At 57.5% G+C, this 41,165-nt stretch carries 32 protein-coding genes, 1 tRNA gene and 1 pseudogene (1 of these 34 only partly in view); 21 read left to right on the forward strand and 13 right to left on the reverse strand.

What is annotated here, in order from left to right; all coding sequences use genetic code 11:
- From RBR41_RS08405 to tolQ, 4 genes are all read right to left on the reverse strand, one after another.
- Positions 1–191, reverse strand: partial view of a TonB C-terminal domain-containing protein gene (locus RBR41_RS08405; RefSeq protein ID WP_320352136.1) — the beginning only. 1,102 nt of this gene lie to the left of the window's left edge; 191 of the gene's 1,293 nt are visible here — the first part of the coding sequence; it begins with the start codon at positions 189–191; its stop codon lies off the left edge, out of view.
- A 778-nt stretch (positions 192–969) separates the two neighbouring features.
- Positions 970–1,932, reverse strand: a complete 963-nt coding sequence (locus RBR41_RS08410; protein WP_320352137.1) for a cell envelope integrity protein TolA — start codon at positions 1,930–1,932, stop codon at positions 970–972.
- A gap of 8 nt (positions 1,933–1,940) precedes the next feature.
- Entirely contained in the window at positions 1,941–2,399 is a 459-nt protein-coding gene (locus RBR41_RS08415) for an ExbD/TolR family protein (protein ID WP_320352138.1), read from the reverse strand.
- A 1-nt stretch (position 2,400) separates the two neighbouring features.
- Positions 2,401–3,096, reverse strand: coding sequence for a protein TolQ (gene tolQ / locus RBR41_RS08420; RefSeq protein WP_320352139.1), 696 nt, complete (start codon positions 3,094–3,096; stop codon positions 2,401–2,403).
- Between the two features lie 723 nt (positions 3,097–3,819).
- Here tolQ and RBR41_RS08425 point away from each other — a divergent pair.
- The 13 genes from RBR41_RS08425 to RBR41_RS08485 all read left to right on the forward strand — a co-directional run bounded on the left by RBR41_RS08425 (position 3,820) and on the right by RBR41_RS08485 (position 19,043).
- The gene (locus tag RBR41_RS08425; protein WP_320352140.1) at positions 3,820–5,403 is read left to right on the forward strand and encodes a TolC family protein; all 1,584 of its coding nucleotides are present in this window, start codon (positions 3,820–3,822) and stop codon (positions 5,401–5,403) included.
- 39 nt (positions 5,404–5,442) lie between these two features.
- Positions 5,443–7,101, forward strand: a complete 1,659-nt coding sequence (locus tag RBR41_RS08430) for a ribonuclease J (protein WP_320352141.1) — start codon at positions 5,443–5,445, stop codon at positions 7,099–7,101.
- A 352-nt stretch (positions 7,102–7,453) separates the two neighbouring features.
- Positions 7,454–7,714 (forward strand): hypothetical protein, encoded by a 261-nt coding sequence (locus RBR41_RS08435; RefSeq protein ID WP_320352142.1) that lies wholly within the window; start codon positions 7,454–7,456, stop codon positions 7,712–7,714.
- A 524-nt stretch (positions 7,715–8,238) separates the two neighbouring features.
- Positions 8,239–9,402, forward strand: coding sequence for an FtsH protease activity modulator HflK (gene hflK, locus RBR41_RS08440; protein ID WP_320352143.1), 1,164 nt, complete (start codon positions 8,239–8,241; stop codon positions 9,400–9,402).
- Positions 9,402–10,250: a protease modulator HflC gene (gene hflC / locus RBR41_RS08445; protein WP_179981083.1), complete on the forward strand. Its 849-nt coding sequence runs from the start codon at positions 9,402–9,404 to the stop codon at positions 10,248–10,250. Before hflK ends, hflC begins: the two co-directional genes overlap by 1 nt.
- A 35-nt stretch (positions 10,251–10,285) precedes the next feature.
- A complete protein-coding gene (locus RBR41_RS08450; RefSeq protein WP_320352144.1) occupies positions 10,286–10,978 on the forward strand; it encodes a helix-turn-helix domain-containing protein in 693 nt (230 codons plus the stop codon).
- Positions 10,979–11,058: 80 nt separating this feature from the next.
- On the forward strand, positions 11,059–12,264 hold the full coding sequence (locus RBR41_RS08455; protein WP_320352145.1) for a lytic murein transglycosylase: 1,206 nt from the start codon (positions 11,059–11,061) through the stop codon (positions 12,262–12,264).
- A gap of 597 nt (positions 12,265–12,861) precedes the next feature.
- Positions 12,862–13,518, forward strand: coding sequence for an HDIG domain-containing metalloprotein (locus RBR41_RS08460; RefSeq protein ID WP_413785143.1), 657 nt, complete (start codon positions 12,862–12,864; stop codon positions 13,516–13,518).
- On the forward strand, positions 13,481–14,395 hold the full coding sequence (locus RBR41_RS08465) for a D-alanine--D-alanine ligase (protein WP_320352147.1): 915 nt from the start codon (positions 13,481–13,483) through the stop codon (positions 14,393–14,395). Before RBR41_RS08460 ends, RBR41_RS08465 begins: the two co-directional genes overlap by 38 nt.
- A gap of 182 nt (positions 14,396–14,577) precedes the next feature.
- Entirely contained in the window at positions 14,578–15,513 is a 936-nt protein-coding gene (locus RBR41_RS08470; protein WP_320352148.1) for a DMT family transporter, read from the forward strand.
- A gap of 430 nt (positions 15,514–15,943) precedes the next feature.
- The gene (locus RBR41_RS08475; protein ID WP_320352149.1) at positions 15,944–16,936 is read left to right on the forward strand and encodes a MoxR family ATPase; all 993 of its coding nucleotides are present in this window, start codon (positions 15,944–15,946) and stop codon (positions 16,934–16,936) included.
- Positions 16,937–16,939: 3 nt separating this feature from the next.
- Positions 16,940–18,559 (forward strand): DUF2201 family putative metallopeptidase, encoded by a 1,620-nt coding sequence (locus RBR41_RS08480; RefSeq protein WP_320352150.1) that lies wholly within the window; start codon positions 16,940–16,942, stop codon positions 18,557–18,559.
- Complete coding sequence (locus tag RBR41_RS08485) at positions 18,549–19,043, forward strand: hypothetical protein (protein WP_320352151.1); 495 nt, start codon at positions 18,549–18,551, stop codon at positions 19,041–19,043. The genes RBR41_RS08480 and RBR41_RS08485 overlap by 11 nt, the downstream gene beginning before the upstream one ends.
- 242 nt (positions 19,044–19,285) lie before the next feature.
- Here the strand turns inward: RBR41_RS08485 and modD are convergent, their stop codons facing one another.
- The 4 genes from modD to RBR41_RS08505 all read right to left on the reverse strand — a co-directional run bounded on the left by modD (position 19,286) and on the right by RBR41_RS08505 (position 25,503).
- A complete protein-coding gene (gene modD / locus RBR41_RS08490) occupies positions 19,286–20,161 on the reverse strand; it encodes a ModD protein (RefSeq protein ID WP_320352152.1) in 876 nt (291 codons plus the stop codon).
- Positions 20,162–20,356: 195 nt separating this feature from the next.
- On the reverse strand, positions 20,357–20,536 hold the full coding sequence (locus RBR41_RS08495) for a hypothetical protein (protein ID WP_320352153.1): 180 nt from the start codon (positions 20,534–20,536) through the stop codon (positions 20,357–20,359).
- 117 nt (positions 20,537–20,653) lie between these two features.
- Positions 20,654–22,747 (reverse strand): methyl-accepting chemotaxis protein, encoded by a 2,094-nt coding sequence (locus RBR41_RS08500; RefSeq protein WP_320352154.1) that lies wholly within the window; start codon positions 22,745–22,747, stop codon positions 20,654–20,656.
- Between the two features lie 974 nt (positions 22,748–23,721).
- Complete coding sequence (locus RBR41_RS08505) at positions 23,722–25,503, reverse strand: DEAD/DEAH box helicase (RefSeq protein ID WP_320352155.1); 1,782 nt, start codon at positions 25,501–25,503, stop codon at positions 23,722–23,724.
- 264 nt (positions 25,504–25,767) lie between these two features.
- On the opposite strand from RBR41_RS08505, the gene RBR41_RS08510 reads away from it, so the two are divergent.
- Positions 25,768–25,962 (forward strand): twin-arginine translocase TatA/TatE family subunit, encoded by a 195-nt coding sequence (locus RBR41_RS08510; protein ID WP_291302907.1) that lies wholly within the window; start codon positions 25,768–25,770, stop codon positions 25,960–25,962.
- 443 nt (positions 25,963–26,405) lie between these two features.
- Here RBR41_RS08510 and RBR41_RS08515 read toward each other — a convergent pair whose 3' ends face one another.
- From RBR41_RS08515 to RBR41_RS08525, 3 genes are all read right to left on the reverse strand, one after another.
- Positions 26,406–26,876: a hypothetical protein gene (locus RBR41_RS08515; RefSeq protein WP_320352156.1), complete on the reverse strand. Its 471-nt coding sequence runs from the start codon at positions 26,874–26,876 to the stop codon at positions 26,406–26,408.
- Between the two features lie 232 nt (positions 26,877–27,108).
- Positions 27,109–27,696, reverse strand: coding sequence for a superoxide dismutase (locus RBR41_RS08520; RefSeq protein WP_320352157.1), 588 nt, complete (start codon positions 27,694–27,696; stop codon positions 27,109–27,111).
- Positions 27,697–27,961: 265 nt separating this feature from the next.
- Positions 27,962–29,191 carry an MFS transporter gene (locus tag RBR41_RS08525; protein WP_320352158.1) on the reverse strand — a complete coding sequence of 410 codons (1,230 nt, stop codon included), beginning with the start codon at positions 29,189–29,191 and terminating at the stop codon, positions 27,962–27,964.
- A gap of 611 nt (positions 29,192–29,802) precedes the next feature.
- Here RBR41_RS08525 and RBR41_RS08530 point away from each other — a divergent pair.
- A complete protein-coding gene (locus RBR41_RS08530; protein ID WP_320352159.1) occupies positions 29,803–31,890 on the forward strand; it encodes a methyl-accepting chemotaxis protein in 2,088 nt (695 codons plus the stop codon).
- A gap of 132 nt (positions 31,891–32,022) precedes the next feature.
- Here RBR41_RS08530 and RBR41_RS08535 read toward each other — a convergent pair whose 3' ends face one another.
- Together RBR41_RS08535 and RBR41_RS08540 are read right to left on the reverse strand one after the other, a co-directional pair.
- Positions 32,023–33,651 carry an NAD(P)/FAD-dependent oxidoreductase gene (locus RBR41_RS08535; protein WP_320352160.1) on the reverse strand — a complete coding sequence of 543 codons (1,629 nt, stop codon included), beginning with the start codon at positions 33,649–33,651 and terminating at the stop codon, positions 32,023–32,025.
- A 618-nt stretch (positions 33,652–34,269) separates the two neighbouring features.
- Positions 34,270–34,363, reverse strand: a tRNA-Sec gene (locus RBR41_RS08540).
- Positions 34,364–34,612: 249 nt separating this feature from the next.
- Between RBR41_RS08540 and ftsH the strand changes: the two genes are divergently transcribed.
- The 6 genes and pseudogenes from ftsH to glmM all read left to right on the forward strand — a co-directional run.
- A complete protein-coding gene (gene ftsH / locus RBR41_RS08545; protein WP_320352165.1) occupies positions 34,613–36,688 on the forward strand; it encodes an ATP-dependent zinc metalloprotease FtsH in 2,076 nt (691 codons plus the stop codon).
- 92 nt (positions 36,689–36,780) lie between these two features.
- Positions 36,781–37,563: a dihydropteroate synthase gene (gene folP, locus RBR41_RS08550; protein WP_320352161.1), complete on the forward strand. Its 783-nt coding sequence runs from the start codon at positions 36,781–36,783 to the stop codon at positions 37,561–37,563.
- A 159-nt stretch (positions 37,564–37,722) separates the two neighbouring features.
- Positions 37,723–39,117 carry a sensor domain-containing diguanylate cyclase gene (locus RBR41_RS08555; RefSeq protein WP_320352162.1) on the forward strand — a complete coding sequence of 465 codons (1,395 nt, stop codon included), beginning with the start codon at positions 37,723–37,725 and terminating at the stop codon, positions 39,115–39,117.
- Between the two features lie 123 nt (positions 39,118–39,240).
- The gene (cdaA, locus tag RBR41_RS08560; protein WP_413785144.1) at positions 39,241–39,972 is read left to right on the forward strand and encodes a diadenylate cyclase CdaA; all 732 of its coding nucleotides are present in this window, start codon (positions 39,241–39,243) and stop codon (positions 39,970–39,972) included.
- On the forward strand, positions 39,959–40,891 hold the full coding sequence (locus tag RBR41_RS08565; RefSeq protein ID WP_320352164.1) for a YbbR-like domain-containing protein: 933 nt from the start codon (positions 39,959–39,961) through the stop codon (positions 40,889–40,891). Before cdaA ends, RBR41_RS08565 begins: the two co-directional genes overlap by 14 nt.
- A 60-nt stretch (positions 40,892–40,951) precedes the next feature.
- Positions 40,952–41,165, forward strand: a pseudogene (gene glmM, locus RBR41_RS08570) (phosphoglucosamine mutase); the annotation flags it as partial.

A 41,165-nucleotide genomic window follows, 5' to 3' on the forward strand; every position in this document is an offset into this window, starting at 1 on the left:
AGGGCCGGGGGCGGGGCCCAGATGTCCACTATCTTATCAAGCATCTTCCCGGTATAGCCGCCGGAAGCGTCCGCCGTGGCCATGGCCGCAGCAAAGGCCCCCGTGGCCGTAAGGCTCAGGGTCAGCATGCCAAGAAGCTGAAACAGTCTGCGGGAAAAATAGAGAAGCGACGTGCGCTGCGCGGATGGCATGGTAACCCCCTGTAGGCACAGAATAGCCCGTATGTTAAAACGGACGTCTCGTATGGGCGTCCATTGTGAAGAAACAATCCATCTGACAATCCTGAACAGAGAGGGCGGCGCAAAGCCTCCTTGCCTGTCCGTGTGCGAATGGCGTTCGCGCCAGGGCGTCAAACAGCGTGTTGCTTGAGCGTTGCACCATTGTAATCTGCTGTAATTTGCCGCTCTTGTCCACTGCTACAGCCAGAGCAGGGTACCTTTGAGCTGCCCTGCAATGCAATTTGTCATTCTGCCGAAAGATGCGATTCTTGGCAGAATCCGTGCCACGGTATGCCGCGCTGCATTTTCGTGCAGCGATAGAGCACGTATCCTTTAGAGCATTTAACACTTGAAATGCTCGCGTACGGCAGGCAAAAGCCCGCCTACTCGCATTTCGTGGCAAGGATTTTCAGAAAAATCCTTGCAGAGCATTTAACTCATTTCATTCGTAAACTGCTCTAGTAAAGGAGATGCCCTGGCAGGCACGTGCGCCACACGGAGTGCGCCGATGTGAAAGCCAGTGGGCACGCACCTTTTCATGGGCTCCCCGCTGGTTTTGAACGTGACCAGGGAGGGCGCGTCTTCTGAAGCTTTTTGGGCATCGGGCGGCATCTTGGGAGATGCCGCGTGATGAAGCCGGCAGGAACACGAGGCCCGGCATATACGGTTTATGAACCAGAGCGCGTAATGCCGCCACACGCGAAAGCGGCATTACGGCCTCAGATCCCTTGGGGGCATGGTTCTGCTGGTGTTATCTGCCCATCAGTTCGTCATAGGTGAACACAAGGTCCATGTCGCCGTATTCCGCGGAAGGCGGGGCAGGGAAGTCCCCGCTCTGGCTGGTGCGGATGATGGCGTTCACCGTGGAGGCGTCAAACTGGGAGTTGCCGGAGCTTTGCGAAATGACGGGCTGCTGCAGCATCTTGCCCTGCATGTCCACGCGCACGTGCACGACGCAACTCAGGTTTCTGCGACTTGCCGAGGTAAAGCCCCAGTTGGGCCGCACAGCCAGCATGACCTGCCCCTGATAGACATCGCCAAGTCCGCCGCCGCCAGGGCCCGACCCTTCGCCGCCGCCGCCGCCGCGATGCCCGCCTGCCCGTTTCTGGGCCTGGGCAAGGGCCTGCTCAACGGCATTGCCCCTGTCGCCGGAATCAGCGCGGGACGTGGCGTTACGCTTGGCCTGCTGCAGGGCCGCAGCCACCGGATCTTCCGCTGACTTCTGGGGGCCTTTCTTGTCGTCTTTTTTGGCAGGTTCCGGTTTTTTCTGTTCCTTGGACTTGTCAGTTTCCTTGGGTTTGTCCGGTTCCTTGGGCTTGTTTTCTTTTTTGGCGGCCACAGGGGTCGCGTCGTGCTTGGGCTCGGGCTTGGGTTCCGGTTTTGGTTCCGGCTTGGGCTCTGGCTTTTTGACCGGGGCCACATCGGGCTTGGGTGGCGGCGTCACGGGAGAAGGCTGTTTTACTTCAACCCTTTCCGGAGCGGCAACTTCTGCCTTGGGCGCAGGCGGAGTGGGCGCAAGAGGCCCGTCGCCCGGCGCGCCCATATGTCCGAGAATGGGAGAAGGCGTACGGTTGCCGCCAGGCGCGCCCTCCACCAGGCTGATCATGACAGGAGGCGCGTCAAGCCGGACAGGCGGTGGGCTGGGCCAGAACCATATGAGCAGAAAAGCCGCCAGGTGCAGGCACAGGGAAAGAACATACGAGGCCAGACGCATACAAAAACCTACTTCGGGGCACGGGCAGGAGCGGTTTTGCCGCCCTTGGCCGGAGCTTGATCGGGCTGTTCGGCGATGACGCCGAGCTTTTCAATGCCGACGGCCTTGATATGTCCCATAACTTCCACCACAGTGCCGTAAGGTACGGCCTTGTCTGCCTGAAGGAAGAGCGTTTTATTTTTTTCTTTGACCAGGCGTTGCAGGTAGCCTTCAAGGTCTTCCATATTGTCCACGCCGTATTCATCCAGGTAGATCTTGCCGTCGTTGCGCACGGTAAGCACCATATGATCGGCTTCAGTGGGCAGCACTTCAACCTGCGTGGTCTGGGGCAAATCAACCTCGAGCCCCTGGCTCATCATGGGCGTTGCCACCATAAAAATGATGAGCAGCACCAGCATGACGTCCACAAAGGGCGTGACGTTGATATCCGAAACGAATTTGTTGCCGCCTCCGACGTTGGCTCCCATGCTACATCTCCGTGGCGCCGGTGCGCTGCACGGGCCGGTGGGCATTGAGTTCGCGCTGTACGCGGTTCAGGAAGACGCCCGCAAAGTTCACCAGCAGCGTATCCACCTGAGAGAGCTTGCCCATAAAGATGTTGAAGCCGATGGTGGCGGGCACGGCCACAGCGAGGCCAATGGCGGTGGCGACCAGGGCTTCGGAAATGCCGGGGGCCACGGTGGCCAGCGAGGCGGATTTGAGCATGCCGATGGAGTGGAAGGAGCTCATGATGCCCCAAACCGTGCCGAACAGGCCGATAAAGGGCGCGGTATTGGCCGTGGTGGCCAAAAGCGAGAGCGAGCGCTGCAAGCGCGCCAGTTCGCTGCCCACACCCTGACGCAGGGCGCGGCGGACGTTGTCCACCACAACTTCGCTGCTGTTGCCAAGCTCCTTGGAGCGGTTGAATTCCAGCACCCCCTGGTGCGCTATATAGTAGAGGGGGGATGCGGGATCAGCGCCCAGAGACTGCACGGCTTCACGCAGGTTGGGGGCTTTTTCAAACCCTTCCGTGCCGTTAAGCGCCTTGTTGTTGGCGGCGCTGAGCGAAAAAAATTTCTGGATCATCAGGCCCCAGCTGATAATGGACATAACGACCAGAAGAGCCAGCACCGCCTTGGCCACCAGGCTCGCCTGGGCAATCATTGAAAAGAAACTGAATTCCATGAAGTTCTCCATAAGTGCGCAGCAGCCGTGTTTGTCACAAATCGCCGCAAGTAGTGCCGGAACGCAGGGCGCAAAAAAACGCCGGTCATGACAGCAGCGCCGTCACAGCCGCATAAGGCTCTGGCGGAGAATGCAACGAGTGGGGCAAAGTTTCAAGATTTTTTTTAGACCTTTTGCCCCTGGCCAGCTTTCGGCGGGGTTTTTAGCCCTGCGCCGGAACGGAATGCACCTGTCCGGGCGGTTCGTCAAGTCCAATCATTGGCGCCTGCGGGGTATGCGCCCGAGCGGCGCGGTGTTGGACAGCCATGCGTGCGCCATACTTACGTCATTTGCTGCGCCATTACATGTGGCGTTACGTGCGCCAGTACATGCGCCATTACATGCGCCAGTACATGCGGCAGTACATGCGGCAGTCACGCGTGCCGCCTGCAGGCGCTGCTTACGCGCAGCCGCCTTGTCCGTCGCCGCTTTTGCCTGAAAAAACAGGACGTGCCGTCGGCAGCGCGTACCTGGGGGCCTGAATGCCGCCAGTTTTCGTGAGGCCCGCTGCGCCGCGCTCACTGTCAATAGTATAGGAAGAAGTTATTTTGGCAAGCCGGGTGAAAATAAGCCAGGACTGCGCCGTACAGTGGAGGATTTCGCCCGGCGGCATGAAATATTTTATATTTATTTTTTTCATTGTGTCCTATATGCTTGGGCGCGTATTGCCGAGCCAGCCGGGTCATGCCTGACTGGCCAGAGCGTCACGTCAAGGGTGTGCCGGGCCGTATTGCCAATGACGTTTGTGCGTTGTATGCAGGCAATGCAAGAGCCACCATCCCCATACGCCGCTTTCAGGGCGCGTGCCACCTCTCAATTACGGCGGTTTCAGTGATTCGCTCGTCCATCCTTTTTCTTGCCCTTGCGGTGATCTTTTTTTGCTCTCCCTCCATTGCGGCACAGCGCGGTACGGGGCCTGGGGCTGCTGTTCCCCTTTTTCAGGGGCAGCGCAGCCTTGGGCAGCAGGACGGAACAACGCCAGGTGGAGCAACGGCAGGCACGGGAAAAAACGATGGCAGGGGGCTGCGCATCACCATGCCCGATGCCGTGAACCGCTCTCTGGAGTTTAACCCCAGTCTCGGTTCGCAGGAGGCGCAGGGGCGTTCGTCGGAAGAAAGCCGCAAGTCCGCGCGCGGGGCTTTTGGCCCCAGGCTTGGCATGACCTATTCAACGGCCAAGCAGGAAAGGAAGAGCAATCCTTCCACGGTCAAGCCGCCAAATATGGGCTCGTACAGCTGGGGCGTGGAAATTTCACAGCCGGTGTTTCAGGGCTTCAAGCTGCTGGCGAACTACCAGAAGGCCGCCCTCCAGGCCGACAGCGACAAGGCTGCCCTGCGTAATGCCGAACTGTCCATGACGGAACAGGTGCAGGCGCAGTTTCTGAATCTTTTGCGCTATGAAGAGAGCGTGCGCAGCGAGCGTGACGCCCTGGCACGGCTGCGTGATCAGTTGCGCATTACCACGGCCTTTTTTGACGTGGGGCTGCGCCCCAGGCTGGATGTGCTGCAGGCCGAAGTAGACGTGTACCAGGCGGAAAATTCGGTCATCATCGCTGAAAACAACCGTGAGACCAGCTATGCGCTGCTGAACACGCTGCTGGGGCTTCCGGCCACCGCGCAGGTAAACTACACGGGCCAGCTTGCCCACGTGCCTTTTTCACGGTCGCTGGAGCAATGCCTTGAGGCTGCCTACCGCCAGCGCCCTGATCTGTATATGGCCGCCAAGTCGGTGGAAATTGCCGGCAAAAACCAGCAGGCGGTACAGAGCGACTATTATCCGCAGGTAGAGGGCTATTATAATGTAACCCAGAGCGGCAACACGCCCGATCTGCAAAAGGACGGCAGCAACGGCTCGCGTTCGCAGACCTGGGAGGTGGGCGCGCGCGCCACCTGGAATGTTTTTCAGTGGGGCACTACCTATTACGCTGACAAGGAAGCCGGATGGCTTGTCACCAAGATGCGCTATGAGGCGGAAAATCTCAAGCTCAGCGTGGGGTATGACATCAAGTCCAAGCTGCTGGCCGTGCGCGAAGCAGAAAAACGCATTAACGTGGCGGAAAAAACCGTGGAGCAGGCCACCGAGGCCTACCATGTGGCCTTGGCCCGCTACCAGGAACAGGTGGGCACCAACTTTGACGTACTGGACGCATCGTCCAAGCTCACCACGGCCCAGGCAGCCCTGACGGGAGCCAAGGCCGACTATCTTACTGCCCTGTCGCAATTGTATGTGGCCATGGGCGAATTTCAACCGGACCTTATGAGGCGTTGACCCGGATGCCTGGAGCGCCCAAGCACAAGCGAAAGAGGAATGAAAGAATCCTACCTTACCATTACGCCCCTGGGGGGCCTTGGGGAAATCGGCCTTAACTGTCAGTTGTGGGAAACCGCAGGCGGCGTGGTCATGGTTGACTGCGGCCTTATGTTTCCTGACGACGCCCATCTGGGCGTGGACGTGGTTATTCCCCATTTTGGCGCAGTCAGCGCCATAAAAGATAAATTGCTCGGCATTGTGCTCACGCACGGGCACGAAGATCATATCGGGGCTCTGCCCTGGCTTTTGCCCGAACTCAAGGGCACGCGCATCTTTGGTTCGCGTTTTACCCTTGCCCTTGTGGAACACAAACTGCGCGAGCGTGAAATTCTCGACTGGGCGGAACTGTGCCCTGTGGACGCGCAGACGGTTCTGCCCCTGGGCGATCTGACCTTCCATTTTTTCCCGGTCTGTCACTCCATCCCCGAAGGCTTTGGCCTGGGGGTGGAAACGCCCGTAGGGCGCGTCGTCCATAGCGGCGACTTCAAGATTGATCCGCATCCTCTTGACAGCACGGGCACGGACCTTGGCGTTTTTCGCGATTTCGTCGGGCCGCAGGGCGCGCGCCTTCTGCTTTCGGACTCCACCAACGTCATGCGTGAGGGGCATTCCCTCACGGAACGGGAAGTGAAGGACTCGCTGGAAAAGATTTTTGCCAGGGCGGAAGGACGCATCGTCATAACGCTTTTTTCAAGTCATATCCAGAGGATACAGGAAGTATTCGACCTTGCGCGCGAATTCGGGCGCACTGTGGTCATCAGCGGAAAATCCCTGGCCAACAATATAGAGATGGCCCGCGATCTTGGCATCGCCAAGCTGCCCCCGTCGTTTTTCAACGCCCACAACGGCGTGCCCGACCTGCCTGACAACGAGCAGGTGCTTGTGGTCACGGGCGCGCAGGGTGAACCCATGTCGGCCTTGTCGCGCATGGTGCTTGGCGGCCACCGCCAGCTTGAGATCCGCAAGGGCGATACCGTGGTCATGAGTTCGCGCATGATTCCGGGCAATGCCAAGGCCGTGTCCAAGCTCATCAATGAGATGTACCGCATGGGCGCGGAAGTGCTGTACGAAAGCGTCCACGCCATACACGCATCGGGCCACGCCCAGCGCGAAGAACTGCGGGCAATGTTCGAGGCCGTGCGCCCCGAGCTTTTTGTGCCCGTGCACGGCGAGTACCAGCACCTTGTTAAGCATGGCCGCCTGGCTGTGGAGTGTGGCGTCAAGGAAGAGAACGTCATTCTTCTGGAAGACGGGCTGCCCCTGACCCTGCTTGAGGATTCGTTCAGGCTGGAGCAGAAGGTGTCCGTGGAGTGTACGCTCGTGGACGGCAAGGGCGTTGGCGATGTGGGCTACGCAGTGTTGCGTGAGCGCCGCATCCTCGGCGATGAGGGCATGGTTATCGTTGTGCTGGTGGTGGATTCGGAAACCGGCAGCGTGCTGCACGGGCCGGAGATTATTTCCAAGGGATTCGTGTTCGAGCAGCACTACAGCCATTTGCTTGAAGACGCCAAATGCCTTGTGCTTGACGAAATTGAGGCGGCCCGTCCCGGACAGCTCAACCGCATGCAGGAGGGCATACGCTCGTCACTGCGCCGGTTCTTCCGCCGCATACTTGAGCGCGATCCTGTGGTGGTGGCCATTATCAGCGAAGTTTAAGGAAACACTGATTAAAGAGCCTTCTGGAAGCGCGCTGGTATTTCCTTTGGCAAGGCGCGGGCAGACCGGGAAATTTCGGGTTTTGCCTTCGGCCCCTGCGGGGCAGGGCAGGGGTTCTGACGCGTCCTTGAACGATGCCCCGCCCCCTGCGCAGGCCGGGCTGGGGCGTCTGCCGGAATTCGTCGGGAATTCGTCGGGAATCCGTATTGTCCGGCGCGGGTTTGGGGTGGGGGCTGTTCGTCCTTGTTCAGAAGCATGCCGGATTTTTCGTGTGGCATGCCGTAACGGCATGGATATTGCTTTTTTCATGACAAGAAATTGGCGGCGGTAAAAACTGCCGCGAGGAGTTGTCATGAACAAGGCAATCGAGGCTGCCAGGCTTCCCTATATTATGCTGTGCACCGCTCTTGTGGCTTGTGGGCTGTTTTTTGGCACACAGCTCTGGCAGGAGGGCGGGGGGCAGAAAGTTAGGGATGGTCTGCTGTATGCTCCCGGTTTTGTCGTCAAAGCTGAGGTGGTGGATGTGATGCGGGTTGTGCCCTTTGCCGGAGCCAGGCTGCGCAGCCCAAGCGTTGATGCCGATACGGGGTTTGTGGTGCAACTGGCACATTGACGCTACGCGCATTGCGACATTGTCTCTGCGGGCAGAACACCCGGCGCGCCTTGCGGTATGTAACCGCAGCGCCGCGCGGGTGGGTCTGGCCGCCTTTTTGCGGGCATTGGCCGCGCTGGCGACAGCCAGAAATGACGCAAATTTTGGCAGGCCAATGATTTTTGCATAAAATACGCAAAAATTTTTTAAAATATTGCGAATGCAACATCAGGATTTGATGATTTCGTATACCTTGCAGTTATGGAATGCCCGATTTTTTGAACTGCAAACGTGAGCTTTACGGTGTGAATCAAGGGTGAACGCAAAGGGTTACAGGATTGCCTAGCAAATAACTAGGTGGTCTTGACGAAGAAAGATCTATACCTTATCCAGTATGCACTTGTTTACGCAACTGGCACGGTGTTCTTGACCGCACAGCATTCATGCCCTATTTTTACCACTTCACACCATACTAAAACGTGGGTGTTTCCTGGCTCCAAAAAGTCGGGAATACGCTGCGATGTAAAAAAAGGTAAAACTCCGTCATGAATTGGGATTGGGATAAGCTACAGGAAAAGCGGCAGCGGCAGCAGGGAGGCAATCCTCCCCCCCGACCACAACGAGAGACAGAATCTGAAGATGAAGGGCAGGAACGCCAGCAAGCCCCCAAGGCAAAGCGTTCGCCGTTTAATAGACCCGGCGGAGGGGACGAAAACCCCTTCAAGAAGCTTTCGCAGTTACGGTTCGCCAATGGGAAAGGGTTTTTGCTTGTTGGGCTTGGAGTGGTGGTTCTTTGGCTGCTCTCAGGCATCTACATAATCAATCCGGATGAAGAGGGCGTTGTGCTGCGGTTTGGCAAATATAACCGCACAGAAGGCCCCGGGCCGCACTATGCGCTGCCCGTGCCCATTGAAAGTGTATACAAGCCTCAGGTAACACAGGTGCTCCGCAGTGAGGTCGGGTTCCGCTCCGTGGGGCAGTCCGCGACCTTCCAGCAGGGGCAGGTGCGCACCGTTTCGGAAGAAGCGTCCATGCTCACCGGGGATGAAAATATCGTCAACGTCCAGTTCAGCGTGCAGTACAAGATTGACGATCCGGTTCAGTATCTTTTTAATGTCAGCGCTCCCACTGCCCTCGTCCGCAACGCCGCCGAGGCGGCCATGCGCGAGGTTATCGGCAACAGCCTGATCGATTCGGCCATCACCGACGGCAAGCTGAAGATCCAGAGCGAAGCCACACAGCTGTTGCAGACGATTCTTAACCGTTACGGAGCGGGTATTCAGGTGCTGGCCGTGCAGCTGCAGGACGTGCACCCCCCGCAGGAAGTTATTGACGCATTCAAGGATGTGGCCAGCGCACGAGAGGACAAAAGCCGCATCATCAATGAGGCTGAAGCCTACCGCAACGAACTTCTGCCCAAGGCACGGGGTCAGGCGGCGGCCATGCTCAACGAGGCGGAAGCCTACCAGGCCACGCGCGTGCGCAACGCCGAAGGTGAAGCCGCCCGCTTTGAAGCCCTGAGCGCGGAGCACAGCAAGGCTCCCAAGGTTACGGAACAGCGCCTTTATTATGAAGCAATGGAAGATATTCTTGCCAACGCGGACGAAAAGGTGCTTATGGACGGCCCTGCTGCATCGCGGGCCCTGCCTTACCTGACCTTGCCCGGATTGAGCGCGCCTGCTGCCCCCAGGGTTTTGGAGAAGAAGTGATGCGTAATAATTCTTTGACAATAGTGATACTGTTGCTGGTTGTTGCGGTTGTTGGCAGTCAATGCTTTTTTACTGTGCATCAGACGCAAACAGCCCTGGTGCTGCAGCTGGGTGAACCCCTGAACAAGGTGTATGAACCCGGACTGCATTTCAAGATGCCTTTTATCCAGAATGTGGTGTACTTCGACTCGCGGGTGCTGGACTACGAAGCCCGCTCGCGTGAGGCCTTTACGGTAGATAAAAAAGCCATTGTGCTTGATAACTACGCCCGCTGGAAGATTATTAACCCTTTGCAGTTTTATCGTACCATGCGCACCATCCCTGGCGCGCAAGCACGACTTGACGACGTTGTTTACTCCCAGTTGCGGGCCCTGGTGGGCGCATACACGCTTACAGAAGTTGTATCATCCCACCGTGCGGCCATCATGAAGGAAGTGACAAACAAAGTTTCAGCCCTGATGCACAGTTACGGTGTCGAAGTGCTGGACGTGCGCATTAAGCGCACAGATCTGCCGCCGGAAAACCAGCGTGCCATCTTTGGACGCATGCGGGCCGAGCGTGAACGCCAGGCCAAGCAGTACCGCTCTGAAGGTGAGGAAGAATCCACGCGCATCCGGTCTGATGCAGACCGCCAGCGCGCTGTCATTCTGGCTGAAGCTGCGCGAGAAGCGCAGATAACGCGAGGCACGGGCGATGCCAAAGCCGCCTCTGTCTACGCACAATCCTATAACAAGGCTCCCCAGTTTTATGCGTACCAACGCTGGCTGGAAGCCATGCGAAAATCTCTCAAGGAGAACAGCAAGATGGTGCTGGCCAACGAAGCGCCTCTTCTTAATCCTCAACATTGATGACGCGGTTTCGCCGCGTTACGGAGTTCAAGACCATGCCTGCCTTTGCAGAAATATACGAACGTATCAAGCTGGCGACAAACAGCCGCACTCAGGTCGAATTAGCCGAAGTGCTGGATATACGTCAGTCGAGCATCTCCGATGCCAAACGACGCAATTCAGTGCCTGGCGACTGGTTTATGAAACTGTTTGAAAAGTTCGGGCTAAACCCCGACTGGCTCAAACAGGGCATAGGCCCCATGTACCTGCGTACCGAACAGGGCTATATGCCGCAGGACGCCCCTGCCTCCCTTGCTGAAAGTGCCGCCCACTACGGCGATACACTAGCCAGAGGAATAGTGGTTTCCATCCATCAGATGCGCTCTGATTACAGCGATGACCAGCCACGGCCATCCCTGGACATAGCGGGCAAGATATCCCTGCCGCATTCGTTTACACGCGACGGACTTTGCGTGTTGCGCATGCGTGGAACCAACATGATCCCCACGGTGATGCCCGACGCTCTTCTTGGAGTGGACACCCTGGATAAAGACGTGATTTCGGGGCGCATATACGCGCTTTTCGCACCCAATGAGGGCGTGATCCTGCGGCGTGTGTTCCTGAATGGCTCCCAGGACGGCTATATACTACGCTCTGATTCGTCGGACTTTCCTGAAACTGCACTCACGCCGGACCTGCTGGCCAAGCGTCTGTTGGGCCGGGTGACATGGATTTTTCAGGAACTATAAAAATGCGCCTGAGCCCGGTTGGTGACGTGGCTTTGCCTTTGATCAGGACTGCCTGGCTGGTCTGTTGTCTGACGTGCTGTATGCTTGCGGCTGCCTGTGGCGGCGCGCACACCGAGCCCGTGACCCCCTCAGACCAGGCCAGCCCGGCACCTGCGGGATATGGCAACACCACTGCCACTGACCTTCAGGTGGGCCTTGTGCCGGGCGTTTCGCAAAGCGGCGATGCCGCTGTGACGCCTTCAGGCCAAACTCTGCAACCTCCGTCCGGCAGCCCAGCCGGACAGAGCCTTGAAGGGCTCCCCCTCGTGTGGCAGCCGCTGGCCCAGCGGCTTGCCGCTGAGGGGCTTCCGGGCCCCAGGGTGAACGCCCTGTTGGCTACCCTCGCGCCCGTACCCAGCCAGTCTCCCATGGGGCGCAAAATGCTTGAGCTGTATAAAAGCCGCTTCATGCCCAAGCCGCCCTCCGTCACGCCTCCGACCATGCAATATTACAAGGGCGTCGTTACCGAACAGAACGCGCGCCTGTGCCGTGAATTTGTGGCCGAGCACAAGCTGGCCTTCAGCCAGGCCCAGACCAGGTTTGGGGTGCCTTCGTCTGTGGCGGTGGCCCTGCTGTTTGTGGAGACGCGCCTTGGCAAGGTGCTTGCCGATGTGCCCGAAAATGCGCTGTTCACCTTGGCGAGCATGGCGGTAAGCCGCCAGCCTGACGATATCAGCCAATGGCTGCCGCGCATGCCGGGCTATGAAGAGCATCTGCCCTGGTTTGAAGAAACCATGCCCAAGCGCGCCGACTGGGCCTATAAGGAAGTGCGCGCCCTTGTGACCCATATTTTGCGGGATGATCTGGACCCCAGGTATTTGCCGAGTTCCATTTACGGGGCCGTGGGGCTTTGCCAGTTCATGCCTTCCAATATCGCGGCGTATGGTGCGGATGGCGACGGAGACGGCAAGGTGGATCTCTTTCACGTGCCTGACGCCGTGGCCAGCTTGTCCAACTACCTTGCGCGGCATGGCTGGAAGCCGGGCATAAACCGCGCCCAGCAGCACAAAGTGCTCATGGCCTACAATAAATCGGTGGTCTACGCCAACACCATTCTGGCCCTGGCAGACCTTGTTGCCAAGCCTGCGGCTCCCGCCAAAACCGACGGCCCCGGCAAACCGGAAAAAACCGCTCAAAAGGCCAAGGTCACCAACAGCAACTCCGCAGGACAAGGCGGAAAATCCCCGCCCAAGGGCAAGGCTCCATCCGGCGGCGTGCCGTCGGGCGGCCAGAAAACACCCCGCTAACTGCGAGCTGCTGCCTGAACGGCCGCCTTTCGCGACTTGCCCGGACATGTTGATTCCTGCATGCATGGCCCTCTGAAGGCGTGTCGTCCTGAAACCTTCCCTCACCGGCGGACGCCAGGGCAGGCAAGGCGGTAAAAGAGAGCAGCGCCAAAGTGCACAGAACCGTCGTTTGCTCGCGCAGGCACGCGTCGCAAAGGGCGTGACATAGTATCAAAAAACTTATATTCTCGAGGGTGACGCGCTTCACGGGCGTCAGTTTGTCTCAAGAAATTCTTTTATCAGCCGATAGACAAGATATGGGGCTTTGCCCCATGCGTGGCTGCCTGTTCCGTCAACAGGAACATTTCTGGAACGTGTTGTTTGCAGAAATGCCAAAGTCACGACGCCGGGCTGTGCCCGGCTCAGGCCCGTTCATTCACCGTAGCGTCGGCGCAAGCTGGCATGGCGCATGAAGTGGGTATTTGCGGTAGTGTGCCCGCAAATCGTCCGGCGTTCTTACGAGCGCCGGACGCACGTTTTGGGGCTGGCGTGCGTAAGAAGCGCATGTTCCTCGCAGCTTTTCTTGCCATCGCGCCCCTCGGGTGGCATACTTTCGACATGAAGTGCTCAACGCGGTCTGACTCCTGCACGGCAGGGACGCCACGTCCTCTGGCCGATCTTCCACGGTTGCCCGGCCTGGGGCGTCAGGTGAACGCTGTTCCCGGTGACGAAGCCTGTTTCGCCCTTTGGGACAAATACGACATGCTGCCCAATATCCGGCAGCATTCTTTGCTGGTGGCCCATATTGCCACGTCTCTGGCTGCCAGGGCAGCGGAACTGGGCTTTGGCGTCAATGTGGACGAGGTGCGCGCCGGGGGCTTGCTGCACGACATAGCCAAGACCTATTGCGTGCGCCATGGCGGCAGCCATGCCCAGGTGGGCGCGGCCTGGACTGTGGCTGAAACCGGCAATTACGCCATCGCTCAGGGCGTTATGATGCATGTCTGGTGGCCGTGGCCGCTCCCGGAAGGAAGCGCCATCTGCGCCCTGCCTTTTTTCGTGATGTATGCTGACAAAAGGGTCAGGCATGATGCCTGCGTCAGCCTGGAAGAGCGGTACGATGACCTGCTGGGCCGCTATGGTCACAGCGAGGCTGCCCGTGAAGGAATTTACGCCGCCTTCCGTCAGGGGAAAAATATTGAAAGCGCGCTTTCGGCGCAGTTGGGGTGGACTCTGTATGAAGATTCTTTTGATTGCGGGCGGCTGGTCCCCTGAACGTCAGGTTTCACTGAACGGCGCACGGGCCATGGTTCCGGCCCTGGAAGCGCGCGGTCATCAAGTCACCTTTTTTGACCTTCTTGCCGACTTCGACCACTTGCTGGATGAAGCCCAGAAGCATGATTTCGCCCTCATCAACCTGCACGGTGCTCCTGGCGAAGACGGCCTTGTGCAGGCCATGCTGGAGCGTGTGGGCTGTCCCTATCAGGGTTCCGACCCTGCGGGTTCTTTTCTGGCGCTCAACAAGTGCGCCGCCAAGCAACTGTTCCGCGTGGCGGGCCTGCCCACGGCCGACTGGGAATTTGTGCCCGTGCCGCCCGAAAAGGACTGGCAGCCGAGCCTGCCGTATCCTCTTTTTGTCAAAAGCAATACCGGCGGCTCGTCCCTGCGGCTTGGCCGCGCCGCCAACCGCGCCGAGCTTGACGACGTCATGGGGCAGATATTCGCTGCCGGTGAAGAGGTCATTATGGAGCCGGTGCTGCACGGCAAGGAAGTGACGTGCGGCATCCTGGGCGAGGAGCCTCTGCCCCCCATTCTTATCGAGCCTGTGGCTGGCGATTTTTTCGACTACGAAAGCAAGTACGCCCAGGACGGCGCGCGCGAAATATGCCCGGCGCCCATCGGCGACGAGATTACGGGGCGCGTGCAGGAGATGACCCTGGCCGCGCACAGGGTGCTTGGGCTCAGGGGCTACAGCCGTGCCGACTTCATCCTTGGCCCGGATGGAAGTCTTACGCTTCTGGAGGTCAATACGCTGCCCGGCATGACCGCGACCAGCCTTGTGCCGCGTGAAGCCAGAACCATCGGACTGGATTTTGGCCAGTTGCTTGAGTGTCTTATAAATCTGGGTATGGCGGACTGCGGCAAAAAATAGTTTTTGAGAGCAGCTTTTGCAGGCAGCCGTATTGCCTGCCTGGGGATATGGCAAGAAAGTATGGCACTGACCGGCCCGCCACGGTATACCGTGGCGGGCTGTGATTTCCCTGACGCAGACGGGCTGTGCAACGGCAGACAGCAGCGCCTTTATGACGGGTATCCTCCAACAGTTACGGTCCTATGTCTGATAGTAAAAAACTGCCCGGCCATCTGGCGGCCCTGTTCTGCACGCTTGTATGGGGTACCACGTTCATTTCCACCAAGGTGCTGCTGCGTGACTTCAACCCCATCGAGATACTTTTTTTCCGTTTTGCCCTGGGGTTTGCGGCCCTGTGGCTGGCTTGCCCCCATGCCCTGCGGCTTACGGAACGCAAGCAGGAATGGCTGTTTGCCGGGGCCGGGCTTGCGGGTGTAACGCTGTATTTTCTGCTGGAAAATATCGCCCTTACTCACACGTTCGCATCCAATGTGGGCGTTATTGTGGCCGTGTCGCCATTTTTTACGGCCTTGCTGTCCTTCTGGCTGCTCAAGGCTGAAAAACCTGGCCTCAACTTTTTCCTCGGCTTCGCGGCGGCCATTGCGGGTATCGGCCTCATAAGCTTCAGCGGCAGCACGCAGTTGCAGCTGAACCCCCTTGGAGACCTGCTGGCTGTGCTGGCTGGCCTGGCCTGGTCGTTTTACTCCATACTTACCCGCAAGATTCTGGCCCTTGGCTACAAAAGTCTTCAAGTGACACGGCGCTGCTTTTTCTACGGCCTGCTGTTCATGCTTCCCTGTCTGCCCATCATGAATTTTCACTGGAATCTCGCGCGGTTTGGCGCTTTTGTGAACTGGAGCAACGTGGTCTTTCTGGGCCTTGGCGCATCGGCCTTCTGCTTTGTGGCCTGGACGTTCGCCATCAAGCGGCTGGGTGCCGTGCAAAGCAGCGTATATATCTATCTTGTGCCGGTGGTGACGGTCATTACCGCCGCCCTCATACTGCAGGAACGCATCACCTGGATGGCGGCATTGGGCACCGCCCTGACCCTGGCCGGTCTCGTGGTGTCCGAAATACGGCAGTTCGGCGTGCGAAGAAAAGCCGAAGCCCTGCAACGCCGGGGGCAGGGCAGTAGTTAGTGCAGTGCAAAAGTTGTGCGGGCCTGGCCGGCCAGGCCGGGGCAGGCACTGTGTTTTTGTGGGGGAGGGACTGCTTGCCCGCATCGGTGGTTATTTGAAATACTTTGTGGGGGAGGGACCCTTTTGCAAAAGGGTCTCCTCCCCCACGCCCCCACCCCCTAAAACTCTTATCATATCCTAATATATTACACAGAGTTTGCTGATATTGAGCGGTGCGGTTAGTGGCAGCGTTGTCCAAGCATCGCACCATTTTACTAGATATCTGCTTTGGCGCGGCGTCAGCAGCGAGGCAAAGGGCTGGCTTTCGCTGCCGATGGACGGTTATCCGTAAGCGTGCTGTTGTCGCAGTTGTGCGACATTGACATTCATTTTCATATGGGGCAGTGTGCAGGCATTCTAACCCTCTGCCTGAAATGCACACAGGATTATCATGACGCCTTCGCAAATAGTCTCAGCCCTGAACTCTCTTCTTTCCATCCGGCAGCCGGTCTTCATATGGGGCGCGCCGGGGGTCGGCAAAAGCCAGATAGTCGCCCAGGTTGCCCAGGCCAGGGGGCTGGCCCTGCGCGACATCCGCGCCGTACTGCTGGATCCTGTGGATCTGCGCGGGTTGCCGCGCATCACCGAGCAGGGGCTTTCGGTATGGTGCCCACCGGCCTTTCTGCCCACGCCTTCGGACCCGCAGGAGGGCATCATTTTTCTGGATGAACTCAACGCCGCGCCCCCCCTGGTGCAGGCCGCCTGCTACCAGCTCATCCTTGATCGCGCCATTGGGGAGTACCGCCTGCCCGACGGCTGGTCCATCGTGGCGGCGGGCAACAGGGAAAAGGACAAGGCCGTATCGTACCGCATGCCCTCGGCCCTGGCCAACCGTCTTGTGCATCTGGAGTGCGACGCCCATCTGGACGACTGGCTCTCCTGGGCGCAGGGGGCGGGCATTCGCGCGGAGGTTTGCGCGTTTTTGCGCTTTCGGCCCCGCCTGTTGCACGATTTTGACCCCCTGAAAGCGGAAAAGGCCTTTGCCTCGCCGCGCTCCTGGGAGTTTGTATCGCGCATTCTGGACGCCCGGCCCCATGCCGATGTGGAGTACGAGCTGTTTCAGGGCACGGTGGGTTCTGCTGGCGCTGCGGAGTTTATGGGCTTTCTTTCCGTATGGCGCGAACTGCCCACGGTGGATGAGGTGCTGTCCTCTCCGGCTTCGGCCATGGTTCCGCTGGAGCCTGCCGCCCTTTACGCCATGTGTGAAGCCTTGAGCCTCAGGGCCAGCGCAGAAACCATAGAAGCGCTGACGGCCTATGCCGAGCGCCTGCCCTCGGAGTTCGGCGTGCTGCTCATGCGCGACGCCGTTTGCCAGGATACGGATCTCGTGCATACCGAGGCCTTTTCACGCTGGGCCGAAAAAAATGCCGAAGTGCTGATGTAGGCCATGAAGAAAAACGTCAGTGCCGTAAGCCCTGCGTGCGGGCCTGCACCCGTCGCTGCCGGGCAGGACGCGAGCTCTCCCGCTACCGCCGTGTCATATGCTAACGCTCCCGCTGCCGGGCAGGACGCGAGCTCTCCCGCCGCTGCCGGGCCAGGGGCGAGCGCTTCCGATGTCGGGCCGGGGGCGAGCGCTCCCGCCGAGACCGGGCCGGGCGCGCTCTTGCGCAAGGCGGAGCTGGCCATGAAAAAAGCCAGGACAGCCCTTGTGCTGGATCACCCTTTTTTCGGCTCCCTGGCTCTGCGCCTGCGCTTCAAGCAGGATACGGCCTGCGCCGACATGTGGACGGACGGCAAGAGCCTGGGCTTCAATCCCGCATACGCGGCCACCTTGCCAGAGGCCAAACTTGTGGCGGCCCAGGCCCATGAAGTGATGCATCTGGCCTTTGGGCACCATCTGCGCCGTAAAAGCCGCGAAGAAAAATTGTGGAACCGCGCCTGCGATCTGGCCATAAACCATATCCTGCTTGAAGCGGGCTTTGACCTGCCCGAGGGCTTTGCGCACGACCCAACCTACGCGGGCATGTCTGCGGATGATATTTATGAGGCCCTGGCGGCCCTTCAGGAAAGCGCCTCCAAAGGCGAGGCCGACAATGATTCCGCCCGTGCCGACGGCGAGGATGAAGCGGGCGCGGGGGCCATGAATTTTGACGGCGGCAAGGAATTGGGCGGCAAAAGCGCCGCGCGCTCTCAGGGCGGCAAAAAAGAGAACCCAGGGCAGGATGGAGAAGATCAGGCCCAGGCCGGAACAAAGGCAGCAAAGAACAAAAAACAGGGAGCCCCGGTAAAAGGGGAGGGCAAAACCTCCTTTACCGGCGAGGTGCGCGACCATCCCGATCTGCAGGGGCTGGAGAACGATCACGCCCTGAAGCTGATGGAGCAGGAGGCCGACGTGGCCCTTTCGCAAGCGGTGCAGCGGGCCAAACACATGGGCAGCCTGCCTGCGGGCTTCACGCGGCTGCTCAAAAAGGAGCGCCGTCCGGAACTGGACTGGCGCGAACTCTTGCGGCGTTTTCTTGAGCAGTGCGCGGACAATGATTATGCGTGGTCCACCCCCAACAGGCGCTATCTGTACCAGCACATCTATCTGCCAGCCCGGCGCGAGGCGCGTCTGCCCCATGTGGTTCTGGCGGTGGACTGCTCCGGATCCGTGGATGAAGCGGCCCTGTCGCTGTTCTGCTCCGAGCTGTTTTCCGTGCTGGATGCCTTTGACACCACGCTCACCGTACTGTTTCACGATACAAAGATTCAGGGCGAAATGACCTTTGACCGCATGAGCATGCCCTCAAGCCTGACGCCCGTTGGCGGCGGCGGCACGGATTACCGCCCCGTCTGCGCGCATATTGAGGAGCGGCAATTGCGGCCCACCTGCCTTGTGTGGTTTACGGACCTTGAATGCAGCCGTTTTCCTGATGAACCGGACTACCCCGTCTTGTGGGTGTGCAGTGAATCCCGGCCCGACGCGCCGCCTTTTGGCGAGCTTGTAACGCTGACGGGGCAAGCGTCCCGTTTGCCGGGCCAACTACCGGGCGCGCCAGTGCCCTTGCGAGCAAATCATGCAGATTGAATGGAAAATAACCAAGAAACGCGGGAACCTGCGGCCTGTTCTCAGTTACTGCGTTCACCTTGAAGATCACGAAAAGGCCCTGGCTCTGCCCGTGGTGAGCATTGTTTCGCGCATTCCCAAACCCGAGGAAGACAGGCAGGACTATTGCTATCCCGGTTTGCTGGAGCGTGCCGCCAACTACAGCCCCCAAAACTTTCATGTGCTGGAAGCCCCCTCGCACAAGGGACATGCCTGGACGCGCACCTTGCTGCTCCCCTGGCGTGAAGACAACAGCTACCCCGAAGTGGAGGCTTCTTTCGAGCTTTTACGTCAGGCCATGGAAGAAGTTTTGCGGGGCGCATACAACAGTGAGCCTATGGAGCTTGCGGGCAGCGTTCGCACCTCGTCCGGGGCCAAGGCAACGATCGCGCCCGGCGTACTGGGGGAAAAGTTTTTGCGTATCGCGGCCAGGGCTGCTGCGCAGAGGGAGAGCGCCGCTTTCTAGAGCAAGTTCTCTTTGAAATTGCTCTGGCGGATGCGGGAGCAGACGCCCGCCGTAGAGGCGTAAGCGCAGCTTCAGGCGCTGCATGAAAATGCGGAGCGCGCAGCATGACGTAAATTTCAGGCATCCGTGGCCTGATCGTGTTCAGCCCGCTCACGCAGGCTGAAAATAAGCCCGCGCAAGAGACATCTCTTTACGCGGGCTTTTTACGCGGGTTTTTAGCGCGGGCTTTTGTGGCGCAGCGGCTACATGCCGCCGTCAGCCTCCATAACTACCTTGATATCCGCTGGCCTGCCGAAATAGGGCCAGGTTGTCACCAGTACGTCCACGCCCGTGGCTGCGTACTCCGCAGCGGTTTCGCCCGTAACGCCTCCGGCGGCCAGAATGAGAATGTCAGGGCGTGTGCCCCGCAAAGCGCCCACCGTGGCAGCCAAAGCCTCGCAGGAGAATTTTTCGCACTGAACAATGTCTATTCCGGCGGCGGCAGCGAGCAGGGCGTCCTCAAGGTTGTCCACCTCGGCAGAAAGTTTTTTTTCAGGCATGCTGGCGCGCAGGTCTTGCACGCGGCGGGCAAAAAATTCCATCTGCGTCTGCTGTGCGTCCTTGGCGAAAAACTGCAGATGTTGGGCAAAAACCAAAACGGAGTCCGAAAGATTCTGGCGGTGGATAATGGCGCCGCCGTTCAGTGCCGCTTCAAGGCACAGGGCCTTGGCTCCGGGAAAACTCTTGCGCGTTACTGCTACCCGTATGCCAGGGCGCACGGCGGCGGCGCGTTCCACCATAAAGGCGCAACGCCGCGCAATGCCCGACATGTATTCCATAAGCGTCTGGCTTGCCTTCCAGCCTCGGTGCAGGCCCGCGGCGCTTCCCCTGGCCTCAAGAAAAACCTGATCCGCCTCTGCACCGTCGCCATTGTTGATCAGTCGTGTGACAGAAAGACCGCAGCGCAGCAGCAGCTGTTCGGCTTCTTCCACGCCGCTGATAATGCCTTGCTGGCGGGCACTGAAAAACATGGCTCCGGTATGGGCCCCGATGCCCAGCATTTCGACAGTGAGATCCGGGCCGGGGCAATCATCGGCCAGCAGGCCGTCAAACCAGGAAGAAGATTTGGGAATTTGCATGAGATCTGCCTTTTTTAGTGAGCGCGTCGGGCCGTGGCCAAGCGGTAACGCGTTTTTTTTGCGGAAATGCCCGGCGTCTGCGTGATCTGGCCGTGCCGTAGAGGTGTGCGGTGCGTCAACGCTGTCATGCGCCGCGCACTCGCACTGTCAGGTGCAATAATTTGGGCAAATATGTATTCGTAAAGACAAGCTGCTTTACAGGAGCAACAAACCCCGCCCGGCACGCGAATTCTTGCTGCTGGTCATGACCATCATGCCGCAAAAATTCGCGCTTTGCCAGTGGGTGCATGCTGCGCCTGGCGCGTGGTGTTCGGAACCGCTCTCTGCGACTCCGGCTGCCGCTGCACTCTGCACGGCCCGGGGCAGCCAGGCCATGCGCGGCTCCGGGTTGGCCATGCGCGGCCCGGGGCAGCCAGTCCATGGGGGGCTCAGGGTTGGCCATGCGCGGTTCCGGGTTGGCCCACGCACGGCCCGGGGCTGTCCGTCTGCGCCTTACCCCTGTTTCATCTCCGTGATAAGCTGGTTCAGGGCTTGCGCCTGCCGCGCCAGTTCGGCCACGGCCTGCGCGGCTTCACCCATGGCCTGGGCCGTCTGGTTGGACATCTCGTTGACCTGCGTTATGGAATGGTTGATTTCCTCGCTGGCGGCGGACTGCTCTTCACTGGCCGTGGCGATTGCGCCCACCTGATCCGCCGAGGCTTCAACATTGGTGACAATCTGCCGTAAGGCGTCGCCAGACTGATTGGCAAAGAGGGTGGCTGTCTCCACTTCGTGCAGGGCCTTGTCCATGGCGGAAAGGCTCTCGGAAACGCTCTGCTGTATGGCGCCAATGGCGCCGCCCACATCGTGGGTTGAGGCCATGGTTTTTTCGGCCAGCTTGCGCACCTCATCGGCGACCACGGCAAAACCCCGTCCGGCATCACCGGCGCGGGCTGCTTCAATGGCGGCGTTAAGCGCCAGCAGGTTGGTCTGGTCGGCGATGTCCGAAATGACGCTCATGATGCGGTTGATGGCCTGCGCATGTTCGTTGAGCTTTGCCATGTCTTCTTTGAGATCAAGCGAAACCTTGTGTACCTGAGCTATGCTTTGCAGGGCGCTTTGTACGATTTTTGCCCCGGCCTCGGCATTGGCCCTGGTTTCGGCTGACACGGACGCGGCGGCAGAGGCGTTGCGGGCAACCTCCTGCACGGTGGCGTTCATTTCGTTCATGGCTGTGGCGGCTTCACCCAGACGCTGGGCCGAGCCCACCGCCGTGTGGTCGGACTGCTCGATCTGGGCGGAAAGCTGGCTGGAGGCGGAGAAAATGATGGAAACTACCCCTTCCAGCTGTCCGGCGGCGGCAAGCATGCCCTCGCGCTTGGCGCGTTCGGCGCGTTGTGCCGCCTCTTCGGCCCGTGCGGTGGCTTGTTGTGCCGCATCAGCGGCCTGTTCGGCGGCCAGGGTTTTTTGTGCGCTGTCTTCAAGCAGGTTTTTTATGTTGCCCACCATATGTTCCATGCCCTGACCAAGAACGCTGAATTCGTCCTTGCGGTTTCGGGCGTTCGTGAGCAGAAGTTTCTCTTCCGCGTTCGTATCCAGCCGCCCCCCGGCCACGGCCTCGGCCATGCGGGAAAAACCGCGCGCCATGCGCGCTATGCCGCGCGCTGAAACAATGATCATGAACCCCACGATCAGCACACAGCCCCCGGCCAGCAGCAGGGCATTGGTGAACAATTGCTGCACCGGCGCCAGAACTTCGTCACGGTCGAGTTCAAGGCCGATAATCCAGTTTTCTTGAGGCAACTGCTGAAAATAGATGACCTTGGCCTCGCCATTGGCCTCGGTGTAGGTGACGCGGCCATGCTTTGCGCTGATCATCTCCTGCACATGGGCCAGCGTACCGTCCTCGCGGGTGCGCACCTTGGGGTCCGGGTGCATGATCATCTTGCCGTTCATGTCATAAATAAAGGAAAAGCCCTTTGTTCCCACCTTGACGAGATTGGTCGTTTCGTTGGCGAGATTGGCGTCGTCAATGCCCACGGTGACAACGCCAACGATCTGGCCTTCGCGTTTGACCGGAAGGGCAATAACCGTGGTGAGTTGCCCGGTTGTGAGGCTGACCACGTCCGCGATGCCGGTGCCGCCCTTCAAGGCTGCGGAAAAATAGGGGCGCTTGGAAAAATCCGTCCCGACGGTCTTGCTGGGGCCGCTCTGCCCGCTCACATGGTGGGCGAGCACCTTTCCGTCTGGGGCGATAAGCGCGCTGTAGGTGATGTTCTTGCTGACCTCGGTGAATTCGCGCAAGGCGTTGTCCACCGCTGCAGCCTGCGGTGAGGAAAGGACATCTGGCGCGCCGGTATTGTAGAGATTGATGTACTGCGTAATTCTGTTGTTCTGGGACACAATGGCAAGGGACTCTCTCAATCCCATAATAACGGCGTGTATGCCGGACGCCTGTGTCTGCAGCACAGTTGTCATATCAGTTTCAATCTGCGAGCGCAGGATTTTTTCTGACATCTTGTAACTCATGCCTGCAAGCAGTACCAGACCAAGAATCGCCGGAACAAGGATAAAAAGGATCATTTTGGTCATTAAACCACGTTTCATGAGTCCACTCCTTATGGTAAACTTGATAACTGTCTGTTACGAGCAGTTGTTCGCTGGCGACACATGGCAGGCTCTATAGAGCACATAAAAAATATATAACTACCTTTTAATACAAGCTATTGTCTGTATGCAATTTTAACGCGCGGCAAATTTGAGAAAAATCAGGTTCCTGCAAAGTGCAATGAATATGATAACATGCTGGTTTATTACAGTTTATGTGGCATTGTGCTAGAGCAGTTTACGAATGAAATGAGTTAAATGCTCTGCAAGGATTTTTTCTGAAAATCCTTGCCACGAAATGCGAGTAGGCGGGCTTTTGCCTGCCGTACGCGAGCATTTCAAGTGTTAAATGCTCTAATGTATTGGCACTGCCCGACATCTCATGCCATCCGCCTGACAAGATGGCCGCGCACGCGGATGCAAGCGGCGTTCATGCCGTTGCCTGCAAGCCAATGCACAGTCTGAAGCCACCATACCATATTACCTTTGGAAGTGTAAGTATTTTCAATGTGCCTGGCACCGCAATGACGGCAAGCAGCCGCCAGGGTATTTTCAGGGAAAACGTGTGGGGCGGACAGACAGCCACAGCGGAAGGAAGAGAAACGCGCGGGCCGCTCGTGGGTGTGGCCGTGTATTGCGTTGCCGTGTGTGGCGGGCCGTACGGGGTGTGTGGAGGTCTGCTGGAGCGCAGCGCATGAACGGCAAAACCGTCCGTTCACACAGCGGTGAACGGACGGCCTGTATATGCGTCAGCGGGGCGGTTGCGCCAGAGCATTTTATCTTTGGAAACGCTGATTTATTCCGTTTGGCGGACTTGCTTCACTTTTTTTGAAACAGTCGAGGACGGAAGAGTCCACTCCTGCTCCAAAAAAGATAGCGCCTTGCCAAACGAAATAACTGCGCGTTTCCAAGAGGCTCTTTACTCAGTGCTTCCCTTTAAAAAAGGTTAGATGCTCTCAAGGTAATCTGAACTGTTAATCGTCGCGGTCGCCCAGAAAGCCACGCGGCTTTTTGGTGTACCGGGCTGGCGGCTGGCGGCGTGAACCCACCGCTGCGCCGGGCTTGCGGGGCCGGGGTGTTCCCGGTCTGCCGCTGTCGATTTTTGCAACCACGCGCGTTCCGGCGATGAACACGCCCTTGTTGAGCACGGTCATCACATCTTCCGCCAGATCCGAGGATATCTCCACAAGGCTGAAGCCTTTCTGGATGCTGATGGCGCCGATGTTGCGGCTTGAAATGCCCGTTTCGCCAGTGATGGCGCCGACAAGCTCGCGGGGGCTGGCTTTGTGCATGTGGCCGACATTGACGTGGATCTTTGTCATGGGGCCGTCATTTTCGCGCCGTGGCGACCGCGTGTCGGGCCTGTCCCCATCACGCCTGCCGGACGGCTCGTTTGACGGACGGCGGGGCATCATGGCCAGGGGGTCCTGTTCAAGGGGCTTGTCCTGATCGCCAAAATCCCTCTGCATCAAAAGTTTGAGCAGGGCCGCAGATATGTCGCGGTTGGTGACTTCGCCGTCAGGAAACTGTGCGGACAAGAAATCTTCCACCAGTACCAGCCAGCGCTCAAGGGTGCCGCTTTCAACGGTCTGTTTGACTTCATCCAGCAAGCGGGAAGTACGGATGCTGTCCACATCCCGCAGGCTTGGCAGGCGGCCCTCGGTGATGCGGGCCTTGGTGCAGCGGATGATGTCGCGCATCTTGTAGTGTTCGCGCATGGTCACAAAGGTGAAGGCGCTGCCCACGCGGCCAGCGCGGCCCGTGCGGCCGATGCGGTGTACGTATTTTTCCACATCGTGGGGGATGTCATAGTTGACGACAGCGTCCACGTCATCCACGTCAAGGCCGCGCGCCGCCACGTCCGTGGCCACAAGCACGTCCAGGCCGTCAGAGCGGAAGCGCTGCATCACGCGGTCACGCTGCGACTGGGCGAGGTTGCCGTGCAGGCCGTCTGCCTGATAGCCACGCTGTTGCAGGTGCAGGGTGACCTCGTCAACGCTGCGCTTGGTGGAGCAGAAAACAAGAGCCTTGCGAAAGCCCTGCGAATCGAGCAGGCGGCAGAGCGCGTCCATTTTCTGGTGCGGCCGCACTTCGTAATAGACCTGCTCAATGGCGGGAACCGTAAGCATTTTTTGGGCGACGGTGAGCATTTCAGGGTCGCGCAAAAAGCGCTTGCACAGTTCGCGGATGGGGCCGGGCACAGTGGCTGAAAACAGCACACGCTGGCAATCTGCCGGGGTCTGCTCCAGAATGGCCTCAATATCTTCACGAAAGCCCATGTCCAGCATTTCGTCGGCTTCGTCCAGCACGGCCACGCGGATGGTGTCGAGCTTCAGGGTGCCACGCTTCAGGTGGTCCATAATACGGCCCGGCGTGCCCACCACGACCTGCACACCCTTGGTCAGGGCGCGAAGCTGCCGTTCAATGGGCTGGCCGCCATAAATGGGCAGAATGGCGATGCCGCGCTTGCGGGCGGCGAGCTTGTTCAGTTCTTCTGACACCTGAATGGCCAGTTCGCGCGTGGGGCAAAGCACCAGGGCCTGCACGTTTTTGCCGGACGTCAGTTTTTCAAGAATGGGCAGGCCAAAGGCTGCCGTTTTACCGGTGCCTGTCTGTGCCTGACCAAGCGCGTCCCGGCCTGCAAGCAAAGAGGGAATGGCCAATATCTGAATGGGGGAGGGCTCTTCAAAGCCCAGATCCTCAACGGCTTTCAATAATTCGCGGGATAAACCCAGATCTTCAAACGATGCGGTCATGCTGTTCCTGAGATAAGATTTTAACGGAAGAAAATTTCGTGGGAAAAAATATAGCCTCATATGGGGCAATACACAATGAGTATCATACGGGCGAATATACGTTTTTCAGCCCCGGCGCGTATAAAAAAATCAGAAGTAGGCTATAATCAATGGTTTCTGGCTGTTTGCTTTTGTTTCGCGAGAGAGTATAATCTTGAAAATGGCTGAATGTAGGGGGCTGCTCCGGCAGTCCACTTACGGCCTTTAACAGGAAGGACGGTTTTTATGGGCGCATTGAGTATACAGCATTTGCTGGTCGTGCTGGTAGTGGTAATGTTGTTGTTTGGCTCTAAAAAATTGCCAGAAATAGGCGGCGGACTTGGCAGGGCTATCAAAAATTTCAAAAAGGCGACCACTGAGCCGGATGAAATTGACATAACCGCTCGCAATAACGGAAACGATCACAATAAGTCTGCCTAACAGGCCGGATCGAACGACTTTTAACCGGTTTTACGTAAGCCCCGGGTCTTGGCCCGGGGCTTTTGCGTGCCTGACGCTGCCGACACCAAGAGAACCCCTGTCAAGACCGGGGTTCTCTTGGTGTCGGCAGCCGCAGCATGCCCGCCTGGAAAGGCTGTTTTTCAGTGCTGGCTGCATGGCCGCTCTGCAAGATCTGCAACCCGATGCCAGCGGCTTTCATCATTTCCATCAATGTGGCACGCCTTTTCTGGCGTGTGCTGGCCCGTTGCTGCCGCATGTTGTCGCAGGCAGGCGGGTATGCTTTCACGGTCAGGTCGCTCCCGAATAAGAGTTTTAGGGGGTGGGGGCGTGGGGGAGGAGACCCTTTTGCAAAAGGGTCCCTCCCCCACAAGGCATTTCTCCCTCACCCCCCACACGATTTGAACGTGACGTAGTCCTGAGGCCTAAAACGCGGGGATAAGCTTTGCGTCAGTGATCTTGAGATTCTTGAGCAGGTTTTTTCCCGTGTTCAGGTCAGGGCCGACAATGGAGGTCACCGCAAAGGTCTTGCCGTTGGAGCCAAAGTACGAGACGCCCTTGGCCCCGTCCTGTTCGAAGCTCGACACGTAGAAGCCGTTTTCCTCGTGGGGGGCGCTGGCGGCAATGCCGCCGCTCTGCATGCCTTTGACGGTCTGTTCGGCCACATCCCTGGCGCTCATGGGGGTATCGACAACGGTAACGGTCACTGCGGTGCCGTCTGTGGTGTTCTGGAACAAGGCAACGCTGGAACCCTGCTGGCTGATGATTTCGTTGGGCTGCGTCCAGTCAGCGGGGAGCGTGATGGAAAAATGGGGAGTTTTCACCTCGTTGGCCAGGGCAAGGGTGGCGCAGAGGGTAAGGGCGGCGGTGAGAACAAGGCCGAGAATGTTTTTCATATATGGATTCTCCTGGGGCATACAGGTGCTTTTACGCAACTGATGTTTGATTAGGTATAATTGCGGGATGGCAGGTGTGGATCGGGGCATTTTACCTTTGAAAAAGGCATATGCTTCAAGGCGGTACAAGAAGGCAGCGTTAGAGCATTTTCGCTTTTTCAAAGGTACAATGCTCAAACCCAAAAAGGGGGCATGACAAGCGTGCCCCCTTTTTCAGATCGTCTCGGGAAGGTCAGCCTTTGAAATTTTTGGCTGCGAATTCCCAGTTAACCAGCTTTTCCAAAAAAGCTTCGATGAACTTGGGGCGGGCGTTCCGATAGTCAATATAATAAGCATGTTCCCATACATCAATGGTCATGACAGGGGTATCGCCGGTGCGCAGCGGGTTGCCTGCGGCCCCCAGATTCTGGATTTCCAGCGCGCCGCCGGGTTTTTTAACAAGATATGTCCAGCCTGAACCAAAATTGCCAGCGGCCTTGGCCGAAAATTCTTCCTTGAATTTGTCGAAGCTTTTCCATTGTGCGGCAATGGCATCAGCCAGAGCGCCCTCGGGTTTTCCGCCGCCATTGGGCTTCATACAGTTCCAGAAAAACGTATGATTCCATACTTGCGCGGCATTGTTGTAAATGGGCGAATCCGGAGCTTTTTTGATAATCTCTTCCAGCGGCATGTCCTTGTAGTCTGTGCCTTCCTGAAGATTATTCAGATTCGTGACATAGGCCCTGTGGTGTTTGCCATAATGATATTCCAGGGTTTCCTGCGAAATGGCGGGCGCAAGGGCGTTCATGGCATAGGGAAGTTCGGGCAGAATTCGTTCCATAGTTAACTCCGCATGGTATGTTTTCGTGTTGCAAAACGGTCAGACCGATGCCTCCTCCCCAAAAAGGACTCATACCAAGCATAGCAGTTGCCAATAGATAGTTCAATATTGTTTGTTGCCCAAGGCAGCAGCATTAATTTGCTGAGAAAAATGATGAAAATTTGCGAAAGGGTCTCTCCCCCACAAAATGTATCAAAGTGTATCGTTACAAATCGTTTGGGGGCGCTGTTTTTCGGGTTCGGTTTGGCCGCGCCGGCACAGTGCGTCAGTTGAACGCCGTGGCCGCGTCCGCAAGCGAGCGGTACCGCCTGCTCGCTAAAGCAAAAACCGTCAGTCCCATGCAGGGAGCCACGGCCAGGGCCAAAAACGCCGCACTGTAGCTGATATAGTGTGCGAACAGGCCTCCGTACGTAGTGCTGAACGCCGCGCCGAGTCCCTGAATGGTAAGCACGAAGCCCAGGCCCAGGTTGACGTGGCCGCTGCCGCGCAAGATTCTGGCCACAATGCCCGGCGTGGCAACGCCCATCAGGCCGCTGCTTATACCGTCCAGAATCTGTACTGGCACAACACTCCAGGGGCTGTCGTAAAAGCCGGCCACAAGGCCCCGCACCGGCAGCGCCAGCAATGCAATCAAGAACAGCATGCCATAACCGCGCCGAAGCGCTATCCAGGAACCGAGAAGCGCTGTGGCTATCATGGTCACCTGGGCGATGATCACGGTCACCCCTGTGTATGCCGCGGGGTTCACGTCAAAACGGGCGACGGCCGATTGTCCCAGAAGGGGAAGCATGGCCGCGTTGCCGAGATGAAAAAACGCCAGGGTGATGGCTATGGCCAGCAGGGCGCGGTCTGAAAAAAGTACCCGCAGGGGTATGGGGGCGGCATCGGGTTTTCCCTGATTTTCTTCAAGACCGCGCGCCGTTGCATTGTCAATGTGCGCGGGGTTGATGCCTCCAAGGCACATGATGCAGAGCATGCCCATGACTGCCATGACAAAAAAGACGCCAGGAATGCCGTAGTAATAGCCGACAACGGTTCCGAGAACAGCCGTAGCGCCGTTGCCAAAATGGTTCCACGCCTCATTTTTGCCAAGGCGTGCCGGTAGGCCCTTCTGGCCGACCATGCCCAGGGTTATGCCGGAAAGGGTCGGAGCAATGGCGGCTGCCAGCGCGCCGTGCAATATTCTGGACGTCCAGACTGAAAAGGTGTTGAACCATAAAAAGATACCGCCGCAAGCCACCACGATCAGAATAACCGTAGCGCCAAGGAGCAGCCGTTTTTTGTCGGCCCTGTCTGCCAGCGCGCCCAATGGGGTGGTGCAAAACATGCCAGCAAGGCCTCCGGCTGTCATGACATACCCGATTTCATCCGGCAGCCAGCCCTTGCCCTGCAAAAAAACTCCAAAAAACGGCCCCAAACCGTCACGCACGTCGGCCAGAGCAAAGCAGAGCAGGGAAAGGAAGGTCAGGGATCGTGTCTTGGATTCTGTGTACATAAAAACTCGCGAGGATGGGGTATTGTAGCCTTATAGCCTGCTCTAAAAGTGTATTTCGTTTAATGATGGTTTGCAAGATAGAACAACAATGAATACTGGTGCGGGTTCGTGGAACTAATTTGTCTATACACTGTTTTCTACTAAAATGTCATTATATATATCACATTGCGTGCGTTAATGCAGCTTCAAAGCTTTTGTCAGTGATTTCGTGATTATTCACGAGTCAATGCATGCCTGATGTTGTAGGCGCAACATATATTTTATGCATTGTCTGCAATGGCCTTTATGAAGGAACCTGGCTGTTCAACACGACAGCAGGCGGGTCTTTTGAGGACACATGTGATCGACGCAACTGGAATGAATACTATGCTATGGTGTAAAACCATGTTTTTTTACTGTATTAAAAATAGTGTTTCATGATCTGGTATAGTGTGATAAACTCTCTATCTGATAACACTTTCATCAATAATGTGTGTTGTGTATATATGTATAGGTTTTCTTGTTTCGAATAAGGTATATTACACGGAAAACACCATGCAATGCATTGATGGCTCTAATCCTTTAAAAGAATCGACCGATTTAGAAAGCAATACTCTCTCCAGGATGAAGACATGAAAATTTCACATAAGCTTTTGTGCATCAGTTGTGTTCCTTTGCTGGCCTTTCTGGTTGTAAGCGTCATGTACGCCCGTATCTGGAGCAATGAAAAAAGCACCATTGTTGAAATCAGGCATAATATTGATCTGTTTATTCCCGTTTCGCGGCTCATCCACGAGCTACAGAAGGAGCGCGGCCTGACCAGCGCCTTTCGGTCTGGCGCGAGCAGAAGCGGCATGGACAGGCAGCGTGGACAAGTGGACGCCATCCTGGCCGAATTGCCCGCAGTCATCAGCACGGCCTCTCTGAGCGCCGGGCAGGCGCAGGATTTCAATGCCACGCTCAAAGAGGTGGCGGTCGTTAGGCAGAAGGTGGAGCAGGGCGGCAACCTCGCAGATTTGCTGGCGGACTATGGCGGGCTCATTGCCCGTCTGTTGGAACATGAGAAAACCGTTGCCAATCTGCGCAGTTTTCTCGGCATCGACAAAATATTTACCACAGTGGAGCTGCTGGAAAACGCCAAAGAAAGCGCTGGCCGGTTGCGCGCCGCTCTTTCCGGCGTACTCACCGCAGACAAGGGCATAACGCTGGAAACCTTCCAGCGCCTGGTGGCGCTCAAGGCACAGATGGATGCCAATGTTTTTTCCAAAACAATGGTTCTGGTGCCCGAAGGGCGGCAAATCCTGAACGCCATGCAAAACTCCCAGCCCTGGCAGGACGCCGACAAGGCATTTTACGTCGTGCTGGCCCACTACGGTGAAGGCAATTTTGGTGTTTCCGGCGAGGTGTTCTTCAAGAACATGACGGCGATCATCGATACCATGGCCAACGTACGCGATATAGAATTCGCCGCGCTGGAAAAAAACATGAACCAGACCTACGCGCAGGCATCCGCCACGCTCACCCGTCTGTATAGTGTCATGGGCGGAGCGGTGCTGCTGATTCTGGTTATGGTTGTTCTGGTCATACGCTCCATCAACGGGCCCATCAAAACGCTCATCAACTATGCCAACAATGTTGCCTCCGGCAGGCTGGACGTGCCGCAGCTCACGGGCATGCGACACGAACTGGGGGCCTTGTGTACGTCCCTCAATATAATGATCGCCAATCTGGAAAAGATGCTGCGCCAGTCCGAACAGGCCAGCCAGCGCGCTCATGAAGAATCGGAAAAAGCCCATGTGGCCATGGAACAGGCCGAAGAGGCCAAGATCAGGGCCGAGCGGGCCAAGGCTGAAGGCATGCTGGCGGCGGCGGCCCAGCTTGAGGGTGTGGTGAAAGCCATGGGCGAAACCACGCAGACGCTTGAGGGGCACGTGCTTCGGGCCGAACGCGGAGCGGACCAGCAGGCATCGCATATTACAGAAACCGCAACCGCCATGGAAGAAATGAACGCCACCGTGCTGGAAGTGGCCAAAAACGCGGGGCAGGCCTCCGACGCCTCCGGGGCCACCCGTGAAAAGGCGGGCAGCGGCGCTTCCGTTGTGCATGACGCCATTAACAGCATGGAAACCGTGCGCCAGCAATCGCTCAAGCTGCGTCAGAATATGGCGCAACTGGATGATGACGCCAAGGGCATTACCCAGATTATGGGCGTCATCTCCGACATCGCGGACCAGACAAACCTGCTGGCCCTGAACGCCGCCATTGAGGCGGCCCGCGCTGGCGACGCCGGACGGGGCTTTGCCGTTGTGGCTGACGAAGTGCGCAAGCTGGCAGAAAAAACCATGGCCTCCACCACGGAAGTGGGGCGGACAATCGCGGCCATCCAGGCTTCGGCCAGGGAAAGCACCAGTCAGATGGATGAGGCTGTGGTCTCCATTGAAGAGGCGACCCACCTGGTCAACCTGACGGGCACAGCCTTGCAGGAAATCGTCAACATGGCTGACGTCACGGCTGATCAGGTGCACGCCATTGCCACGGCCGCCGAGCAGCAGTCTGCCACGTCCGAGGAAATTAACCGCTCGCTGACGAATATCAACGGCATCTCCGGCGAAGTGGTCGACATCATGCACGAGTCTGCCAAGGCCGTGCAGGAGGTTTCCACCCAGGCTGACGTGCTCAATGGCCTGATGGAAGAAATGAAAAAATCAAGTTCGGTATAAGCCTGAAAATTGTGGAAGGAATGTACAAGGAAAGGGCGCTTAACAGCGCCCTTTCCTTGTTACTTATGTCCCGTGGATGAAGCAGGAGCGTCCGCTTCTGGTTTGCATTGAAATGACGCTCTTGCCGTTTTGCTACCCTTGTTGGGACAAATAGTCCGTCACTTCCTTGAAGGCTGCCTTGCCGCCCACCAGCGCGCCACCATAACCTCCGCCCGGCGAACCCCAGGCGCTGGCAAGATACACGCCCGGCACCTTTGTTTTGTTGGGCAAACGGGTCATGAAGGAGTTGTCGACACTCTGGTTGTACCCATAGAGCGCGCCGCCAGGGTTGAGCGTGAAGCGGTAATTGGTCAATGGTGTGGAGCTTTCGCTCATGATAATCATGCTGGAAAGACCGGGAATGGCCAGTTTTTCGGCCTGAGCGATAAGCAGGTCGGTCAATTCCTGTTTCTTTTTGGTATAGGCGGGGCTGTTGCCAGCCAGGTAGTCCGCCTCCATGTCCTTCCATACGTCTTGCGAGCAACTGGCCACTATGCTCAGGCTTGAGCAACCCTCAGGGGAAAATCCCTGCTGAAGATTGTCGTATACCATGATCGAAAAGCCTGACTTGTCAAAATGGGCCTGCATGGCTTCTTTGTAATTGGCGTCCAGGTCCAGGCTGGCGTAGTAGGAAACTTCGGGATGCGGGAACTGCTTGGTAATGTCCCGGTCAAGCCCAAGCCACACAATGACGCTGCCGGGGCTGAAGGTATAGGTATCCAGTTTGTCGGCATATTCTTTGGCGACGCTTCCCTGCGGCAGGAACTTGTTGAAAACCTGCGGCGCGCTGGCGTTGCAGACCACGGCCTTTGCCTTGAATTCCCGTCCGTCGGCGGTTTTGACCCCTGTCGCTTTTCCATTGGCAAGCATTATGGATTCTACCCTGGCGCCATAGCGCACCTCGCCACCGGCATCCGTGATGACCCCGGCCAGAGCGTTGGACAATGACTGCGACGTGCCCTTGATATAGGAACCGCCGTTTTCAATATAGTCGCCCGTGGGGTCGAGGTAGTAGAAAGCCGAGAGACGCGAGGGCGGCAGGCCGTAGTAGCTGCAGCTCTGCCCCAGCAGCGCCTTGAGCCGGGGGTCATGTATGTGCTTGTCCAAAAGCTGCCCCACCGTCTTGTCCTTGATGTCCCACAGTGTAGGAAATAATTGCGGAAAGCGCGCTTCGTCCGATGCGGACAGCCCTTTTTCCAGAGCTGCACATTCATCCATGACCTTCTGCCACATCGCAAAATAGGCAGTCAGCCCCTGGCGCTCGGCCGGGAACATGTCCGCCATCTGCCGTTCAAAACCCTTGAGGCCGCATTTGGCGGGAATATCCACCGAAAGACCAGGGAACCGTGAAGACCATGCGTGCGGATGGTCGAGCAGTTCCAGCTTGTTCCAGATGCCGAGGTCTTCCAACAGCGCTCTGGTGTCTCCAGAGGCGAGCACGGAAGAATGCAGAGAAACCTCGCACAAGAAATCGCCTTTGTCCGACCCGCGCAGAAATGACGTGGCATAGCCCCCAGGCACCTCATACTGTTCAAGCAACAGTACCTTGAATCCGTTTTTTGCCAGGTAGCCGGCGCAGGTCAATCCTCCCAATCCCGCTCCAACAACAATGGCATCGTAGACGCCGTCTTCCGATTTGGGGGCTGCCCCTGCGAATTTCCATCCTACCAATGAGCTGGCAGCTGCAATGGCGGATAATTGAAGGAAAAATCTTCTGTCCATAATAGCTCCTGGCATCATAGTGGTGTGGTTGTAGGGTATAAGAAAAGCGTGTCATGTCAACGCTGGGAGGCATGTAACTATATTGTAAAAAAGTATGTTATATTAAGCTGTTTCATTAAATGAAATCATCTTTTCATGGCGCATGACATACTTGCATGTAAAAAAAATTAGTTATGCTGTTACCAGTGATTTATATGTTTGAGTTGCAGATGGTATATGTGTGTATAATTGTAAAAGTATTATACTTTTAAATGGTAATTGAAATAATAGTGTCTGTTGAATTTTCATAAAAAAATACACAAAAGAATATTTGTGTTATTTTAGCTGATAAAAGTAAAAAATAAAATATTATGACGTGCCACAGGAATACATGATGCAGCTACAAGAGAACATCAATGCAGATGAGCCTGGAAAGTAAGAGACGCGTGAGAAGCGGGCAGGGCGGTAATGGCCTGGTGCTGACATCTGGCAAAAAGCAAAAAAACACCCCTTTAAGCAAAGGCTCAAAGGGGTGGTGATCTCTTGGCAGGACCAGGAAATAAACGGGAGAAAACGGGGTAGAACTAACAGCTTTGCAGGCTTTGGCCTGCATCAGCCCGTGGACTGCAAAAGAGCATTTGGCGGAGACGTATAGGGGTCGAACCTACCACAGACCGTAAAGCCTGCCACCGGTTTTGAAGACCGGGCGCCACACCGGTGACGAAACGTCTCCGCGTAATATCCTGTATGTTAAGCGAAAATGAAAAAGCCCGCAAGTGGAAGGTGCGATATTTCCAAAGAGTCTTTTTGCCATTGCCAAACCATAAGCAGGCATTATATGTGAAAAAAGGTTATGCCGGTGAACGTGGAGTCCGTCCATTTGACAGCGGCTATGCGCAGGTAGTATTTCTCTGCTTGCGTGGGCCTATGTCCGGGTCCTGGCCGTGCGTTGCTGCGCGCGGAAAACGTAATGGAGGCAATGTTGAACCAGATGAGTCGCAACCTGATGCTATGGGCTATTATCGTCCTGGCGATGGTTATGCTTTTTAATATGTTCCAGCAGCCGCAGGGCGTAATGCAACGGGTGCCTTATTCAGACTTTCTGAATCAGGTCGAAGGCGGGCAGATACTGTCCGTTACGATGCAAGGCCACACGCTTACAGGCAAAACATCAGACGGCAAAACTGTTCAGACATATGCTCCGCAGGATCTGGGGCTCGTCAACCGCCTTATTGAAAAAAAGGTGGAAGTCAAGGCAGAGCCGCCTGAAGAACAGCCCTGGTATATGACCCTGCTGGTTTCGTGGTTCCCCATGCTGCTTCTTGTGGGCGTGTGGATTTTCTTTATGCGCCAGATGCAGGGCGGCGGCGGCAAGGCCATGAATTTTGGCCGTTCCAAAGCGCGCATGCTCAGTCAGGACAGCGTACGGGTCACTTTTGCCGATGTGGCCGGGATTGATGAGGCCAAGGACGAACTGGCCGAAGTTGTGGAATTTTTGTCCAATCCCAAAAAGTTTACCCGTCTTGGCGGGCGCATCCCCAAGGGCGTTTTGCTCGTGGGGCCTCCCGGTACGGGTAAAACCCTTCTTGCGCGTGCCGTGGCCGGAGAGGCGGGGGTTCCCTTCTTTTCCATTTCCGGCTCGGACTTTGTGGAAATGTTTGTGGGCGTGGGCGCTTCGCGCGTGCGCGACCTTTTTGTGCAGGGCAAAAAAAATGCCCCCTGCCTTATTTTTATTGACGAAATTGACGCCGTGGGCCGTCAGCGTGGAGCCGGGCTCGGCGGCGGGCACGACGAACGCGAGCAGACCCTGAACCAGATGCTGGTTGAAATGGACGGCTTTGAAAGCAATGAGGGCGTCATCCTCATTGCCGCCACCAACCGTCCCGACGTGCTGGACCCGGCCTTGCTGCGTCCCGGCCGTTTCGACCGTCAGGTGGTCGTGCCTACGCCCGATCTGCGTGGCAGGCGCCGCATCCTTGAAGTCCACACCAAGCGCACGCCCCTGTCCGGCGACGTGGATCTTGACGTCCTGGCGCGCGGCACACCCGGTTTCTCCGGCGCTGACCTGGAAAATCTGGTCAACGAAGCGGCTTTGCAGGCCGCCAAGCTGAATCAGGACAGACTGGACATGCACGATTTTGAATACGCCAAGGACAAGGTGCTCATGGGCCGCGAGCGTCGCAGCCTTATCCTGTCCGATGACGAAAAGCGCATCACCGCCTATCATGAGGGTGGTCATGCCCTGGTGGCCCGTCTGCTGCCTGGGGCGGATCCTGTGCACAAGGTGACCATCATCCCGCGTGGCCGCGCCCTTGGCGTGACCATGCAGCTGCCCGAAGAAGACCGCCACGGCTATTCGCGCTCGTATCTGCGCAATACCCTTGTGGTGCTGCTGGGCGGCCGGGTGGCTGAAGAGCTTATTTTTGACGATATCACCACCGGCGCTTCCAACGACATCGAGCGCGTCACGCGTATGGCCCGCAAGATGGTGTGCGAGTGGGGCATGAGCGAGGCCGTGGGCACGCTGGCCATCGGCGAAACCGGTGAAGAAGTCTTTATCGGGCGCGAATGGGTGCAGAACAAGAACTTCAGCGAAAGCACCGCGCGTCTGGTTGACTCCGAAGTCAAGCGCATTGTGGATGAAGCGCACGCGCGCTGTACAGAACTGCTTAAAAACAATGAAGAAGTACTGCACCGCATAGCGCAGGCCCTGCTTGACCGCGAAACCATCACGGGCGAAGAGCTTGATCTTCTGCTGGAAGACAAGGAACTGCCGCCTCTGGACACCAATGGCAAGCCCATGAAGTATTCCGAAGCGCCGAGCCGTCCCAGCAAGGGCAACGGTAAGGGCAAGAGCGCCGAAGCTCCTGCTGGTGCTGCCGCAGAAACGTCCACGGGCGCTTCCACCAGCAAGCCTGCCGAGTTTACTCTTGAGCCTGATCCGGTGGACGGTTCCGTCGCGCCGCATGAAGCGCCCACATCGGCCGGGGGCGGTGAATCCCGGCCCCAGGACGCCGCAGATCAGGGTGAAAAAGACGACAATAAGCGACAGCAGTAATGAACAATGCATTCCCGGCGGCGTCGGTAGAGGACGCAACCTGGTACGTTAAGGGGGGGCGGGCGTTAAAGACGCCTTCCCCCTTTGGCGTTATGGGTATTGTCAATCTTACGCCAGATTCATTCTACGACGGGGGCGTGCATCACATGCCGCCCGCCGGTCTTGAGCACGCCCTGATCCTGCTTGAGCAGGGCGCGGACATTCTGGATCTTGGCGCAGAATCCTCACGGCCAGGCGCTGCAGAGTTGCCGCCGGATGAAGAAATTCAGCGTCTTGCGCCCGTGCTTATGGGCTTGCGCCATCAGGCCCCCTGGGCAACGGTTTCGGTTGATACCTACCACGCGGCCACGGCCGCGGCTGTTCTGGAGCAAGGCGCGGTCATCATCAATGACATTTCGGCCTGCGCCTTTGATCCCGGTCTGTTGGACGTGCTTGTGCAGTACAAACCGGGCTATGTGCTTATGCACAGCCAGGGGCGACCGCAGACCATGCAGCACAATCCGCGCTATGAGGATGTCCGGCGTGAGGTTCGGGAATTTTTTGAGCGCAACCTCGCGCGGCTGGTGCGGGCAGGGCTGCCGGAAGATCGCATTGTGCTTGATCCCGGTATAGGCTTTGGCAAAACCCTGGCGCACAACCTCGAACTGCTGGCGCACCCTGAAGACTGGCTCGGCTTTGGAAGGCCCGTGCTCATGGCCCTGTCCATGAAGTCGGTCTTCGGCGGCCTGCTGTCGCTGCCCCCGGCGCGTCGTGGCGCGGCCACTGTGGCAGCCACGGCGCTTTTGCGGGCCAGGGGCATATTCTGGCACAGGGTGCACCATGTGGCTGACGCCAGGCAGGCGCTTGCGGTGGCCACAGCCTTTGGTGGAGTATAATACCTGCCAACTAGAGCAGTTAACACTTGAAATGCTCGCGTACGGCAGGCAAAAGCCCGCCTACTCGCATTTCGTGGCAAGGATTTTCAGAAAAATCCTTGCAGAGCATTTAACTCATTTCATTCGTAAACTGCTCTATTGCTCAAGCAGGGTAAAAGCATGGCATGCGCCCGCCGCCCTCCAAAAACGCCCTTCGATGTCGCGCGAAAGTCCGGAACCTTCCTGACGGTATTTGTGACGAGCCTGTGTTGCTGCCTGGCGGCGGTGTTTTTTCTCGTGCAGCGCCAGGCGCAGGTGGAATTCTCCCGTCTGGAAAATATCATCCTGGCGCAAAGGGATGATCTGAAGGGGGATATCTCCGGTCTGCTGTTCAAAACGCGGGCCCTGGCCGCTCTTGTTGTCCACAGTGACGGGCATGTGGCCGACTTTGACGACGTTGCCCGGTATCTGGCCCATACCAGGAGCACGGATGTTCTGGCGCTGGCTCCTGCCGGGGTCATATCCCATGTGTATCCCCTGAAGGGGCATGAAGCCCTGTTGGGGATGAACCTGCTCGACTCTCCGTATGGCGAAGCCTCTGTCGCCGCCCACGATCATAATGGCATCAGCGTGTTCGGCCCGCTGCAGTTGCCTGACGGCACAACGGCGCTGGTGGGGATTCTGCCGGTGTTTTTGAAGGATGATGCCCATCAGGGGCAGTTCTGGGGCACGGCCTTTATTGCGCTCGGTTTTCCACAGCTGCTTGATGTTGCCAACCTTGGCCTCATTGAAAAGCAGGGTTTGAGCTATGATATCCTGAGTTTTGACCGCCACACGGAGGAGTGGAGGCCCATTGCTGCCAGCGCCCGTCCTTTTGATGAAGACGCGCCGCATCTGAACATGCCCTTACAGATATTTGACGCCAACTGGCAGTTTCGCATCTCCTATAATCAACCATGGCACGGGTTTTTTGAAAACTGGTTCTATATTTTTTCCGCCGCGCTGCTCAGTCTTTTGCTTGCCTCGCTTGCCCAGAAAAACCGTCATTTGGCTGAAGCCCACTGCCGCCTTGAAGAAATGGTGTATAACGATACGCTTACCGGCACCCTCAACAGACGCGGACTTTTTCATACCATGGCGACCCGTGGGGCGGATTGGCAAGATGAAAAAATCGTCTTGTATTATCTGGACTTAGATCGTTTTAAAGATATTAATGATACCTATGGACATAATGCTGGTGACCGAGTATTGCAACATTTCGCGGCTGTCATACAGTCCGTTGCGCCGCAAGGCAGCGTGTTTGCCCGCATGGGCGGCGATGAATTCATTCTGGTGCTGTTCAGCACAGACACAGATATGCAAATGACTGCCGGGCTGGACAGGGCCGCCGCAACGCTGGCAAGGGGCCTGCCCCATGAGGGGCTGGCCGAACCTATCCTTTTCAGCGTGGGCAGGGCAGGGTATCCTGAAAGCGGGAAAACGCTTGACGAGTTGCTCTCGCGGGCCGACAGGGCCATGTATCTGGACAAGGAACGCCGCCGGCGGCATACACGGCAGGTCGCCCGGCAGGGCTGAACAGCAGGCTGTCGTTGAGACAAGAAAGTGTGAAAACGGAAGGCCCGAACTGCCCGGCGTCAAGGCCAGGCGGGCGCGGCCATATAAGCTCTGATATCTTCAGGTCAAGGATCATAAACGGTGCTGGACAATATACCCATTGAATGGCGCGATCTTCTGGATATAGGCGTGGTCAGCGTGCTTTTGTACCAGCTTATCCAGTTGGTGCGCGGTTCACGCGCCCTGGCGGTGCTGACCGGCCTTGGCGTGCTGACCCTTTTGTTCTTTTTTGCCAAGGCCATGGGGCTGTATACACTGAACTGGCTTTTGCAGCACATCTTCAGTTCCCTTTTCATCCTTATTGTGGTCATTTTTCAGTCCGACATCCGGCAGGCTCTGGGCGAAATGGGCACACGACGTCTGTTCCGCCGAAAGCAGCTTCTCAAGGACGGCGTGGAAGAAGTGGTCATGGCCTGCGTGGAAATGGCCCGCCTGCGTGTGGGCGCGCTTATTGTGGTTGAGCGCAGCATGCGCCTTGGCGACATGATCAAGCGCGAAGGCGTGCGCGTTGACGCGCAGCTTTCACGGCAACTGCTCATGAACATTTTTTATCCCAAAGCCCCTCTGCACGACGGCGCTGTGGTCATCAGCAACGGCAGGCTCATGGCCGCCGCCTGCATCCTTCCCCTGGCAGAGGCCAAGGGGCAGAGCTTCGGCACCCGCCACAGGGCGGCTCTCGGAGTGACGCTGGAAACGGACGCTGTCACCGTTGTGGTGTCAGAAGAGCGGGGCGAAATTTCTGTGGCCATGAAGGGCGAACTTATGCGCGCCCTGGATGCGGCCCGTTTGCGTGAGGTTCTCAATGACGTCCTCTAGGCTTTCCCGGCGTTCGCCGCACCTTATGTCCATGCTGGTGGCCGTGCTGGCCGCCGTGAGCATGTGGTACGTGGTCAGCGTGCGTGATCGCGTTGAAGCCCAGCTTGAAGTAACCCTGGACTACTACGGCATACCGGCCAATCTCGTGATTACCGATGGCCTCATAAACAAGGTTCTGGTTCGCCTGCGCGGGCCGGAAACCCTGTTGCGGTCCGTGACGCAGGGCAAGCTGATTCAGGCTGTTGACCTTTCCCATATCAAAAAAGGCGTTACTGTGGTGCCCCTGACCGCCGAACACCTGGGGCCGGGCTTTCGCGCTTTTGAGCTCATTGACGTGCAGCCGCCGCGTATTGTGGTTAAGGCTGACAATCTGATAGAGCGCTCGGTGCCGGTTCGCGTTGCGGTGGGTTCGTCCTTGAGCAACGGCGCGCTGACGGTGGAAAACGTCAGCGTCACTCCGGCCAACGTCACCTTGCGCGGGCCTGAGGCCATGGTGGAAGACATAGCCAGCGTGCCCGTGCCCATCCAGGCTGACCCCAAGGCCGCCGGCAGCACTGTGCAGCAGGTGGTGACGCTGGATACGCCAGGGCTTGTCACACCCATACCGCCGACGGTCAAGGTGCAGTACAGTATCACAAGCGGCCGCGCTGAAGTGACGCGGAGCTGCAAGGTGGAAGTTCTGGCTGAAAACCACCGTCAGTTCACGGTGACGCCAGCGGAAGTCAGCGTGCACATTGAGGTGCCGGAGGCTCTGGTCAAAAATGCCCAGTACCTCAAGCAGCTGGAAGCCACGGTCAGCCCGCCCGATATGGCCGAAGGGGAGAGCCGTAAGGTTGAAATACGCTTTCGCCTGCCGGAAGGCATGACGCTCTTGAACCCTGGCACAGAAGAAGTTACGATAAGCCGTAAGAAAAAATAGTCCGGCCTCCCGGCAGGTTGCAGGGGGTTGGAGGCCGCTTTGCGGCCATAAGGAGATGGCATGGCCGATCGTCTTTTCGGCACCGATGGTTTGCGCGGCACGGTCAATAATTATCCGATGACCGTGGATGTGGCCTTGCGCCTGGGCCTGGCCGCCGGGGTGCGCTTCCGGCGGGGGCAGCATCAGCACAAGGTGGTTATCGGCAAGGATACGCGGCTTTCGGGCTATATGTTCGAATCAGCCCTCACTGCCGGTCTGTGCGCGGCGGGTATGC

Source organism: Desulfovibrio sp., assembly GCF_034006445.1.
GTDB lineage: Bacteria > Desulfobacterota > Desulfovibrionia > Desulfovibrionales > Desulfovibrionaceae > Desulfovibrio.

Bases quoted from the DNA above. Each gene is read 5' to 3' on its own strand.
- RBR41_RS08450 (WP_320352144.1), top strand. From the start codon at position 10,286: ATGCCTGCCTTTGCAGAAATATACGAACGTATCAAGCTGGCGACAAAC.
- hflK (WP_320352143.1), top strand. From the start codon at position 8,239: ATGAATTGGGATTGGGATAAGCTACAGGAAAAGCGGCAGCGGCAGCAG.
- RBR41_RS08410 (WP_320352137.1), bottom strand. From the start codon at position 1,932: ATGCGTCTGGCCTCGTATGTTCTTTCCCTGTGCCTGCACCTGGCGGCT.
- RBR41_RS08520 (WP_320352157.1), bottom strand. From the start codon at position 27,696: ATGGAACGAATTCTGCCCGAACTTCCCTATGCCATGAACGCCCTTGCG.
- RBR41_RS08480 (WP_320352150.1), top strand. From the start codon at position 16,940: ATGAAGAAAAACGTCAGTGCCGTAAGCCCTGCGTGCGGGCCTGCACCC.
- RBR41_RS08470 (WP_320352148.1), top strand. From the start codon at position 14,578: ATGTCTGATAGTAAAAAACTGCCCGGCCATCTGGCGGCCCTGTTCTGC.
- modD (WP_320352152.1), bottom strand. From the start codon at position 20,161: ATGCAAATTCCCAAATCTTCTTCCTGGTTTGACGGCCTGCTGGCCGAT.
- RBR41_RS08485 (WP_320352151.1), top strand. From the start codon at position 18,549: ATGCAGATTGAATGGAAAATAACCAAGAAACGCGGGAACCTGCGGCCT.
- RBR41_RS08475 (WP_320352149.1), top strand. From the start codon at position 15,944: ATGACGCCTTCGCAAATAGTCTCAGCCCTGAACTCTCTTCTTTCCATC.
- RBR41_RS08435 (WP_320352142.1), top strand. From the start codon at position 7,454: ATGAACAAGGCAATCGAGGCTGCCAGGCTTCCCTATATTATGCTGTGC.
- RBR41_RS08425 (WP_320352140.1), top strand. From the start codon at position 3,820: ATGCCTGACTGGCCAGAGCGTCACGTCAAGGGTGTGCCGGGCCGTATT.
- RBR41_RS08455 (WP_320352145.1), top strand. From the start codon at position 11,059: ATGCTTGCGGCTGCCTGTGGCGGCGCGCACACCGAGCCCGTGACCCCC.
- RBR41_RS08460 (WP_413785143.1), top strand. From the start codon at position 12,862: ATGAAGTGCTCAACGCGGTCTGACTCCTGCACGGCAGGGACGCCACGT.
- RBR41_RS08555 (WP_320352162.1), top strand. From the start codon at position 37,723: ATGGCATGCGCCCGCCGCCCTCCAAAAACGCCCTTCGATGTCGCGCGA.
- RBR41_RS08505 (WP_320352155.1), bottom strand. From the start codon at position 25,503: ATGACCGCATCGTTTGAAGATCTGGGTTTATCCCGCGAATTATTGAAA.
- RBR41_RS08530 (WP_320352159.1), top strand. From the start codon at position 29,803: ATGAAAATTTCACATAAGCTTTTGTGCATCAGTTGTGTTCCTTTGCTG.
- RBR41_RS08415 (WP_320352138.1), bottom strand. From the start codon at position 2,399: ATGGGAGCCAACGTCGGAGGCGGCAACAAATTCGTTTCGGATATCAAC.
- folP (WP_320352161.1), top strand. From the start codon at position 36,781: ATGGGTATTGTCAATCTTACGCCAGATTCATTCTACGACGGGGGCGTG.
- RBR41_RS08465 (WP_320352147.1), top strand. From the start codon at position 13,481: ATGAAGATTCTTTTGATTGCGGGCGGCTGGTCCCCTGAACGTCAGGTT.
- tolQ (WP_320352139.1), bottom strand. From the start codon at position 3,096: ATGGAATTCAGTTTCTTTTCAATGATTGCCCAGGCGAGCCTGGTGGCC.
- RBR41_RS08535 (WP_320352160.1), bottom strand. From the start codon at position 33,651: ATGGACAGAAGATTTTTCCTTCAATTATCCGCCATTGCAGCTGCCAGC.
- RBR41_RS08515 (WP_320352156.1), bottom strand. From the start codon at position 26,876: ATGAAAAACATTCTCGGCCTTGTTCTCACCGCCGCCCTTACCCTCTGC.
- RBR41_RS08525 (WP_320352158.1), bottom strand. From the start codon at position 29,191: ATGTACACAGAATCCAAGACACGATCCCTGACCTTCCTTTCCCTGCTC.
- hflC (WP_179981083.1), top strand. From the start codon at position 9,402: ATGCGTAATAATTCTTTGACAATAGTGATACTGTTGCTGGTTGTTGCG.
- RBR41_RS08495 (WP_320352153.1), bottom strand. From the start codon at position 20,536: ATGGCCTGGCTGCCCCGGGCCGTGCAGAGTGCAGCGGCAGCCGGAGTC.
- RBR41_RS08430 (WP_320352141.1), top strand. From the start codon at position 5,443: ATGAAAGAATCCTACCTTACCATTACGCCCCTGGGGGGCCTTGGGGAA.
- RBR41_RS08500 (WP_320352154.1), bottom strand. From the start codon at position 22,747: ATGAAACGTGGTTTAATGACCAAAATGATCCTTTTTATCCTTGTTCCG.
- RBR41_RS08565 (WP_320352164.1), top strand. From the start codon at position 39,959: ATGACGTCCTCTAGGCTTTCCCGGCGTTCGCCGCACCTTATGTCCATG.
- RBR41_RS08510 (WP_291302907.1), top strand. From the start codon at position 25,768: ATGGGCGCATTGAGTATACAGCATTTGCTGGTCGTGCTGGTAGTGGTA.